The organism is Actinokineospora sp. UTMC 2448, from assembly GCF_024760565.1.
GTDB classification, from domain to species: Bacteria; Actinomycetota; Actinomycetes; order Mycobacteriales; family Pseudonocardiaceae; genus Actinokineospora; species Actinokineospora fastidiosa.
Window position 1 is genome coordinate 4,119,096 of sequence record NZ_CP031087.1, and the last position, 57,474, is coordinate 4,176,569.

Here is a 57,474-nt window from a genome sequence, read left to right on the forward strand (position 1 = left end):
GTGACCAAGCCGTTCGAGATCAAGGAGATCACCGCCCGGCTGCGCGCGCTGCGGCGGCGGGCGGGCGCGTCGGGCCCCTCGGCAGTGCCGGAGGTGGTGCTCGACGCCGAGACCGGGCTGGTGCTCTCCCAGCACGCGGGCACGGTCCGCCGCGGTGACGAGGAGCTGCACCTCACGCTGACGGAGTTCCGGCTGCTCTGCGAGCTGGCCGAGGAGCCGGGCCGGGTGCTGAGCAGGCAGGCGCTGCTGTCGCGGGTCTGGGACCGCGGGTTCTTCGGCGACGAGCGGATCGTCGACGTGCACGTGCGCAGGCTGCGCACGAAGATCGAGACCGACCCGTCCGAGCCGCGCACGGTGGTCACCGTCCGCGGCCTGGGGTACCGGCTCGATGTCCGTTAGCGGACTGCGCGGCAGGGTCATGCTCACCTTCGCGGTGGGCGGCGCGCTGCTGTCGCTGCTGATGGCGGTGGCGGTGTTCGCGATCAGCCGCGGGTACCTCACCGAGCAGCGGGAGCGCTCGGCCGAGCGGCTGGCCGCCGCGGACGCCGACTTCATCGCCAGCAGGCTGGCCGTGCCGGGGGCGACCGCGGAGCAGGCGCTGGCCTTCGTGGACCCGCCGAAGGAGACCAGCCTGGTGCTGGAGCACGACGGCCGGTGGCTCAGCGCCTCCGGCGACGAGCCGCCGGACCTGCCGCCGGACTCGCTGCGCAGGATGGTGGCCGCCGGGGAGTCCGGGGTGCTGCCGGTGACCGTGCAGGACCGGCCGTACCTGGTGGCCGGGGTGCCGATGGCGGGCGGGTCGGCGTACTACGAGTTCACGCCCGCCGTGGAGCTGCAGGCGACGATCCGGGTGCTGGGGACGGTGCTGATCCTGAGCGCGCTGGCGGCCACGGGCGGCGCTGCCCTGCTGGGGCGGTGGGCCAGCGGGCGGGTGCTGGCGCCGCTGCGCGCGCTGTCGGGCACCGCGTCGAGCATCGCGTCGGGGAACCTGGACTCGCGGCTGCCCGAGGACAACGACCGCGACCTCAGCCCCATGGTGCGCTCGTTCAACGCGATGGTGGACTCGCTGCAGAGCCGGATCGCGCGCGAGCGCCGGTTCGTCGGCGACGTGACCCACGAGTTGCGGACGCCGCTGACGACGCTGGTCACGAGCGTGCAGGTGATGGAGCGGCACGCCGAGGAGCTGCCGGAGCGGTCGCGGCGGGCGCTGTCGCTGGTCAGCGGTGAGCTGGACCACCTGCGCGGGATGCTGGAGGACCTGCTGGACCTCGCCCGCGCCGAGGCCGGGCTGCACTCCGGGGAGGTGGAGGCCCTGGAGCTGCGGGAGCTGCTGGCGAACGTGCTCTCGGTCACCGGGCGGCCTGCCGACCTGCTCGACGCGCCCGCCGAGGTCGTCGTCCCCGGCCGCAAGCTCGCCCTGGTGCGGGCCATGACGAACCTGCTGGACAACGCCGACCGCCACGGCGGCGGCGTCACCGCCCTGCGCCTGCGCGTGACCGGCAGCCGCGCGGCCGTCGAGGTCGACGACGACGGGCCCGGGGTGCCGCCGGAGGAGCGCGACCGCGTGTTCGCCCGCTTCGCGACCGGGCGCGGCGCCCGCGGCTCGTCTGCGGGCACCGGGCTCGGCCTCGCGCTGGTCGCCGAGACCGTGGCCGCGCACGGCGGGAACGTCCACTGTGGAGACAGTCCGACCGGAGGGGCGCGGTTCACCGTGACCCTCCCTGTGGGGGAGCCCCGGTGAAACGGTACGAACAGCACTGCCCCGTCGCCCGCGCCGCCGAGGTGGTCACGCAGCCGTGGACGCTGCTGATCGTCCGCGAGCTCCTGCACGGCCCGGCCGACGTGGACACCGTGGCCCGCGGCCTGCCCGGGCTGACGGTCTCGACGCTGATCTCGCGCCTGCGCTCCCTGCGGTCAGCGGGGCTGGTCGCCCGCGAGGCGGGCCGCTTCCGCCTCACCGAGGCGGGCCGCGACCTGCGCGCGGTGGTCGACCTGCTGGGCGCCTGGAGCGGCCGCTGGCTGCCCGCGCCCGGCCCGAAGGACCTCGACCCCGGCCTGCTGATGTACGACATCGCCCGCAACGTCGACCCCGGGACCCTGCCGCCGCGGCCGGTGGCGCTGCTGGTGGAGTTCACCGACGGCCCGCCGCCGCGCCGCTGGTGGCTGACGCTGAACGGCACGGGCGCCTCGGCGGGCGACCGCGACCCCGGCCTGCCGATCGCGGTGACGATCCGCTGCTCCCTGGCGACGCTGGCGGCCATCTGGCTGGGCCACCGCAAGTGGCTGGACGCCCTGGCCGACGAGAGCCTGCAGCTGATCGGCGACCGCTCGGCGGTGCGCTCGGCGGTGTCGTGGATCGGGGTCAGCCGGTACTCGGCGAACGCGTGAGGGCCCGCCATGGGAGGAGCAGCGCCGTCGCGGCGAGCAGCACCCCGGCGGCGGCGATGGCGACCCGGGGGCCGGTGACGGCCGCGACGACGCCCCAGAGCGCGGTGGCCGCCGCGATCGCCGTGCGGGTGGTGATGGTCCACGCCGTGAGGACGCGGGCCAGTTCGCCGTCCGGGGTGCGGCGGAGCCGGTAGGTGGCGAGGACGGGGGTGAACACGCCCATCGACGCCACGATCGCCGTCTGGACGGCCATCACGGTGAGCAGGCCCGCCACGCCGCCGCCGATGGCCGCCAGGCCCGCGAGCCAGAGCACGCGGGAGACGCCCGCGGCCAGCAGGACCCGCCGGTCGCCGAACCGCCGGGCCAGCGGGCGGGCGGCCCGCGCGCCGACGACGCCGCCGAGGCAGGGGACGCCGATCGCCAGCCCGTACTGCAGGGGTGTGAACCCCAGGTCGTGGATCATCAGGTAGGTCAGCACCGGGGCGGCGGCCATGATCAGGGCCGAGACGGCCACCGTGTTGGCGAAGAGGCGGCGCAGGACCGGGTCGGCGGCGATGGTCCGCCAGCCGTCGGTCACGCTCACCCGCGCGGGCCTGCCGGGCGGGGGCGGTTCCGGCGCCCTGATCGCGCCGATGCCGAGCGCGGAGCCGACGTAGCTCACGGCGTTCGCGGTCACCGTGACGACGGGCCCGAGCAGGCCGATGAGCGCGCCGCCGAGCGGGGGCCCGACCGCGGTCGTGATCCACGTGGCGTTCTCGAAGCGGGCGTTGGCCGCCATCAGGTGGTCCGGGCCGACGAGCGCCTTGAGGTGGGCGCCGCTCGCCCCGACGAAGGCGATGTCGGCCACGGCCACCACGGCCGCGACCACGAGCAGGTGGCCATAGGTCAGCACGCCGGTGAGGTGGGCGGCGGGGACGGACAGGAGCACCGCGAACCGGACCAGGTCCGCGCGGACCATCACGGGTCGCTTGGCGCGGAACTCCAGCCACGGGCCCAGCGGGACGGCCAGCAGTGCCCCGGCCGCGGCCCCGACGGCGGCCACGAGCGACACCTGCGCCGGGGAGGCGTGCAGGGCGAGGATCGCGATCAGCGGGAAGGCGTCCAGCGCGAGCCAGGTCCCCAGGCTGCTGACTGCGTACGCGCGCCACAACCAGGCGAAGTCCCGTCCCATTTCTCCCCCAACCCCCACGAACAAAGCCGCGCAACGATAGCGCCCACACGATCGGTGTTTGGCAAATAGTGCGCAATTTCGCGGCATCCGCGTCGGCACAGCGTCCTCTCTCCGCCCGTGCTCCCCTTTCCCGCGCGGCAAAAGCGGAGATGCCTCAGCTTGTCGACTGCGCGGACCATGGAGCGCAGGCGATACAAGGGAGGGACCACTGTGGACTCCGAAGACCCGGTCTACACGCTGACGTTGGAGGCGTACGCCGACACCATCGTCCCGGGCGAGAAACGGTCTCCCGACGACCGCGCCATCGCTGGCGTCGTCGAGGGGCCGGGCAGTGTCCAAGCGGGAGCGTTGGAGCTGATGCACCACTCCGCGCCCGGTATCGCCGTGGGGCTGCCGACGTTGGTGGCCATGCTCAACCAGCACGCGACGAACTACGCCGAGGAGCACGGGATCGCGCTCGACGACACCGTCCCGCCCTTCGTCGCGCTGGACTACGACCACCGGTACGCCCTCGTCGGCAGGCTGACCGCGCTGGGGCACCCGGAGCAGGCTGGCTGGGTCATGCTGGCCCTCTTCAGCAACATGGCCTTCGACTCGGCCCCGCACAAGAGCACGCTCGACGCGCTCGAGGAAGGCCACCCCGGCCTGATCACCCTGGGGTTCAAGAAGCCCGACACCGACGGCATCTGGCGGTTCAAGGAGTACGGCTACCACCAGGAGCTGGCGAAGACCCACCCCGACACCACCGAATCCGGGAGCCCGGCGTGACCACTGCGGCCAACGGCGGCTCGGCCGCCATCGAGAAGACCGACGTCCTCGTCGTCGGCAGCGGGTTCGGCGGCTCGATCGCCGCCTACCACCTCGCCGCGGGCGGGGCCAAGGTGACCGTGCTGGAGCGCGGGCCGTGGCTGGAGGGCAAGGACTTCGACCACGACTACCTGCTCGGCTCGTCGTACACCAAGATCTTTGACTTCGTCTCCGGCGACGGCATGAGCGTGCTCGGCGGCAACTGCGTCGGCGGCGGCAGCGTCGTCTACTTCGCCGCGCTGCCCCGCGCCCCCTGGTTCGTCTTCGAGCGGCAGGGCAGCATCGGCCGCCGCATGTGGCCGTCGAGCATCAACCGCCAGACCCTGGACCCGTGGTACGACCGGGTCTCGCAGGTGTTCCCGGTCGAGCAGCAGACCTGGGACGACGTCACCTACGCAGGCGGGCTGTGGGCGGCGGCGTGCAACCACGCCGGCCGCACCGCCAACCCGGTCCCGGTCGGCATCGACACGGCCAAGTGCACCAACTGCAACTGGATGATGTCGGGCTGCCGCTTCGACGCCAAGCAGTCGATGCTGCTCAACTACCTGCCCGGCGCGGTCGCCCACGGCGCGGAGATCCGCCCGCTGCACGAGGTGCAGCGCATCTCCCGCACCGACGACGGCAACTACGTCGTGCACTACCTGCACATCGACGAGGACGACTACCGGATCACCCACGGCGGCGGCGCGATCGAGGCCAAGATCGTCGTCCTGGCCGCGGGCGCGGGCGCGACCCCGTGCATCCTGCAGCGCTCGGAGCCCGAGCTCGGCACGATGCCGCACGCGGTCGGGCGCTACTTCTCCGGCAACGGCGAGCGGCTCAACACCGCGATCATCAACGACGACCGGGTGCGCGAGGTGCTGGGCATCGACCGCGGCCCCGGCAACCCGGCCTACGACGCCTACCAGATCGGCCGCGGCCCGGTCGTGGCCAGCTGGGACAAACTGGACGGGTCGCTGCCGGAGTACAGCCGGTTCTCCCTTGAGCAGCTGTACTTCCCCGTCGGCCTGGGCACCTTCCTCGCCCAGGCCCACGGCCCCGACGGCCCGACGTGGTACGGCCCGGCCAAGCGGGAGCTGCTGAGCAAGTGGTCGTCCTGGATGACCATCTTCCAGATGACCGAGGACGACAACGAGGGCGTCTTCGGCCCGCCGCCGCCCACCGGCAACTCCCACCGCATCTCCCAGCAGATGCTCGGCACCGGCCCGCTGAAGTACGACCCGACGCCGAACACGCTGCGCGGCTGGGCCGAGGCCGACGCCGAGGTGCGCGACATCCTGGAGCGCGACGGGCTGGCCACCGTGCTGCCGTGGACCAACGACCTGGTCGGCGCGTACACGGTGCACCCGCTGTCCTCCTGCCGCATCGGCGACGACCCGGCGACCTCCGCGCTCGACGACCGGCACGAGCTGCGCGGGCACCCGGGCATCTTCGTCACCGACGGCTCGGCCGTGCCCTGCGGCCTGACCGTGAACCCGGCGCTGACCATCTCCGCGCTCGCGGAGCGGGCCATGCCCGGCATCGTGGCCACCGCGCGCGAGCGCGGGGTCGACGTCTCCTACGGCGCCCCGCTGCCGACCAAGGGCGCGTTCCCCGCCCTGTCGCCGGTGCGCGCATGAACTGAACCGAGGGCGGGGTGGTGCGCATGTCCGGACTCCGGGAGATCACCGAGGTGATGCTGTCCCAACCGGGACCGCACGCCCCGCCCTCGGTCGTGGCCGCGTGGTACGAGCGCAAGGCCGCGCTGCTCGACCAATTGGCCGAGGACGGTGGGCCCGAGGCCGAATGGGCCAAAGCCCAGGCCCGGGTGGCGAGAGAGCACGCGCGCGTCTTGTGGCGACCCGCGGCATGAGATCAAGATTCGGTCGGACCGCCCCCGCCGGGGGCGGCTCTCGGCCTGATCGGGAAAGGGAGGCGTGATGGCGGCGAACCCCCGTGTCCGCAGCAACGCGATCGCGGCACTCAACAGCAACTACCACCGCGTGGGACTCTTCGCGTTCCTGGTGATCGTGCTCGGCCACTGGGCCGAGCACATCGTCCAGGCGGTGCAGATCTACGCCCTCGACTGGCCGCGCCCGCAAGCGGGCGGCGTGCTCGGCCTGTGGTTCCCCTGGCTGGTGAAGTCCGAGCTGATGCACTACGGCTACGCCCTGGTCATGCTCGTCGGATTCGTCCTGTTGCGGCACGGCTTTCACGGCCGGGCGCGCACCTGGTGGATGCTGGCGCTGTGGGTCCAGGTCTGGCACCACTTCGAGCACCTGCTGCTGTTCCTGCAGGCGCTCACCGGGCAGAACCTGCTCGGCCAGCCCGCCCCGACCAGCATCCTGCAGCTGGTCCTGCCCCGCGTCGAGCTGCACCTGTTCTACAACGCCATCGTCTTCATCCCGATGGTGGTGGCCATGGTGCTGCACCGGCGTCCCCGGTTCGACGACCTCGTGCAGTGCTCGTGCGCGCCGCACCGCACGCCCGCGGCCGTCGGCTGACCATGGCCGCGCGGCTGCTCGCCATCGTCGGCCTCCTCATGGTCTGGACCGCCGCGCCCGCGGCGGCCCAGCTCCATGGGGACCACGTCATCGATGTCCCGTTCGACATCGGCCCGCTGGCGCTGAAGATCGCGGTGCTGCTCGCCCTCCCCGCCGTCGCCGGGTTCGCCATGCTGCGCGGGTTCATCGGCGCGCCGGAGAAGGGCACGGCGGCCTTCGTCGCGGTCTGCGCCGCGGTGGCGGTGAGCATGGAGCTGCTGCTGGCGTCCGGGTTCACCCTGCCGCCGATCGTGGTGCCGCTCGCGCTCGCCGCGGTGGGCGGGCCGCTCTACCTGGCCTTCGCCGACCGGGAGGCGCCCGCGCTCGTGCGCGGGGCCGCGCCCGCCGTGCTGCTGGCGGCCGCCGTCGTCGCGGGCGCGGTGTTCGTCAGGGCCTGGCTGGCCACCCCGCCGGGCGCTGACCGGGGCCCGATCCTCCACACCGGAATGATCGTCGCCTACGCCGGGCTCGCCTGGCTGACGCTGGGCCTGCCGAGGAACCGGGCGCTGCGCGGCGCGGTGCTGACCGTGGCCGCCGTGCTCGGCGTCGCGCTGGTGGGCGCGGGGACGCAGGTGGCCGCGCTCGGGTGAGTGCGCACGATGCGAGAACACCCGATCGGGTGGTCTCGCTACGGTCGAGGTGACCCCTCGGTGATGCGAGGAAAGGGCGGTTGCCATGGGCACCTTCATCCGGCTCGCGCTGCGTCGGACGCTCAACCAGATCCGCCACGTCGCCCGGGTCCGCCCCGGCCGCGGCGGCGACCTCGTGGTGGGCGTGCACCGCCAGGTCGAGACCGATTTCGGTCTGCTCGCCCCCATCGCGCTGCACACCTCGGCCCCGGCCGCGCTCGCCGCGTCCTGGCTGATGCTGCGCGAGTCGCTGGTCGCCGCCGGGCTCGTCGCCCGGTCGACGAAGGAGGCGGTGGCCGTCGGGGTGTCCGACCGCAACCGCTGCCCCTACTGCGTCGAAGTGCACTCGGCCACCCTGGCCGCGCTCACCGACGTGCGGTCCGAACTGGACCCGGTCGCCGAGTGGGCGCGCACGGGCGGCGGCGAGACCGCGCCGTTCACCTGCGACGAGGCCCCCGAGCACATCGGCACGGCGGTCGCGTTCCACTACCTCAACCGGATGGCCAGCGTCTTCCTCACCGACTCCCCGCTGCCGCCCGGCCTGCCCGACGGGGCACGGCAGGTGCTCGGCCGCGCCATGCGCCCGCACGCGGGCCAGGCGCACCGGCCGGGTCGCGCGCTGGAGTTCCTGCCCGCCGCCGAACCCGCGGCCGACCTCGGCTGGGCCGCGTCGAATCCCGTGCTGTCCGACGCCTTCGCCCGCGCGTACCAGGCGATCGACAGCCTCGCCGTCCGAATGGTCCCGGCCGATGTGCGGGCCGTGGTCACCGACGCCCTCGACGCCTGGGACGGCACGCCGGTCGGGCTGAGCCGCGCCTGGGCCTACGACCAGGCCGCCGCCCTGCCGCACGAGTCGTTCGCCGCGGGCGTGCTCGCGCTGCTCACCGCCAAGGCGCCGTACCAGGTGGACGACACGATCGTGAACGACTTCCGGCGCGGGCGCCCCGACGCCGAGCTCGTCGCGCTGACCGCATGGGCCGCCCTGGCCGCCGCGCGCAGGCTCGGACCGGGCCGGGCGCGCGTCCCGCACGCGGGGAACGCCGAATGCGCCTGCTCGGCACACCAACCGCTGTAGTCTTGGCAACCGCCATTCGCCGGTACCACAACCCATTCGGGTGACGCCGGTCGGCGGGCGGCGTGCACGTGCATCGGTGGTAGAACAGAGAAGTCGGGCTCGGGAGAGGCGCACAGTGTGATCAGGGTGTTGATAGCCGAGGACATGCACATGGTCCGGGGGGCGCTGGTCGCGCTGCTCAACCTCGAACCCGACGTCGACGTGGTCGCCGAGGTGGCCTCCGGGGACGACATCCTGCCCACCGCCCGCACCGCCAACGCCGACGTCGCCGTCATCGACATCGACCTGCCCGGCAAGGACGGCCTCACCGCGGCCACCGAGCTGCACGAGCAGCTGCCGCAGTGCCGCACGCTGATCCTCACCAGCCTCGGCAGACCGGGCACCTTACGCAGGGCGCTGGCCGCGCGGGTCGGCGGCTTTCTGCTCAAGGACGCCCCCGCGGACAAGCTGGCCAACGCCATCCGCGGCGTCGCGGCGGGCCGCAGGGTCGTCGACGGCGACCTCGCCCTCGCCGCGTGGGACGGCGCGGACTGCCCGCTGACCGGCCGGGAGATCGAGGTCCTGCAGCTGGCCGCGGCCGGGCTCAACGCGGTGGACATCGCCGCGCGCCTCTACCTGTCGGCGGGCACGGTGCGGAACTACCTGACGACGATCGTCAGCAAGCTCAACGCCCGCAACCGGGTCGACGCCATCCGCATCGCCCGCGAGGCGGGCTGGCTGTAGCGGGACCCGGGCGGCGAGCCGGAAGCGGCCGTCCCCGAGCGGCCCGGCCGTCAGCGTGCCGCCCACCGCGGTGACGCGCGCGGAGAGGTTCGTCAGGCCGCTGCCGCCGGACACCGTGCGCTCGCGGGCCGCGTTGACGATCTCCAGTTCGACCGCGCCGGACCGCTGTCGGACGGAGATCTCGCAGGTCGAGGCCCGCTTCCCGTGCCGGAGGACGTTCGTCACGCCCTCGCGCAGGACGGTGGCGAGCACGGCCTGCACGGGGTGGGGCAGCTCGGCGCGCGGCAGGTCGAACCGCGCCTCCACCTCGGCGGCGGCCAGCACCGACCGGGCGGAGCAGACCTCGCCCGCGAAGGACAGCTCGCAGTAGCCGCCCGCCACCAGCCGCACGTCGGCGAGCGCCGTCCTGGCCAGGTCGGCGATCTCGCCGATCTCCCGCCTGGCCCGCGCGCCGTCGTGCTCGACCAGCCGCCGGGCCAGCTCGGCCTTGAGCGCGATGGCCGACAGGCTCAGGCCCAGCAGGTCGTGCAGGTCGCGGGCGAAGCGCAGCCGCTCCTCGGCCACGGCGGCCCTGGCCAGCTCGAACCGCACCGCGCGCAGCTCCCGGTCGACGCGGGTCAGCCAGGTCAGCCCGTAGACGACGAGCCCGGTGATGACCGCGGTGGCGGTCCCGTTCACGATCGCCATCGCGGCGACGCCGTGCGCCGCCTGGATCGCGGGCACGCTCGCCACGGCCGCGCAGAAGACCGACCAGCCCGCGACCGGCGGCAGCAGGACCAGGGCCGAGCCGCCCACGAACGCCACCACGCCCGGCCAGTGCGCCCCGAGGACCGCGACCGGCAGGTACGCCAGCACGGCCTGCGCCAGCAGGACCGCAGGCCTGCCGCCCACCCGGACGCAGACGAGCTGCACGGCCAGCGACGCGAGCGCGAACCCCGCGGTGACCAGCAGGACGGTGACGCCCGCGCTGGCGTTCTGGACCACGGCCGTGGCGACGATCCCGGTGAGGACCGCGGGCACGAGCCAGGAGACGCGCGTGCGCGGGCCGCTCGGGACCACGCTCTCCCGGTAGCCGCCCGCCGCGAGCCGCACCGCGGCCAGCGCGCCCCTGGCGCGGTCGGCGATCGCGCCGAGCTGGGCGCCGACCCGGTCGGGGTCGCGGCCCTGCAGCGCCGCGCTCGCCTTGGGGCCGATCCCGGCCAGGCTGCGGCCGAGCAGCTCGCGCAGGTCGCGGCTGAACCGCGCCCGCTCCCCCGCGACCGCGACCTCGGCCAGCTCGGCGCGCGCCGCGTGCACGGTGGAGATCGACCGGGCCAGCCGCACCATGCCGTAGAACTCCAGCGTGCCCGCGACGGCGGCCAGCACCACCTCCCCCAGGTGCGACCACGTGCCGCTGACGAACCACTGCGCCAGGCAGGTCAGGACGACGGTCCCGGCGCACACCGGCCAGCCGATCCTCGGCGGCAGCACGATGACGGCGTTGGCCGCCAGCAGGATCGGCATCCCGGCCCACGCCTGGCCGAAGTGGGTCATCGGCACGAACACCAGGACCGCCTGGGCCAGCAGCAGCGCCACGGCGATCGGCGGGCGGGTCTGCGGCCGCAGGAACACCACCTGCGCGCCGAGCACGCACATCAGGTAGGCGGCGGCGAGGACCCGGTCGAGCACCGGGGCGCCCGCCTGCGCCACATGGATGAACGCCACCGTGCAGAACACGAGGCACGAGGTGACCACGACGGACCTGGCCAGCACCGGCGCCCGGGTGAGATCTTCCCCCATACCAGCACCATAGCCGCGAATCCGGCGGTTCAGGCGCTTTCGGCGCGTGCCGCGTTCAGGCCGGAACCCGTGCGCTGAGGCGGAAAGTGCCGTCCGCGGACAGCCCCGCGGTGAGCTCGCCGCCGAGGCGCTCCACGCGCGCGGAGAGGTTGCGCAGCCCGCTGCCGCCGGGCGAGAGGGTCGGCTCGCCCGCGACCCCGTTGTTCACGATCTCCAGCATCACCATGCGGTCGACCTGGCGGACGGTGATCTCGCAGCGGGCGCCCTTCACGCTGTGCCGCAACACGTTCGCCACGCCCTCGCGCAGCACGGTGGCGAGCACCGTGCGGACCTCGGGGCTGAGTTCGCCGTAGTGCATCTCCAGGCGGACGTCCACGTCCGCGGCGACGAGGACGGACTCCGCCGAGCGCGACTCCTCGTTCAGCGACAGCTCGCGGTACCCGCTGGCGACCAGCCGCACGTCGGCGAGGGCCAGGCGGGAGATGTCGACGATCTCCATCAGCTCGCGGCGGGTGCGGTCCTGGTCGGCGGTCATCAGCCGCTGCGCCAGCTCGGTCTTGAGGGTGATCGCCGACAGGCTCAGGCCGAGCAGGTCGTGCAGGTCGCGGGCGAAGCGCATCCGCTCGTCGGCCACCGCGACCCTGGCCAGCTCGCGGCGCACCGAGCGCAGCTGGTGCATGGCGCGGGCCATCCACGTCAGGCCGTAGGTGACCAGGCCGATGCTGACGGTCGATGCGATGGTGTCGGCGATGACGATGGCGTCGCCGACGAACGTGGCCAGCGCCAGCACGGTCGCCGCGACCACCCCGGTGAACACCAGCCAGCCCGAAAGGGGCCGCAACAACAACAGCGCGGAACCGGCGAGCAGACCCGGGATGCTGACCCATGCCGCCCCGAACTGCCACAGCGGCAGGAACACCAACAGCGCTTGGACGGCGAGCACTATGTACGTCATGGGCGGCCGGAACACGCGGTCGGTGCTGCTGACGTAGCCGAGCTGGACGGCCAGCAGCCCGACGCCGTAGGCGATGCTGGTCACCACCGTGATCGTGTCGAGGTCGCGCAGCAGCAGTTTCAGCGCCAGGTTGACGACCAGGCCGATGAACACCGCGCGCATCAGCCAGGACGCCAGGCTCGCCGCCTTGCGCGGCACCTGGTCGGCGGGCTCCTCGCGGTCGATCCGCTCGTCGGCGCGGTCCTCGCCCAGCGGCACCCGCAGGCGCAGCCTGCTCCCGCCGCCCGCCCGGGGGCCGCGGGTCAGCGTGCCGCCGAGCGCGACCACGCGGGCCATCAGCATCTCGGCGGTGTCGGCGGGCGTGTCGCCCAGCGGCGCGCCGTCGTCATCGGGCTCGCCGTCGTCGACGATGTCCAGCTGCACCGCGTCGCCGACGCGGCGCATGGTGATCGAGCAGGTGTTCACGCCGGGTTTGTTCAACACGGACGCGCTGCCCGCGCGCAGCACGGCCACGACGACCGTGCGCACCTCCACGGGCAGCTCGCCGTGACTTACCTCGATCCGCACGTCGATGTCGGAGTCGGCCAGCAGCGACTCCACGGTCCGGGACTCCTCGTCCAGCGACGTGTCGCGGTAGCCGCTGGCCACCAGCCGCACGTCGGCGAGCGCGTGCCGGGAGACGGTGAGGATCTCCGCCAGCTCGGCGCGCGCCCGCTCCGGGTCGGTGGCCATGGCGTCCCTGGCGGCCACGGCCTTGGGGCCGACGGTGGACAGGCTCAGCCCGAGCAGGTCGTGCAGGTCCTGGGAGAAGCGCATGCGCTCGCGGGCCACCGCGGCGTTGCCGAGTTCGGCGCGGGCATCGTGCACCTCGGTGATCAGCCGGGCCAGCCTGGTCAGGCCGTAGATCTCCAGCGCGGCCACGGTCGCGCCGAACAGCGCCCGCGCCGCGAGCACGGGGTCGCCGGTCCAGACCAGTTCCAGGACCGGGGCCAGCAGCACGACGAGCCCGAAGACCACCCATCCCCAGCGCGCGCGCAGCACCAGCGGCGCGTTGGCGGCCAGCAGCGTGGGCATGATGATCCACGACTGCCCGAACTGGGTCAGCGGCACGAGCACCAGGAACGCCTGGGTCACCAGGACCGCGTAGGTCACCGGCATGTTCGCGCTCGTGTCCGGCCTGCTGAAGTAGACCTGCAGGCCGAGCACCACGGTCAGATAACCGGCCGCTTGCACCGATTCCCAGAACGGCGTTCCGGCATAGACCACATAGACGAAAGCGATGACGCAGAAAGCCACGTAAGCGGCGAACACGATTCCGCGGGCCAGGAGCGGGGCGAGCAGCGGCGCTTGTGCCGCGTCACCTGCCTGCTCGGACACTGTGGGTGCGGATAACTTGTCGCGCTCGCCGACCGCTTCCATCCATCCCCCTCGCCGAAGGCCGACCGCACAAAGTCGAGATCCGCTCACAGCCTGTGGTCGTGAGGATTATAGGGGTGATTCCCTCCGCACAAGCCCCGGATGCCGGTTCCCGAAAACGAACTCCCCCACGCCGACTTCCGCTGGCCATTCCAGGCCGAGTGCGGTATCGATGGCGTCGCCGGGGTCGATCGCGGGGACGCAGGCGGCCAGTCCCATCGCCGTGGCGGAGATGCACAGCATCTGCTGCAGCGCCCCGACGTGGGTGAGGGTCAGCGAGTACGCGATGCCGCCGTACATCCACGACGACCGGGCGACCCGGGCGGTGATGGTGATCATGGCCGGGGGCCACTGCGCGGCGCCGGTGCCGACCATGGCGTTCTCCAGCACCTCGACCATGGCGTTCTCGGCGTCGCTGACGAGGGTGAGCGCGTGGTCCTGGGGGTGGTAGTGGAAGATCCCCCGGGGCAGCCCGGAGGACTCGTTGACGCAGAGGTAGATCTCCAACTCGTAGAGGCCGTTGATGCTCAGGTAGGGCCGATCGGACACCTCGTACATGTGGTCGCGGCCCGCGGACGCGGGCGACACCGAGCGGACGCGGGCCGCGCGGAACAGCAGTTCTCCGATCTGGTCGGCGCTCACCGGCCCGTGCATCTCCTGGCACAGCCGGGTGTTCTCCACGACGTCGAGCAGCGGGGGGTCGCTCGCGGCGAGGTCCTCCGCCGACGGGCGGCGCAGGGGGTAGCGGGGGCCGGTGCGCGGGGTCTTGACGACCGCGGGCGGCGGCGAGGTGTCCGCGTGCGGGAAGGTCACGCCGGTGAGCCCGCCGTGGCGGCCCATCCGCGTGCGGGCGTGGAACAGCAGGTCGTGGTGCGACCAGCGGACGAGCGCGGGGTCGGCGTCCTCGGCGAAGCGCGGCACCCTGGCGGGCTCGCGGTCCTGCCACCGTCCCAGCAGGACGATCCCCGTCGCGACGAGGTAGGCGACGATGTCGGCGACGACGTCCTGCTCGATGTCCAGCGCCCTGGCCAGCTCCGCGATCGACGTCGGCGCGCACATGGCCACGACGACCCGCGACACCATGCGCCGGTGCAGCACGACCTGGAAGCGCGCGAGCGGCGACTCGACCAGCAGTTCCCCGTCGCTGCTGCGCAGGGCGGCGAAGCGGGACAGCCGGACCGGGAGGGTCGGGTCGACGTCGGCCACCTCGAACACCGCGTCCCTGGCGACCGGGACCACCGACAGCATCGGCGCGCCGCCGCGCTCGGTGCCGAGGGAGTGCACGACGGACCCGCCGAGCTTGCCCAGGATGCGGTGCAGGCGCTTCCACTCGGCCGCGCCGTTGTCGGTCATGACGTTGCCCAGCGAGATCGGACCCATGCTCATCCGGCGCAGGGACTCCCGCACCGTGCCGTCCACGTCGTCGATCTTGGTCTCACCCCAGCGGGTGATGACGACGACGTGGTCGTCACCGGGGTCACCCTCCACCAAGACGTCCTCGGACAGGGACCACAGCGGGATCCGCGGCGCGGACCGGCCGGACTCGGTGGACACCTTCTCGCTCCGATCACTCGGGTCCTGCACGCGCGCGCCGTCACAGGAACATGGGCATGGGGTTCAGCTCCGAATAGTCGGCGGGTGTGGCGCGGCGGCCGAGCCGGACCGGAACGTCGTAGAGTCGCCCCGGCGCGAACCGGGACCAGAAGTGGCGCAGCCCCGGCACGACGACCTTGACCACGGGCAGCCCGATGTCGGGGCGGGTCTGGTCGAGCACCAGGAGGTCCAGCCCCTGCCCGGCGAGCCTGCGGCGGACGAGTTCGATGTCGTCGGCGAGGTCGCTCGAGCACAGCCTCGGGTAGTCGCGGGGCGTCCTCGGGTCCGCGGCGAGGTCGGGCCGCAAGTAGGGCTGGTTGGCGATGGTGGCGTGCCGCCACCAGGCGACGGCGTCGGGGTCGTCGATGTCGTAGCGCCCGTCCGGGGTGGCGTTGACGACGACCGGCATCATCTGGTTGAGCTCGCTGAGCGAGCGCCGCAGGGCGATCGCCGCGTCGAGGTGCGCGCCGAAGCCCATGATGATGTCCTCGGTCTCGCGGTCGGTGCGCCGCGACAGCGCGACCATGACCGGGATGCCGAGGTCGGAGGTCAGGTCGAGCACCCAGATCTGGCGGCCGAGCTCGGCGTGGGCCTCGCGCACGCGGTCGAGCCACGGGTCGGCGAACGCGTCGAGGTCGACGGCCGCGGCGCGGTAGCGGTTGTACCACCAGATGGCGACGGCGTCGCGCTCGATCAGCTCCAGCGTGCCCTGCAGGACCGCGTCCTCCAGGCTGGCGCCCGCGGCGTTGCCGTTGGAGTCGGCGCGGACCATCGGCCGCCCGTTCGGCGCGCGGCCGTCCGCGCCGAAGTACAGCAGCGCGGTGGGCAGCAGGCGGTGGCGGCGGTGGGTCACCGACCACACCGGGGTCCAGTCGAGCTCGGCGTCGTCGTCGAAGGGCTCGCAGACCCACTGGAAGGACGAGTGCCTGCGGTTCCACTCGGCGCGGTCGCGGTACTGGCGCTCGTCGTAGAGCATCACGTCGTTCGGGTGGATGGCGACCTCGCCGAGCCCGCGCAGGCTGCCGCGCACCTTGGCCTCGTCGCCGTGGCAGCTGGCGCTGTAGCGCTCGACGGACTCGCAGAGAGCGCTCACCTCGGCGTGCGCTGGCGTGATCCCCTTGCCGCCGTTGGACATCCGCAGCGACGCTCGCAGCACGCCGAGATCATCGCACGCGGCCAGGTTGGGCCCGGAGCGGAACACGTTGAACAGTTCCGGTCCGCGCTCGTCGCGGGTGATCTCCTTGACCACGCCGGTGACCGGGCTGATCAGGTGCCGGTAGGCGGCCATCGTCCGCTCGGGGGTGACCGCGCGGTACCCGCCGCCGCCGTCGGCGACCTTCGGCCGCGAGCCGAGCACGACCGGCTGGTAGGCCCTGGCCCGCACCAGGTCGGGGTCTCCGCAGGTCGGGCACTGCGGGCGGACCGGGACCGCGTGGTGGCGGCCGGTCATCGCCAGGGTGTCGAGGGTCCACACGGCGCGCTGGTTGGCGTGCCGGTGCCCGGCGAGCCACTTGGTGGCCTCGGCGGCCACCAGCGACCCGGCGGCCGCGCTCGTCGGCGGGATCGAGACCGCCGGGGCGGGCGCCGGGCCGGAGCGGCCCAGCGCCGTCTGCGCGCACCTCTCCGCGTTGCGGTTGCCCCAGATCCGGGCCGCCAGGCAGTGCCAGCAGCCCGGCTGGGTGGTGTCGAAGATCGGGCCGATCCAGATCTTCGTCCCGACCGGCTTCGCGGGCAGCCACGGCCTGCCCGCCGCGCGCTGCTCGGCATCGATGGCGGCCAGGCGCGGGTCGAGGTAGTCGGAGCAGAGGACGACGGTGAGGTCGACGTCGGCCACACCGCCGTCGGTGTGCACGATCAGGCCCGCGGCGCGCAGGGCGGCCTCGGCGTCGGCGCCGGGGACCTCGCCCAGCACTATCAGGCGGACGGCGGACCGCGCGGTCTGGACCGCCGCGCTTCCGCTGTCCAGCCCGGCGGCCTCCCAGTAGGCCGAGGCGCTGTCGTTCGGCTGCGGCTCGCCGGAGCGCAGGGTGATCAGACCGGCTGAGGAGAGCGTGGCCAGCACGCCCGCTGCCTGTTCCCGGGTGACCCCGACGGGCACGGAGCCCAGGACGGTCGCGACGTCGCGCGTCCCGTCCAGCAGCGAGACGACCGACTCCACGTGGCTGCCCTTCAGCAGGGTCATGCCCTCCTCGGAGAACAGGTATGCGCCCTCACCGGCGGCCACCTCGGCGCGGAGGTGGCGCTTGAACCCGATGCGCGGGGCTTCGTCGGCGCTCGCGGCGGACATCACGCGGCCTGGAGTTCCGCGGTGGTCGGCCAGACGTTGGCCGCCGGAGACGTCGTGGGGGCCGACGCGGTGGTCGGCCAAGCGGCGGTGGTGGGCCAGGACGCGGTGGTCGGCCAGGAGGCGGTCGTGGGCCAGGCGGCGGTGGTGGGCCACGACGCGGTGGTGGGCCAGGAGTTGTTCGTGGTGGTGGGCCAGGCCGTGGTCGGCCAGTCGGCGGAGCCGTTCGGGTTAGCCCAGTAGTCGAAACGGTCGATCTCGATTTCGGCCTTCAGGCCCTGTAATGCCTCGGCGTCGACTCCCGATAACCGCAACTGCGCGAACACCCGGTCGGTGGTGGAGATGCCCATGGCGAGACTCCCTCTGTTGAGTGCCGGAATCAGTGGGTAGCACAAATTCTCCGAGCAGGCCTCGAGTTCGGGCCAGTGCAGGCCTCACCGGGCCCATGTGTCTTTTTCATACCCGCTGACCTCGGTTTTCCTTGCCCAGGGGTGCCGAGCGCACTGTCGGCGGCACGGGTATTGCTGGGACCGTCGGAAGCGTCGGTCGCTGTGCCGCCCACCTGGGGAGATGCCGTCCGTCGGTGGCGAGGCCGGTGATCGGCAAGACATGGCGCCACGTTACGGAGATTAGCAACTGCCGAATCAGGATCGAAATCTGGTGGTCTGGTCCGAATGCGATTCGCCGACAGGGTTAGTGAGGGCAACCGTGTCCAGCCGACGCCGGGCCCGGACTTCAAACGGACGGGGGAGCGGAAGATGACACCCTTAGCACAAAAGGCCGATCTGGTCGACGAGTTATCCAGGGCGCTGGTGTCGGCCGAATTCGGGCCGTTCTACGCCACGCCGGGCGCGGTCGTGTCGCCGCTCTACGCCCCGCTGAGCGCGGGGCCGGGCGTGTTCACGGTCGCCAGGGAGGACAACGCCATCGGGATCGCCGCGGGCGCGGCGCTGACCGGGCACAGCCCGGTGGTGCTCATGCCCAACCACGGGCTGGGGCCGTCGCTGGGCGCCATCGCGTCGCTGATCGTGCCCTACCGCGTGCCGATCCTGCTGGCCGTCAGCGTGGGCGCCGACGCGGAGGAGGCGCGGCTGCTCTCCCGCATCACCCGGCCGATGCTGGACGGGCTCGGGCTGGAGACCATCGAGTTCGACCCGGCAAGGTCCGTCGTCGAGCAGGTCAACCGCGCCCGCGACGCGGTGCGGGACCTTCGGGTGCCCACCGCCCTGCTCATCCCGTCCGCCGCGCCGGGGCGTCGGGCATGAACCGGACGACGGCGATCCGGGCGATCATCAGCGCGACCAGCGCCGAGCCCGTCGTGTTCACCACCGAGGCCGCGTGCCGGGTCGCGCGGTCGATCTCGGACCGGCGCAACCACCTGTACCTGACCGCGGGCGGGGAGCTGGCGTCCTCGCTGGGCATCGGCGTGGCCATGCAGGTGCGCAGGCCCACCATCGTGGTCGACTCCTACGCCAGCCTCGCCCGCAACCCGATGGGGCTAATCACCGCGGGCACGCTGCCCCGGCTCAGCCTGGTGCACGTCGTGCTCGACGACGGCCTCTTCGGCGCGGGCGACGCGGACGCGCCGACCGGGCGGGCGGACGTGTGCGCGCTGGCCAGGGCGGCGGGATACGACTCGGTGATGAGCACCGCGCGGCCCGACCGGTTCATGACCCTGGTGCGCGACCACGTCAGCCGCACGAGCAGGCCGGTGCTCATCCGGTGCCTGCTCTCGGCCCCGGACGAGCCGGTGGCCGCCGCAGCGGCGGCCGTGCGCACCGGCGACCTGCCCGCGCACGCCCGCCGGTTCACCGAGTCCATCGGCGACCTGGGCGCGATCGCGTGACCCGTGTCGCCGACACCGGCGACCCGTGAATTCCTCATACCCGAACCCGACACGATTTCATCCAGCGCGATGACGGCGACACTGGAATGCCGATCTTGCGCGCAAGACAATGTGGTGTGGAGTGTGGAACGAGTCCGCTCTTCACCGGTTCCCGCAGTGGAGCGCGACCACGACAAAACCGGGCGAAAGGAAACCGACAATGGACGAGACGGTCGTGCGGGCGGTCGAACGGGCCATCACGACAATGCGCGACAGCCTGTCGGACAAGGTCACCATCGACGACCTGGCCAGGTCGGCGATGTTCAGCAAGTTCCACTTCTCCCGGGTGTTCCGCAAGGTCACCGGGGTGTCCCCAGGGCGCTTCCTCTCCGCGATGCGGCTTGAAGAGGCGAAGCGGTTACTGCTGACGACACGGCTCACCGTCGCCGATATCAGCCACCAGGTGGGGTACAACAGCGTCGGCACGTTCAGCTCGCGATTCCGCAGCAGCGTCGGCGTCTCCCCCATCACCTACCGGCACACCCGCGGCGCCACCACCGAGATCCCGGCGGTCGGCCGGGCGGGCGCGTCGCCCCGGCCGATGGTCCGCGGCAACGTGACCGGGCCGGACGACGGCAACTCGGGGATGGTCTTCATCGGCCTGTTCCCCAGCGCGATGCTGCAGGGCTCCCCCGTCCGCTGCACCGTGCTGGACCGCCCTGGTCCGTACACCCTGCACGACGTGCCCGCGGGCACGTGGCACGTGCTGGCCCACTCCGTGCCGCCGGGCACCGAGGAGACCCTGTCCACGCGGCCCTACCTGGGCACGCACGGGCCGATCACCATCCACACGGGCATCACCGCCCGTCTGGCCGACCTGCGGCTGCGCCCGATGCGCGCGTTCGACCCGCCGGTGCTCACCGCGCTGCTCGACGTCCGCTCCGCCGCCCTGGCCCGCCTGCGCACCGCGCAGATGCCCGAAGCGGTCTGACCCCCGCGGTCCACACAGGCGCGGCCTCCGGTGACGGAGGCCGCGCCTTTCGCCGTGCGGGCGCGACCCCTGCGGCGGAACGGGACCGCGCGGCGCACCGGTGTCGCAGCGGCGGGCCGCGCCCCTCTGGGTGGAATCCTGTTGGGACAGCGAAAAGCCCGGTGGCCGTCGGGGCCACCGGGCTTTGTCGTCGTGCCGACTACTGGTTGAGCGAGAACGCCCGGGCGAAGTCGTCCACCAGCTTGTCGTCGCCGCTGTAGGACACCTCGTCGGAGGCGCGGACGGCGTCGCCGTCGGCCTGGCCGGTCAGGATGTCCTTGGCCATCATGCCCGGCTCGATGCGCAGGTCGGCGTCCGGGTTCGGGCCCTCGACCACGGTGATCTCGCCGTCGGCGATGGTGCCGTTGACGACCATCGGGCCCGCGGTCAGCTCGAAGGTCATCGCGATGTCGGCGACCGCGGCGCCGCGGAAGCACGAGCGCAGCGCCATGATCAGGCCGTTGATCGTGACGATCTCGTCGGGGCGGGGGACGTCCAGCGTGCGGGCGCCCCAGCGGCCGAAGGCGCGGACGATGTCGTCGAGCTCCTGGCCGTACTCGGTCAGCTCGTAGCGGACCACGCCCTCCTCGACCGACGACGCCTTGGCCCGCAGCACGCCGAAGTGCTCCATCTCCTTCAGCCGCGCGCTGAGGATGTCCGGGGACAGCAGCGGCAGCCCCTCGCTCAGCTCGCTGAACCGCTTGGGCCCGACGAGCAGGTCGCGGATGATCAGCATGCCCCACCGCTCGCCGACCATCTCCGCGGCGTGCGAGAGCCCGCAGAACTGGCCGTAGGTGCGGCGGTTGATGGACTGCAACTCGTTGATGATCCCGTCGATCGCCGCCGGGTCCATCACGGCCATGTCGACGTCGGCGTCGAGCAGATCGGTGTCCGCGGCCTGCTGGTTGGCCGCGGTGAGCTGGAACCGGTCCCCAGTGATCGTGACGCCCTCTCGGTTCACGACCAGCTTCCATTTGCTGTCAGTCATCGCCCGCGTCCAATCCTCTCGTCCCGCATTTCGATGCGAACCCTTGCCTCGACATGCTCCCGCCATGGTGCTGCCCGCACTGCGCGAACGGCATCTCTGTGCTTGCGTACGACGTGCTCATTCGGGGTATGGGTCCACAATCGCAGAATCGCGGGCCGGACACGAGCGACCGCTGATCTTGGCCACCCGGAAATACACATCTCTGTTTTATGACGGTTTCCTATCCGAGGGGTGAACAGGTCACGGATCGGACACATTGTGCCGTTGGCCACAGGGGGGCGCCGCCGGGGGCAACTTCCCGCGTGCTCCACACAAACCAGGACGGGCGTTTTCGTACCCGGGCACGAAATCTTGCCGTGTTGCGCCGGAACTACGACATCCGCCCGATTGACGCGCGTGGACGTCTCTTGCACGCACGCGCGGGAACAGGGAAACCTGACGCGCTGCAGGCCCCTTTCCCCCCGAATGGAGACGCACGTGCGCTCTACCCGTCTGTTCATCACCGCCTGCGGCCTGACGGCCGCGGCCCTGGTGGTGGGCGTCCCCGCCCAGGCGAGCGGACCGACCGGCTCGGCGTTCGCGATCTCGGTGCAGGCCACCCTGCTCGACTCGCTCAAGGCCGAGGTCGGCCCGCTCCCCCGGGCTGCCTACCCCGAGGGCGCCACGAAGTCCGTGGTGTCCCTCGACGTGCTGCGCCACCACCTGGCCAAGGCCCGCGTGCTCAACGCGTCCTCGACCGTGGCGGACGGCGCCCTCACCAGCAAGGCGAGCATCGCCGACGTCGCCGTGCTGGACCTGGTGCAGGCCAAGCTGATCGCCGCCGAGTGCACCAGCGTCAACGGCGTCGCCAAGGGCTCGTCCACGCTGGTCGACGTGCGCGTCGCGGGCACCACGATCAAGGCTGGCGCGACCGGCACGATCCGGGTCGGCGACCTCGTCCAGGTGCACGTCAACGAGCAGGTCCACGCGAACGGCAAGCTGACGGTGAACGCCCTGCGCGTCAGCGTCGGCGGCAAGATCGCCGGTGTCGCGAGCGCGGACGTCATCCTGAGCCAGGCCGTCTGCTCCGGCAAGGCCGCCCCCGACAACGGTGACGGCGGCGACGGTGGTGACGGCGGCGACGGTGGCGACGGCTCCACCCCCACCACCACGACCACCGCCCCCGGCACCGACACCCCGACCACGACGACGGCCCCCGGCGCCGACGAGCCGACCACCACGACGGCCCCGGCGGCGGCCCCCGGCATCACCCCGGTCGCGGACCAGGAGGACCTGGCCGAGACCGGCGTCAGCGCCATCCTCCCGCTGTCGATCGGCGGCCTCCTGCTCCTCGCAGGCGGCGGCGCGGCCCTGTACCTGGTCCGCAAGCGCGCCCGCGCGTAAGGGCCGAACCGAGCGAGAACAGGCCCCGCCGATCGCCCCCTGCCCGATCGGCGGCCTGTTCCGCCCGCTCCGCAGGACAAGCCACACCCGCTCCGACACGCGCCCCTGTCTCCAAACGCGGAGGCGCGAGTTGAATGGGCAAGGACCCGGCCCGCCGACCGCCCCCATCCCCCTCCCCACCTAGAAGGCCAGGACCAGCCACGAGCCCGGGATTGAGGGAAACGCCGCTCGCCTCCGCGCTCGAAATGGTCAGCCCCAGCCAACCCGGCGGAGACAGCCCACAGCCAAGCCCAACCCGCGAGACCGAGCCCGCCTCCACGCCCGACCGCCTACCCCGGAAAGGCCAGGCTCAGCACCGGCTGCGGCAGCCGCGCATCGGAATCAGCTCGCGAGCCGAGCGAGACCACAGCTTGCTCCGCGCCCCACCCACAAGGCCACTCCCAGCCCACCCCAGTGCGACGGCCCCCGCCGAATCCGACTCACGAGCGATCGAGCGAGAACGTCGCTCGCCTCCGCGCCCCAGCGCACTTCCCGCTCCACCTCGACAAGGGCGAGCCCAGCCAGCTCCCGGTACGACTCGCGCCGCAACCACCTCGCACGCTGAGCGGTTGGCGAGAGTCGGTCCTAGCCCGATGACGCGAGGTCCAGCCAGTGTTCGGCGAGGGTCAGGCGGGTGGCGGTGGTTGTCCGCCAGCGGGGTTCCTGGACCCGGTGGGGGCCGGTGGCCAGGGACAGCACGACCGCCGCGGTGCGGGTCGCCAGGGTCGGGCCGTCCATTGTCGTGGTGAAGTGGGTGAGGAGGGCCATGCCCAGGCGGTCGAGGGCGGTGGCGCGGTGGGGGTGGATCTGCGCCAGGACGCTCAGGTGGGCCAGAAGGCAGGCGGCGTCGTCGAGGCGTTCGCCTCGGCCCGCGGTGTCGATGTCGAGCAGGCCGGTGACGACGCCGTCGGCGACCAGCAGTTGGCTCTCGTAGAAGTCGCCGTGGACCGCCGCGTCGGGGGACTGCGGGGTGGTGTGGTGGACGGCCGCCGCGACACGGAGGGCCCGGGGGGCCAAGGCGGGGTCGGCGGCGGCGATGACCTCGGCGTAGTGGCGGGCCTTCTGGCCCCACGTCCGCCTGCGCGGTCCGGTCGCCAGTTCCCCGGGCAGGCTGTGCAGCGTGGCCACGATGCTCGACACGAGCGGGCCCGGGTCGGCGAGCGGGTCGTCCGGGCCCGGCCGGACGATGTGCCTGCGCAGCGTGCGCCCCGGGAGTCCGGCCAGCACCACGAGCCCGTCCTCCGACCAGCCCAGCGCGGGCGGCACGGGGCAGCCCGCGGCCAGCGCCAGCCGGTGCCTGCGGTGCAGGCCGCGAGCGCGGTCCGGCCGCACCGCCTTCACGTACAGCTCGCCGCGAGCGGTCTCGACGCGCACGACCGCCCGCCGCCGGGGGCGGTAGGCGACCACGCGGACGGTGACCTCGCCGCCCGCCCACCCCACGCTCGCGCACACCCACCGCATCCGGTCCGGGTCGGCGGCGACGGCCAGGCCGGGCAGGTCCGGGTCGTGCGGGAACCGCCAGAGCCCGACCTCGCCGATCCGCACCACCCCGCTGGGCAGCGGGACGGGCAGCGCGCGCGACGACGCGCCCAGCACCTCGTCGGCGGTCGACCCGTCGGCCAGCCGCAGCCGCGCCGAGTAGCCGACGGTCGTGCCGCGCCCGGGCTGGTGGTCGACCTGGGTCGCCGCCCAGTCCAGCAGCTGCGCGCCCGAGCCCCGCAGCGCCGCGGCGATGAGATCGCCCGCCGCGGGCCCGGTGAGCAGCGCGAGATCCGAGGTCACGGGACAAGCATGACCTGTCCGACCCGGTTGGGCCTCGCGGATGACCACACTGCCGAGCCCGCGCTCCCGCGACCTGGTCCCGATGCGGATACCGCCCCTAGTCGGCCGTGATGACGGCGAGGCAGCCGCTGGCCGAAGCCTGTTCGCCCGCGTGCCACGTCCCCGTGACCACCCCGATGGCGTCGGGGCCGAGGGCGGGAGCCCCGGGGACGGGCACACGCACCAGCCGCACCCGCACGGCGGCGGTCCTCGCCGAGCCCGGCACACGCAGCTCACCGCGTGCTCGGGCCGCGAGCGCGCCGCTGCCCGGATCGGTCACCCCGCTGGTCCACACCAGGTCGAGCAGGCGCTCGCGCCAGAGCGGGTCGGCCTCGCCGTCGTAGATCCAGCGCGTGCCCAGCACGCTGTGGTCGGCGGTGGCGATCAGCGCGGCCGCGGGCATGCCCGGACCGGGTTCGCCACGGAACGTCATCGGGACGTGGTAGACGTCCGAGCCGTCGGTCAGCAGGTGCGTCTCGATGCCGACCCGCCCCGCCGGGTCCTCGAAGCGGAAGTACCCGACCGGCCGCAGCGCGGCATCCGGGCCGGCCCGGCACCAGGGCTGCCGCGCCAGCCACGGGGGCAGGAACTCGCGGAAGTGCGGTGTCAACGTCGCGCCAACGGCCACCCGCCCGACCCTACCGATCAGCGCGTTCCCCAGTTGTCCAGTGGCGGCACGAGACGCAGTCGGATGAGGCGAGAACACCTCGACCTACCGCGCGGACGTCGACCGACCAGCCTGTTTCGCAACCCGTCGCAAGACATTGCAACGATCGGGTCTTGTCAGGTGCCTCGTGACGTGATTGTGTGCACCAGCCTGGCAGATTCCGCCTGCAAGGTCTTGCGACGACGAGGAGGTCGGCATGGGTCGACGCCTGATGTCCGCGGTGGCGGCGCTGGTGGTCGGGGTCGGGGTGATCGTGCCCCTCGCGGGCGGGCAGGCGGTCGCCGAGGAGTCCGACCGGCTCGCGGTCGGGGAGGTCGTCGACATCGGGGCAGGCGCCAGGCCGGGGGACGACGGGCTCGCCCGGGACGCGCTGCGGTCGGACCTCAGCGGCGAGCGGTTCTACTTCGTCATGCCGGACCGCTTCGCCAACGGGGACCGGCGCAACGACCGGGGCGGCTCGCCGTCGCGCGACCGGCTCGTGCACGGGTTCGACCCCGAGGACAAGGGCTTCTACCACGGCGGCGACCTCAAAGGGCTGCGCCAGAAGCTCGACTACCTCGACGGCATGGGCGTCACCGCGATCTGGATGACGCCGATGTTCGCCAACCGCTGGGTGCAGGGCAGCGGCGAGGACGTCTCCGCCGCCTACCACGGCTACTGGACCACCGACTTCACCCGGTTCGACCCGCACTTCGGCACCACTCAGGACATGCGCGCGCTGATCGCCGATGCGCACCGCCGCGGGATCAAGGTGTTCTTCGACATCGTCGCCAACCACACCGCCGACGTGATCGACTACGCCGAGGGCCGCTACGAGTACGTCAGCACCGGCGCGCAGCCCTACCTCGACGCCGACGGCGACCCGGTCGACATCAAGGCGCTCGCGGGCAGCCCGGACTTCCCCGAGCTGGACCCGGCGTCCTCCTTCCCCTACACGCCCGTCTTCCGCACCGAGGCGGACAAGACGGTCAAGGTCCCCGCCTGGCTCAACGACCCGTCGCTCTACCACAACCGCGGCGACTCCACGTTCAGCGGCGAGTCCACCGAGTACGGCGACTTCGTCGGCCTCGACGACCTGATGACCGAGCACCCGCGCGTGGTCGACGGCATGCGGGACATCTTCACCTCGTGGATCGACACCCTGGACATCGACGGGTACCGGGTGGACACGGTCAAGCACGTCAACATGGAGTTCTGGCAGGCGCTCGCGCCGCACGTGAAGGCGTACGCGGAGAGCAGGGGCAAGCGGGACTTCTTCGTCTTCGGCGAGGTGTTCAGCTCCGACACCGCGCTCACGTCCAGCTACACCACGACCGGCGGCATGCAGTCCACCTTGGACTTCCCGTTCCAGTCCGGGGCGCTGACGTTCCTGGCTGGCAAGGGCGCGGGCAGGCTCGGCGAGGTGCTGCTGGAGGACGACCGCTACACCGACGCCGACTCCAACGCGAACTCGCTGCCGACGTTCCTGGGCAACCACGACATGGGCCGCATCGCCTGGCAGCTGCGGCAGGAGCGGCCGGGCATCACCGACGCCGAGCTGCTGGAGCGGCTGGAGCTGGGCAACGCGCTCATGTACTTCTGGCGCGGGAACCCGGTCGTGTACTACGGCGACGAGCAGGGCATGGCGGGCTCGGGCGGGGACAAGCTCGCCCGGCAGTCGATGTTCGCCAGCAGGACCCCGGAGTACGCGGCCGAGACGTTCGTCGGGAGTGGACGGACCGGCGCGCAGGACAACTTCCGGCAGCAGCACCCGCTGTACCGCCAGCTCGGCGCGCTGGCCGACTTCGTCGAGCGGGACACCGTGTGGCGGACGGGCAACCAGGAGCTGCGGCTGGCCTCGGGCGACGTGATCGCGTTCAGCCGGACGGACAAGCGCAGGCTCCAGGAGTTCGTCGTGGTGGCCAACGCGGGCACGGCCGCGGCCGAGGTCGACGTGCCGGTGGGCGCCGCGCGGTACCGGACGGTGTACCCGTCGGCGGGCGACGGGCCGGTGGCTGCGGACGGCAAGGTGCGGGTGAGCGTGCCGCCGATGTCGGTGCTGGTGCTGGAGTCGGTGCACCGCGTCCCGTCCGGCGGGGTGAGCCCGACGCTGGTGGCCCCGGCCGAGGGCACCGTGCTCGACGAGCGGGTCGAGGTGCGCGCGGACGGGGTGACGGCGGCGTTCGCGCAGGCGACGTTCGCCGCCCGGGTCGAGGGCGCTGCCGAGTGGACCGTCCTGGGCACCGACGACGCCGCGCCGTACCGGGTGTACGCGGACGTGGCGGGGCTGCCGGGCGCGCAGGCGGGCAAGCGCGTCGAGTTCCGGGTCGTGGTGCGGGACGCGCACGGCGCGCTGGGCGCGGACGGCGCGGCGGTCGCGCTGGTGCCCGCTCCCCCGGCGGGCGGGCCGACGACGGGCAGCCCGGACTGGCTGGTCGTGCACTACCGGCGCCCCGCGGGCGACTACGACGGCTGGACGCTGCACGTGTGGGGCGATGTCGAGCAGCCCACCGACTGGGCGGCGGGCCTGCCGTTCGCGGGCGAGACGCCGTACGGGCGGTTCGCGTGGGTCAGGCTCAAGCCGGGCGCGCGGTCGGTGGGCGCCGTCGTGCACAAGGGCGACGAGAAGGACGGCGGCGACCGGGTCATCATCCCGCACGTCACGCCGCAGGTGTGGCTGGACCAGGGCGATCCGGCGGCGCACCCGACCGAGGTTGCGGCGACGGGCCGGGTCGCCGTGCACTACCGCAGTCCGGACGGCGATCCCTCCGGCGCGGTCGTGCGCGTGGCGGGCCAGGACGACGTCCCGCTGGCGGGCAGGGACGACTTCGGGGCGCACGCCGCCGTGCCCGCGTCCGGTCTCCCGCTGGAGTTCAGCGTGGTCGAGGACGGCGCGGTGGTGGCGTCCGGCCGGGCGACCGGCGGTTCGGCGTGGGTGGTCGGCGACCGCGTGCACGCCAGCCGCGCGGCGGCGGAGAACCGGGCGGTCATCCACTACCACCGCCCGGACGGCGACTACACCGACTGGGTGCTCTACCACTGGACGGGGTCGCTGAACCCGAGTCCTGGGTGGACGCAGTCGCGGCCGAAGGACGGCCAGGACGGGTTCGGGATCAGCTGGTCGGTGGAGCTGGCGCCGGGCGCGGCCGGGCTCAGCCACATCATCCACAAGGGCGACACCAAGGACCCCGGCGCGGACCAGTTCCTCGACGTCGGCGGCACGGGGCACGAGGTGTGGTTCGTGTCCGGCTCGGCGCGCGCGGACGGGACTGCGTCGTGGGTGCTGCCGCCGTCCACCGCGCCCGCCGCCGACGCGGACCTGGGCCAGTCCAAGGCGGTGTGGGTCAGCCGCGACAAGCTGGTGTGGGACGTGCCGGTGTCGGCGTCCGACGGCTACCACGTGCGGTACGACCCGGCGGGCGGCATCCGGCTCGCCGACGGGGCGATCGTCGGCGGGAAGCACCTGCGGCTGAGGCCGGACGGGACGCTCGACGGCGACCTCGCGGCGCGGTTCCCGCACCTGGCGGGCAGGCCGGTGTTCTCCGTGCGCGACACAGCCCGCATCGACGAGGCGTTAGGCGCGCAGCAGGTCGCGGTGCACGTCGACTCCGGCGGGACGCTGCGGCACGCGACCGGCACGCAGCTCGCGGGCGCGCTCGACGACCGGTACGCGGCGGCGGCCGAGCTGGACTACCGGCCCCGGGTGTCCGGGACGACGGCGTCGGTGCGGCTGTGGGCGCCCACGGCGACCTCGGTGCGGCTGCGCCTGTTCGCCGAGCCGGGCGACACTCCCGATGAGGTGGTCCCGCTGGCGCGGGACGCGGCGACCGGGTCGTGGTCGGGCTCGGGGCCGTGGCGGGACCGGTACTACCAGTTCGAGGTGACCGGCTGGTCGCCGACGGAGCGGAAGGTCCGGACGGTCGTGGTGACCGACCCGTACTCGGTGGCGCTGTCGGTGGACTCGACGCACTCGCAGTTCATCGACGTGGCGGCGGCCGCGCCGCCCGGGTGGTCGGCGGAGGTGGCGCGCGGCCTCGGCGGCGACCCGACCGAGCACGGGATCACCGAGCTGCACGTGCGGGACTTCTCGATCAGCGACCCGACGGTGCCCGAGCCGGACCGCGGCACCTACAAGGCGTTCACGCACCGGGACTCCGCCGGGATGACGCACCTGCGCGACCTCGCGGCGGCCGGGCTGGACACCGTGCACCTGCTGCCGACCTTCGACATCGCCAGCATCCCCGAGCGCCGCGCCGACCAGGCGTCGCCGCAGTGCGACCTGGCCGCCCTGCCCCCGGACTCGGCCGCGCAGCAGGAGTGCGTGATGGCCGCGGCGGCCCGCGACGGCTTCAACTGGGGCTACGACCCGCTGCACTTCGACGTGCCGGAGGGCTCCTACGCCACCGACGACGCCCAGTCCGGCGCCGCGCGGGTGAGCCAGTACCGGTCGATGGTGCAGGCGCTGCACGCGAACGGCAACAAGGTCGTCGTGGACGTCGTCTACAACCACACCCACGCCGCGGGTGACGCGCCGTCCTCCGTGCTGGACAAGATCGTGCCCGGGTACTACCAGCGCCTGGACGCGGTCGGGGCGGTGGCGGACTCCACGTGCTGCGCGAACACCGCGCCGGAGAACACGATGATGGGCAAGATGGTCGTGGACTCGGTCGTGCACTGGGCGCGGACGTACAAGGTTGACGGCTTCCGGTTCGACCTGATGGGCCACCACCCGAAGGCGTCGATGCTGGCCGTCCGCGCCGCGCTGGACTCGCTGACGCTGGAGCGCGACGGCGTCGACGGCCGCGGCGTCCGCGTCTACGGCGAGGGCTGGAACTTCGGGGAGGTCGCCGACGGCGCCCGGTTCGTCCAGGCCACCCAGGCCACGATGGCGGGCACCGGCATCGCGACGTTCAGCGACCGCCAGCGCGACGCCGTCCGCGGCGGCGGGCCCTTCGACGCCGACCCGCGCGTCCAGGGCCTGGCGTCGGGCCTGGCTGGCGACCTCAACGGCGCCCCGGTCAACGGCGACGCCGACGCGCGGCTGGTCAACTACACCGACCTGGTCAAGCTGGGCATGGCGGGCAACATGGCGGACTACCGCTTCCTCGGCACGTCCGGGGCCGTGACGACCGGCCGCGAGGTGGCCTACAACGGCGCGCCCGCGGGCTACGCCGCCGCGCCCGGCGACATCGTCAACTACTCCGACGCCCACGACAACGAGACCCTCTTCGACGCGCTGACGATGAAACTGCCCGTCGACACGCCGATGCCGGACCGGGTGCGGATGCAGAAGATCGCCCACGCGCCCGTCCTGCTGGGCCAGGGCCAGCCGTTCCTGCACGCGGGCAGCGAGTTCCTGCGCTCCAAGTCGCTCGACCGCAACAGCTACGACTCCGGCGACTGGTTCAACGTCTACGACCCGACCCTGACCGACAACGGCTTCGGCCGGGGCCTGCCGCCAGCGGCCGACAACCGCGACAAGTGGGCCTTCCACGGGCCGCTGCTGGCCGACCTCGCCCTGCGGCCCCGGCCCGAGCACATGCGGGCCGCGGTCGACGACACCCTCGAACTGCTCGGCCTGCGGGCGTCGTCCCCGCTGTTCACCCTGGCCGACCCCGCCCTGGTGCAGGCGAAGCTGTCGTTCCCGGCCGCCGACGCCGGGCTGGTGGTCGCCCACCTGGACGACACCGCGGGCCCCGACGTCGACCCGGACCGCGCGGGCCTGCTCGTGGTGATCAACCCGTTCCCGACCGCGCGGGAGATCACCGCGCCGACGGCGGGCTGGGCCGCGCACCCGCTGTCCGCCGACGCCGCCGCTACCGCGATCGACGGCACGGCGATCACCGTCCCGGCCCGCTCGGTGGTCGTGTTGAGCCGCTGACCGGGGAAACGGGCCCCGATTCGGCGTGCGCCGAATCGGGGCCCGTCTATTCCGATCGCTATTCACCCGCGAAAGCCGAAGGCCGCATTCGCCCGAAGAGAAGTGGCGGACTACCCCGAACAGGCTAGGAGCGCACCAGTCTGGCGATGGCCGCGGAGGCCTCCTTGACCTTGACCTCGGCCTCCTCGCCGCCCACCGCCGCGGCGTGGACGACGCAGGTCGCGAGGTGCTCGTCCAGCAGTTCCAGGGAGAACGACTGCAGCGCCTTCGTGGCCGCCGAGACCTGGGTCAGGATATCGATGCAGTACTTGTCCTCCTGCACCATCCGCTGGAGGCCGCGGACCTGGCCCTCGATCCGGCGCAGCCGCTTGAGATAGGCGTCCCTGTTGTCGCTGTCGATGGCCACTGCGGTCCTCCTCGGGGTATCCCGTGAATGATACGGGACCGCCGTCGCTGAGCCGAGAACTCACAAATGGTCTAGACCTTGACGGGTCTAGACCAGTGCTGGTTCAGTGGCTGTTCCCTGCTCACGACAGGAGTCACCGATGTCCCGAAAGCTCGCCGCGTTCTGCGCCGCGGCGGCGACCGCTGTCGCGATCGTCATCCCCTTGTCTGCGTCCACCGCCCAGGCCGCGGACTGCGTGACCGCGTGGGTGTCGTCCCAGGTCTACACCGGCGGCCAGACCGCCTCCCACAACGGCCGGAACTGGTCGGCCAAGTGGTGGACCCAGGGCGAGACGCCCGGCGCCGCCGCGGTGTGGGCCGACCAGGGCGCCTGCGGGGGGAGCACCACCCCGCCGCCCGGAACCTGCACCGCCAGCGACTGGGTCGCGGGCCGCAACTACCGCGCGGGCGATGTCGTCCGGTACACCGACGGGCGGCACTACATCGCCGAGCACGACAACCCGGGCTACGACCCGACGATCAGCACCTGGTACTGGAACCCGCACACCTGCAACGGCGGCACGACCACGACGACCACGACCTCCCCGCCCGCCCCGGGCGGCTTCGTCGTCAGCGAGGCGCAGTTCAACCAGATGTTCCCGAACCGGAACCCCTTCTACACCTACTCCGGCCTCACCGCCGCGATGAGCGCCTACCCCGGCTTCGCCAAGACCGGCTCGGACACCGTCCGCAGGCAGGAGGCGGCCGCGTTCCTGGCCAACACCAGCCACGAGACCGGCGGGCTGGTGCACATCGTCGAGCAGAACCAGAACAACTACCCGCACTACTGCGACTCCACCCAGCCCTACGGCTGCCCCGCAGGCCAGGCCGCCTACTACGGCCGCGGCCCCATCCAGCTGAGCTGGAACTTCAACTACAAGGCCGCCGGTGACGCCCTCGGCCTCCCGCTGCTGACCAACCCCTGGCTGGTGCAGCAGGACGCGTCCGTCGCGTGGAAGACCGCGCTCTGGTACTGGAACACCCAGAACGGCCCGGGCACGATGACCGCGCACTCGGCGATGGTCAACAGCCGCGGCTTCGGCGAGACGATCCGCAGCATCAACGGCGCGCTGGAGTGCAACGGCGGCAACCCGGCCCAGGTGCAGAGCCGGGTCACCACCTACCAGCGGTTCGCGCAGATCCTCGGGGTGAGCCCGGGGGGCAACCTCTACTGCTGACCGAGGTCGCGCGCCTCGGCGTACCGCTCGCGCACCGACGGGACGGCGTCGGCGTCGAACCGCGCCGTCCCCGCCGCCGCCCACCCGGGGGGTGTGTCGCCGCCCGCCAGGCACCAAGCGGCCTGGCGGGCGGCCCCGTCCGCCGCGTACTCGCCGGGTTCGGGGACCAGGACAGGGCGGCCGAACACGACGGGCGCGATCTGGCGGACAGCTCGGGAACGCGCGCCCCCGCCGACCAGGACGACCCGGTCGGCGCGGGCGCCGTTGGCGATAAGGGCGTCGACCCCGTCGGCCAGCCCGCACAGCACGCCCTCGACGGCGGCGCGGGCGATGTTGGCCGGGGTGGCGCTGGTCAGGGTGAGGCCGTGCAGGGTCCCGGTGGCGTCCGGGCGGTTCGGGGTCCGCTCCCCCTGCAGGTACGGGACGAAGACCACGCCCTCGGCGCCCGCCGGGGCCGAGAGGGCGAGGTCGCCGAGCCGGTCGAGGTCGACGCCCAGCATGCGCGCGGTGGTCGTCAGCACCAGCGCCGCGTTGAGCGTGCACACCAGCGGGAGGAACCCGCCCGCGGCGTCGGCGAACCCGGCGACCATGCCGGAGGCGTCCGCGGCGGGCACGGCGCTGGGGGTGAACGCGGTGCCGGAGGTCCCGATCGACACCACCACGTCGCCCCGCGCCGCGCCCACGCCGAGCGCGACCGCGGCGTTGTCGCCCGCCCCGGGCGCCAGGAGCGTGTCACCGACGCTGCCGACGGCCTCGGCCGGACCGGCGACGCGCGGCACCGACGAGCGGTGGCCGAGCGCGGCCTCCAGGAGGTCCATCCGGTACTCCCCCGTCGCCGGGGACCAGTAGCCGGTGCCGCTGGCGTCGCTGCGGTCGGTGGTCAGCTCGCCGCCGCCGAGCCGCCAGGTCAGCCAGTCGTGCGGGAGCGCGACGGACGCGGTGCGGGCGGCGTTCTCCGGCTCGTGCCGGGCCAGCCAGCGCAGCTTCGACAACGTCAGCGAGGCCATCGGCACCGTGCCGACCGCGTCGGCCCACGCCCGCGGCCCGCCGAGTTCGGCGACCAGCTCCTCGGCAGCGGCCGCCGAGCGGGTGTCGTTCCACAGCAGGGCCCTGCGCACGACCGCGCCCTCGTCGTCGAGGCACACCATGCCGTGCTGCTGGCCAGCGATCGACAGGGCGGCGACGTCCTCGATGCCGCCCGCCGCGTCCAGGGCGGCGGTCAGCGCGGTCATCCAGTGGACCGGGTGGACCTCGGTGCCGTCGGGGTGCGGCGCCGAGCCGGAGCGCACGAGCGCCCCGGTCCCGGCGTCGCGGACGACCACCTTGCACGACTGGGTGGAGGAGTCCACCCCGGCGACGAGCGCCATCAGCCGACCCCGAGCAGGTGCTCGACCGCCAGCTGGTTCAGCGCCACGAAGCCGTAGCCGCGGGCCGCCGCCTTGTCGGCGTCGAAGTCCTCGAACGCGGCGCGGTCGGCGAGCAGGTCGGCGACGGACTCGCCCGCGCCCAGGGTGGGCGTGCGCAGCTCGTCCAGCCCGGACACCTTCAGCGCCTCCTGGACCCGCGGGTCGGCGCGGAAGGCCTGGGCGCGCTCACGCAGCAGCAGGTAGGTGCGCATGTTCGCCGCGGCGCTGGCCCAGACGCCCTCGGCGTCCTCGGTGCGGGCGGGCTTGTAGTCGAAGTGGCGCGGGCCGGTGTAGCCGCCGTGCTCGAGCAGGTCGACCAGGAAGAAGGCGGACAGCAGGTCGCCGTGGCCGAAGACCATGTCCTGGTCGTAGCGCGGGCCCTTCTGGCCGTTGAGGTCGATGTGGAACAGCTTGTCCGCCCACAGCGCCTGCGCCACGCCGTGCACGAAGTTCAGCCCGGCCATCTGCTCGTGCCCGACCTCGGGGTTCACGCCGACGATGTCGCCGTGCTCCAGCTCGGCGATGAACGCGATGGCGTGGCCGATGGTGGGCAGGAAGATGTCGCCGCGCGGCTCGTTGGGCTTGGGCTCCAGGGCCAGGCGCATGCCGTAGCCGCGCTCCTTGACGTAGGCGGCGACGGTGTCGACGCCCTCGCGGTAGCGGTCGAGCGCGGCGGCGACGTCCTTGGCCGCGTCGGACTCGCTGCCCTCGCGCCCGCCCCACAGCACGTAGGTCGACGCGCCCAGCTCGGCGGCCAGGTCGACGTTGCGCAGCACCTTGCGCAGCGCGTAGCGGCGGATGGCGCGGTCGTTGTTGGTGAAGCCGCCGTCCTTGAACACCGGGTGGGTGAACAGGTTGGTCGTCGCCATCGGCACGACCATGCCCGCGGCGTCCAGGGCGGCGCGGAAGCGGGCGACGGTGTCGGCGCGGACGGTGTCGTCGGAGCCGAACGGGATGAGGTCGTCGTCGTGGAAGGTCACGCCCCACGCGCCCAGCTCGGCCAGCCGCCCGACGGTCTCCACCGGGTCGAGCGCGGGCCGGGTGGCGTCGCCGAACGGGTCGGCGGCGCGCCAGCCGACGGTCCACAGGCCGAAGCTGAACTTGTCGGCGGGGGTGGGCTGGGGTGCCACGGCGACCTCCTCGAAGCTTTTGGTTCGGGCACTGAACTTAATCCTGCCGCGCGGCGGGGTCAAGCACTAGAGTTCGGCGCGTGCGACCGACCTCCCCCGCGGGCAACAGCGACGTGCGCAGGCACAACACGGCGATGGTGCTGGCCGAGGTCCTGCGGCGGCCCGGCCTGTCCCGGGCGGGCGTCGCCGCGGCGACCGGCCTGGCCAAGGCGACGGTGTCCAGCCTGGTCGACCGCCTGGTGGCCGCCCGGCTGGTGGACGAGTCCGGGCCGCAGTCGGCGACCGGCCGCGGCCGCAGGGGCACCGGCCTGGTGCCCTCGCCGACCGGGCCGCACGGGCTCGGCGTGGAGATCGGGGTGGACTACGTGGCGACCTGCCTGGTCGACCCGACCGGCGGCGAGCACGCCCACCGGGTGCGCCCCGGCGACAACCGGGGCCGCCCGCCCGCCGAGGTGCTGGCGGCGGTGAACCGGGCGGTGCGGTCGGCCAAGGCCGACGCTGGCCGACGCGGGGTGGCCGTCGGCGGGCTGGGCGTGGCCGTGCCCGGACTGGTGGACCGCGTCAGCGGCGTCGTGCGCGCCGCGCCCAACCTCGGCTGGTCCGATGTGGACATCCCGGCCGCGCTCGGCGCCGAACTGCCCGTCCTGGTGGACAACGAGGCGAACCTGGCAGCGGTCGGCGAGCTGGCGACCGGGGAACTGGCCGGGACGCGGGACTTCGTGCTGGTGTCGGCGGAGATCGGCGTCGGCGCGGGCGTCGTGCTCGACGGCGCGGTGCGGCGGGGCACGCACGGGTTCACCGGCGAGATCGGCCACGTGTGCGTCGATCCCGACGGGCCGGTGTGCTCGTGCGGCGCGCGGGGCTGCCTGGAGCGGATGGCGGGCCCGGCGGCGATCCTGGCCGACGCGGGCGTCACGGCGGCATCGGCCCCGCTGGACCGCCCGCTCGCCGACCTGGCCGGGCGGCTCGCCGCGGCCGACCCGGCGGCGCTGGCCGCGGTGCGGCGCGCGGGCGTGCGGCTGGGCATCGCGCTGGCCGGGGTGGTGAACCTGCTGGACGTGCCCGCCGTGGTCCTCGGCGGCGGCTACGCCCGGCTCCACGACTGGCTCGCCGGGCCGCTCGGCGAGGAACTCGACCGCAGGGTCATCGCCGCGCAGTGGTCGCCGACGACGGTCCTGGTCTCCGCCCTGGGCGGGAAGGCCGCGGTGTACGGCGCGGGACAGGCGGCGCTGCGGGAGATCCTGGCCGATCCCGACACCTACATCAGACGGGTGGCGGACCCGGCGAGCTGAGCCGCCACCCGTCCGCCGGTCACGGCGCCGTCGGGTACAGGAACTCCGCTGGCGGGATCACGGCGCCTTCCAACCAGGCGTGGTAGAACCCGGTCAGCTCGCGCTGCGCCACGGCGTCGACGTAGAGCTCCCAGTCGTGCCAGTTCTGGTTGCCCTGCTGGTTGATGATGGGGAAGCCCGCCATCACCTGGAAGAACAGGTCGTCTCCCAACGTCTTGCGCAGGGCGTGCACCATCAGCACCGCCTTGGTGGTGGGCGCGAACTCCCGGCCCGCGCCCGGGTCGATCAGCCTGCGCGCCCAGAAGGCCGCGTCGCCGCGCTCGACCAGGCCGCGGTAGCGGGCGTCGAGGTCGACGCCGTTCTTGGCCTCGTCCCACAGCCACACCGCGTACCGGGAGAACCCCTCGACCAGCAGCACGTCCTTCCACATCTTGTGGGTCAGGCTCGCGCCCCACCACTGGTAGGCCGTGGCGTACACCAGGTCCTCCACGGTCGCGTTGGCGCCGAGGACCGGCCTGCCCTGGGCGCCGTGGGTGTAGGCGGTGTTCCGGTCGAGGAACAGCGTGCCCGACGCCGACTGCGGATAGCCCCACAGCAGGGGGTCGAGGAACTCCCTGACCTCCGGCAGCCGGTTGCCGACCGCGCGCAGGCCGAGGGCGCAGGGACCGTAGGCGTTCACGGCCTTGGTGCCGTCGGCCAGGGTGATGGTGTCGAGCTGCCAGCGGCCGATGCCCAGCATCGTCGCGTGCGGGGCGAGCGGGGTCTCCTCCGCCCACGTGACCGTGTGGCGGCCGCTGCCCGGGACGTCGGAGGCCTGCACGCCGTTGCCGACCACGGACCAGCCCGTCGGCACGGTGACGGCGACGTGCATGGTCGCCTTGTCGACCTCCGTCCCGTTGACGGGGAACCAGGTCATCGCCGCGCGCGGCGCGCCCATGGCGACCGCGCTGTCGCCGGTGTCCACCCAGCCGGTCCAGCCGCGCGAGGTGTAGAGCGGCCGGGGCACGCCGTCGTAGCCGACCTCGACGGTGAAGTCCGCGCCCGAGGGCAGGAGCGCGGACGGGGTGATGACGAGTTCGTGCTCGCCGACGCGGGCGAACGCCGCGGGGGCGCCGTTCACCCTGACCGACCGCACGGTCATCCCGCGCAGGTCGAGGTTGAAGCGGCTCAGGTCCTGCGTGGTGACCGCCTTGATCGTGGCCTTCCCGCGCAGGGTTCCCCAGTAGGGCGAGTAGTCCAGCGCGAGGGTGTAGTCACTGACGTCGTACCCGCCGTTGCCGTCCTTGGGGTAGTAGGGATCGACGCCCAGCACCACCCCGTTCGGGGCGACGTGCACGTAGCCGTCGCTGCCGATGGTGGACGCGTCCGCCGCCGCGTGACCGGCGCCGAGCAGCGTGGCGGCCAGCACCGGGGCGGCCAGCAGCGCGACCGCGCGCGGTGTGCTCCGCAGAGCCATGGGTGGAACCTCTTTCCGAGCAGGGTTTCGGGACACGGCCATCGTCCGATCAGGCCAGTCGCGTGGGCAGTGCCGCCTGGCCATGCCGCCGGGTTATCGCGCGCGGGGTAACGCCGTGGCATCGGCGATCGGAACTAGCAGGCGCGGCCGTTCGGCGGCGAAGGTCGACGGCGTGACTTCCACCGAAACCCGACTGCCCGTCCCGGCGCTGCTCGCGCTCACCACGACGGTGTTCCTGGGCTGCCTGACCGAGGTGCTGCCCGCGGGCCTGCTGCTGGGCATGTCCGCCGACCTCGGCGTCTCCCCGTCCACCGCGGGCCAGCTGGTGACCGTCTACGCGATCACCACCGCGCTCACCGCGATCCCGCTGACCACCGCGACCCTGCGCGTGCCGCGCAAAGCGCTGCTTATCGCGCTGGTTATCGGGTTCCTGCTCACCAACGCCCTCGTCGCCGTGTCGCCGTGGTACCCGCTGATCCTGGTCACGCGGGTCGTCTCCGGCGCGATCACCGGCGTCATGTGGTCCCTGGTCGCCGGGTACGCCATGCGCATCTCCCCGCCGGGGCAGACCGGCAGAGGGCTCGCGCTGGCGATGTCCGGCACGCCGGTCGGCTTCGCGCTCGGCGTCCCCGCGGGCACCGCGCTCGGCCAGTTCGCCGACTGGCGCTGGGCGTTCGCCGCGATGGCGCTCACCTCGGTCCCGCTGCTGGTCTGGGTCGTCGTCGCGGTGCCGTCCGTGCCGGGCGATGCCGCCGCGCCGACCCGGCCGGGGCGCGCGCTCGGCCTGCCGGGCATGCGGGCGCTGCTGGTGGTCGTGCTGGCGTTCTCGTTGGGGCACAACGTCGCCTACACCTACATCGGCCCGATCCTCGACCACTTCGCGCAGGCGGGGCTGCTCAGCACCGTGCTGCTGGTGTTCGGCGGCGCGGCGGTCGTGGGCCTGCTGATGGTCGGCGCGGCGCTGGACCGCCGCCCGCACACCGTGCTCGTCGTCTGCTGCGGGATGACGGCGGCGGGGATCGTCGTCTTCGCCGTCAGCGGGGGCGCCGCCTTCGCCGCCCTGATCGCGGTCGCCATGTGGGGGCTGGCCTTCGGCGGCGCGCCCACCGCGTTCCAGGGGGTGACCGCGCTGATCGCCGGTCCCACGGCCGACGCGGCGCAGTCGCTCACCATCGCCGCGTGGAACGGGGCGGTGGCCGCGGGGGCCGCGCTCGGCGGTCTGCTGCTGCACGTCGGCGCCCTGACCCTCCCGTGGACCGCGGCGTCGCTGGTCGCCCTGCCGCTGCTGGTGCTCGTCCGGATGACGCCGGTCGCCGCGCCCGCCGACGCGCGGAACCCGGGGTGAGCACGCCCACCCCGGGTTCCCCTGCGGATCAGCCCTTGGCGAGCTGGCGGTCGATCCAGGCGCGCAGCTGGGCCTCACCCGGGTAGCCGATCAGCCGGGAGGAGGGGTACTCGGCGCCGTTGCGGATCGGGACCAGCGTCGGCAGGTAGCGGATGTTGTACTTGGTCGACAGGTCGCGGCTGCGGTCGACGTCGACCATGCCGACCAGGATCCGGCCGTTGTACTCCACGGCCAGGCGCTCCAGCACCGGCTTCATCCGCTGGCACGGCGGGCACCAGGTGGCGCCGAAGTCGAGGATGACCAGCCGCTCGTGGGACTCGGCGATGACCTCGGCGTGGTTGGCCGAGGTCACGGTCACCAGGTTCCCGGTGATGTCCGAGGTGCTCGCCGACGCGGTCGCGCCCAGGCCCGTCAGCACCATCAGCGCTCCCGCGAGCGCGATGAACAACCGTTTGATTGGGGACACAGAACTCTCCTTATATGCAGGGTATTGCAATTCCGGTCGGCGACCGGAACGTCTCATCAGGACGAGGATTCGGTGGGCAGGCCGCCCGCCACCCAGTCCTCGATCCCCTCGCGGTACTTGCGCACGTCGGTGTAACCGAGTTCCAGCAGGCGCCTGCCGACGAAGTCGCTGTTGCGGCAGGGGGTGTTCGCGCAGTACACGACGATCGATGCGGACTTGTCGGGCAAAACCGACGGCGCGTGCCGGTCGGTGAACTCCGCGGCCTGCTCGTAGGGGAATCCGGGAATGTTGCGGGCCCGCGGAAGGTGTTCCTTCTCGTAGTAGGCGACCGGCATCGTGTCCACGACGACGACCGAGCCCGCCTCCATGGCGGCGCGCAGTTCATCGCGGGTTATCAACGGCAGCATGGCGTTCCCTTCGGGCACTGGCACCCCGAGTGGAGATTTCGCCGGGGCGACCCCATCGTCAATCGCGGGCTCGCCGTGGATCTAGTGCCGCCTGGGCATGTCGGGCCGTTATCAGCCCGCCGCGGAAATCATCGCCAGGTCGTTGTGGTCCAACCAGTTCCGGTAGTGCGGATTCCGGTCGGCCATCCGCCAGTAGTCGACGGCCAACCGGGTGCCGAGCTCGCGGGCGCGGAACGCGGGCGCGGCGTCCTCGCGCCAGGCCAGGACGTGGCGCACGTACAGCGGCGTCCCCGCCAGCGGGCGGATCACCAGCCCCGGCCGCTGCGGGCGGGTCGGCTGGACGAGCGCGACGCCGCAGCCCGCGCTCACCAGGTCCTCGCGGGTGGCGTCGATGTCGACGTCGTGGCTGATCACCGGGTCGAAGCCGTGGGCCATGCAGAGCTCGCGGAACACCACGCGGCAGCCGTCGCCGCAGCCGGAGACGATCCAGTTCTCGCCAGCGAGCTCGCCGAGGGAGATCTCCTCGCGGTGGGCGAGCGCGTGGTCGGCGGGCAGCGCGACGAACGACGGCTCGCGCACCACGGTCAGCGCGCGCACCTTCGCGGGGGCGGACAGCTCGCGCTGCCCGCAGATCATGACCAGGGCCAGGTCGACGCCGCGGTTCGCCACCTGGGCGAGCAGCCTGCTGCGGGAGACGTCCGATCGGGTGTGGATCTGCTTGCCGGGCATGATCTCGCGCAGGCTGCCGAGCAGCGGCGCGGTGAGGGCGCTGTTGTTCCAGCCCACCCGGACGGACTCCCCCGCGCGCGGCTCCTGGCGGTGGAAGTCGCGCTCCAGCTCGTCGAACGCGGCCACGATGGCCCGCGCCCGCCGCAGCACGAGCACGCCGAGCGCGGTGCACTCGACGCCGTTCTGCCCCCGGCGGAACAGCGCGCCGCCGACCAGCTTCTCGATTCTGCGCAACTGGTGGCTGAGGGCGGGCTGTCCGAGCCCGAGCTGGGTGGCGGCACGGTTGAGGCTCCCGGCGGAGGCGATCGCACAGATCACCCGCAGGTGCCGGACCTGTAGCTCCATGGCCAAAGATAACGCGGGTCAGCGGGCAACGAGAACCTTTCGGGACCAGTGTCCTCTTCACATTCATTGCCACCGTCCGCCACCAGGCATAAGCCGATGGCACCCCACGGCGACAGTACCGACGAAGGTCACCTGCTGGACATAGTCGAGTCACCGTCAGCCAACCCTGCCCGGCTGGCGTTCGCGAATCCCTTGGAGACACGGTGCTACGTCCCACACCACTCACCGCGCATTGCGCGGACCCGCTGGCCGCCGCCGAGCACGTGTGCATCGGAATCAGCCCGTTCAACAGTTATTTCACCCCCGAGCGCATCGCCGACCTCGCCCGGTGGGCCATGGCGCGGTTCCGGTCGTTCCACTTCTTCGTCCCCGACGCCCCGTCGGCCTACACGCTGGAGGCCCTCGGATACGACCCGCGCCGGGCGGCCAGAAAGGCGCAGCGGCAAGGTAATTACACGCGCAACAAAATCAGCCGGGCGATGGAGCAGCTGCACGTGCCTGATCAGCGCGAACTGGTCCTGGATTCGGCAGCGCTGAACGAGAACAAGGCGTACCAGGGCCTGCTCGCCGAGGCGCACCGGCGGTTCACGAGCGACCCGGAGTTCGCCGAGAACTGCCTCACCGCCTCCGGCTGGGTGATGGAACGGCGGCTGCCGGAGGGCGAGCAGCCCACCCGCGAGCAGCTGCGCCACGCGGTCCGCTACTTCCTCGCCGAGCTGCCGATGTTCGTCGGCACCACGGAGGTCGTCGGCGCGGGCAGCTCGGTCTTCGCCTACCACCAGCGGGTGGACTTCCTGGAGCGGATGTACCGGGGCGAGCTGTCCTGGAAGCCCTTGCCCGGCCAGGGGTTCGTCCTGGTCGAGCAGGCCGTGCCCGAGCCCGCGGAGTGACCGTGTCGACCGAGACCGCCCACAGCGGCGACAACACATCCGGCGCCGTCGCCCCCGGCACCTCCCACGACGACTACTCGCTGCGCCGCGTGCCGCGCGAGCGCCGGTACTCCTGGGTGACCGTGGCCGTGCAGCGCTTCGGCCAGGTGTCCTCGTTCCACCAGTTCCTGCTCGGCGCCGTGCTGGGCTTCGGGATGACGTTCTGGGACGCGGTGCTGGCCATCACCATCGGCTCGGTGATGCTCGAGATCATCACCATCCTCATGGGCATCGCAGGCACCAAGGAGGGCCTGTCCACGTCGCTGCTGACCCGCTGGACCGGCTTCGGCCGCCGGGGCTCGGCGCTCGTGGGCCTGCTGATGACGCTCAGCCTGGCGGGCTGGTTCGGGGTGCAGAACGACGTCTTCGCCCAGGGCCTGCACGCGCTGATGGGCGGTCCGCCGGTCTGGGTGTGGGCGCTCGGCGGCGGCGCGCTGGTGACCGCCATCGTGGTGTTCGGCTTCCACGCGATGGCGTGGACCGCCTACCTCACGGTGCCCGCGTTCCTCTGCCTCGCCGGGTACTCCATCATCGGCGCGCTGGGCGACCACTCGCTGTCGTCGCTGGTCAACGATCCCCCGCCCGGCCCAACGATGTCACTCGCCCAGGGCACGACGCTGGTGGCCGGGGCGTTCATCATGGGCGCGGTGATGACGCCCGACATGACCCGGTTCAACCGCACGGCGGGCGACGTGGTGAAGCAGACGCTGATCAGCGTCACCCTCGGCCAGTACCTGATCGGCCTGGTCGGGGTGCTGCTCGCGCACGCGGCGCGCAGCGCGGACGTGGTCGGTATGATCACCTCGTCGTCCGGGGTGCTGGGCACGCTGATCCTGGTCGCGGCGATCCTGAAGATCAACGACTGGAACCTCTACTCGTCCTCTCTCGGGCTGGTGAACACCGTCGAAGTGCTGTTCGGCAAGCGGGTGGACCGGATGCGGGCGACGCTGCTGTTGGGCGGCCTGGGCTCCGTGCTGTCCGCGATCGGCATCCTCGACCACTTCACCACGTTCCTGACCTGGGTCGGGGTGATCACCCCGCCGGTGGCGGGCGTGGTGATCGCCGAGTACTTCGTGGTCCGCCGCTGGCGCGCCGACCTCGACGCCACCCGCGACAGCGGGGAGCTGCCCAAGCGCTGCCCGGAATGGGTGCCCGCCGCGCTGCTCTGCTGGGCGGGCGGGGCCGCGGTCGGCGCGTGGCTCCCGTTCGGGATCGCCACCATCAACTCGGTGGTCGCGGCGTTCGCGCTGTACGTGCTCCTGGGCAGGCGCCGGGGCACGGCCGACCGCGTGCCGGTGCGGGGACACCATGCAGCTTGACGTGCACCATCTGCGGGTGCTCAGGGCGATCGCGGACACCGGGAGCCTCTCCCGGGCCGCGGTCCGCCTGGGCATCACCCAGCCCGCCGTCCACGCCCAGCTCAACCGGCTGGAGAAGATGCTGGGCTACCAGCTGTTCGAGCGCCGCCAGGACGGGGTGACGGCCACGCCCATCGGCGAGCTGCTGCTGCGCCGCATCACCGCGGTGCTGCCGCAGATGGACCAGCTGCTCGAGGACATCAAGCAGCGCACGTGCTCGACCAGGCCGCCCGCGACCACCAGGATCGCGGCGGTCTGCAGCACGGTCGTCCCGCGCCTGCCCGCCGCGATGACCACCGTCTGGCCGGAGATCTCCGAGGTGGCGGTGGTCAACGACGAGAGCAGCGACCGGCTGGTGTCGCTGCTCGACGAGTACCGGGTGGAGATCGCGATGATCAAGGACTACCCGGGCCGCGAGCTGCCGGTGCCCGCCGCGGTCGACACCGCCGTCGTGGTGACGGAGCCGACCTTCGTGCTGCTGCCGGAAGGGCACCGGCTGGCGGAGAAGGAGATGCTCACCCTGGACGACCTCGACGGCCAGCCGCTGGTGATGGGGGCGCGCAGCTCGTCGGCGCCGTTCCGGGAGTACTTCATCGAGTCCTGCGCCGACTTCGGCTTCGTGCCGACGATCGCCCACCAGGTGAACTCCCAGGCGGTCGCGCAGATGATCGTGCGCGCCGGGGCGGTCGGGCTGGCCCAGCCCGCCTGCCTCGACGTGCACCCCGGCATCGAGGTCCGGCCGCTGACCGGCGACGTGCTGATGCGCAGGCACGTCCTCGCCTGGCGGCGCAACACCTTCGTGGCCGGGCGCAGCGGCGAGCTCCACGCCGAGGTGACGGCGGCGTACTGGCAGGAAGCGTACAAATCCCCGGAATACCGCCGTTACCTCGCCGCGCGGAACTAGAGCTGGCTGATCACCCCGCCGTCGATGATGAACTCGGCGCCGGTGAGGTTGTTCGGCGAGGCGGCGAACGCGATCAGCCGCGCCACCTCCTCCGGCGTCGTGATCCGCCCGGTGGCCGCGCCCAGGTTCGCGATCGTCTCGGCGGCGAACTCCGCGTGCCCTCGGCCCTGCTCGCGGGCCAGCCGCGCGATGAGCCCGTCGTCGTCGGTCCACACCCCGGTGTTGACGGGGCCGGGCGAGACCGTCAGCGCCCGCACGCCCTGGGGACCGTACTGGCGGGCGACGACCTTGGTGAACGCGTTGAGCGCCGCCTTGGCGACGGCGTAGTCGAACGGCCCCGTGGTGATGTCGCGCGCGGCGATCGAGGAGACGTTGACGACCACGCCCCCGCGCTCGACCAGGCTCGGCAGCGCCGCCCGGACCGCCCGCAGCGCGCTGTAGAAGTGCAGCTCGAACGTGCGGTGCCAGGCGCTCTCCGGAAGGTCGAGCAGCGAGGTGAGCGCGCCCTGGGAGATCTCGTCCGTGCTGCCGACGCCGACGTTGTTGACCAGGATGTCGATGCCGCCGAGTTCGGCGAGCGCCTGTCCGACCAGTGTGGCCGGACCGTCCGGTGTGGACAGGTCGACGGTGATCGGGATCGCGCCGGTCTCCTTCAGCTCAGGGGTGACGGTCCGCGAGCCGCTCACCACGGTCACGCCCTCGTCGACGAGCAGCCGGACGGTGGCCAGGCCGATCCCCTTGCTGCCGCCGGTCACGACGGCGGTCTTGCCCGACAGGTTCAGGTCCACGGTGGTTCTCCTCAGCTCCGGCGGGCGCGCAGGCCCAGCAGGGTGACGGCCGTGCCGACGACGGCGACGGCCAGGGGGACGAGCAGCGCGGCCCGGAACCCGGACAGCAGCGCGGCGGGCGAGCCGTCGCCCGCGTTGAGCTGCAGCACGACGGTGGCCGCGGCCAGGGCGAGCGCGGGGCCGACCTGGAAGGAGGTGTTGACGATCCCGCCGGCCAGGCCCTGCTCGTGCGCGGGCACGCCCTGGGTGGCCGCCATGTTGAGCGGGCCGTAGGCGAGGGTGAACGCGATCCCGGCGAGCAGGAACGCGGGCAGCATCGCCAGGTAGCCCGAGTCCAGGCCGATGGGCAGCAGCAGGACGTAGGCCGCGACCGCGGCGAAGAGCCCGGCGGCCACCACCGGCGTCGTGCCGAACCGGTTGACCAGCGGCGCGGCCACCCTCGGGGCCAGCACCGCGGTCACCACGCCGCCGGGCAGCACCGCCAGGCCGGTCTCCAGCGCCGACCAGCCGCGCAGGTCCTGCATGTAGAGGGTGAGGACGAACAGCGCGCTGACCCAGCCGCCGAGCAGCGACATCGCGCCGACGTTGGCCCGCATGAGCGCGGGCGAGCGCAGCAGCGACAGCCGCACCAGCGGGTGCGCCGTGCGCTTCTCCACGACGACGAACAGCGTGAACAGCGCAGCGGACACGCCCAGCGCGATCAGCGTCGCCCAGCCCCACTCGTGCGCCTGGACGAGGGCGAGCACGAGGGCCAGCAGGGCGCCCGTGCTGGTCACCGCGCCCAGCACGTCGAACCGCGACGTGCGCTCGGGCGCCTCGCCGACGGGCACCAGCGCGATGCCCGCCGCCAGCGTCAGCAGGGCCATGACGACCGGCGCGAAGAACACCCACCGCCAGTCCACTTCGGTCAGCACGCCGCCGACGACCAGGCCCATGGAGAAGCCGGTGGCGCCGGTCGCGGTGTAGAGCGCGAGCGCCTTGTTGCGTGCGGGGCCCTCCGCGAAGCTGGTCGTGATGATCGACAGGCCAGCGGGCAGGGTGAACGCCGCGCTGATCCCGGTCACCAGCCGGGCGGCGACGAGCAGCGGGCCGTCGTCGGCGAACCCGCCGAGGGCCGACGCCGCTGTGAAGAAGCCCAGCGACACCAGGAACACCCGCCGCCTGCCGAACAGGTCGGCCGCGCGCCCGCCGAGCAGCAGGAACCCGCCGAAGCCCAGCACGTAGGCGCTGACCACCCACTGCAGCGCGCCGGGCCCCATCCCCAGGTCGGCGCCGATGGAGGGCAGCGCCACCCCCTTCATCGACACGTCCAGCGCGTCCAGGAACAACGCGCCGCACAGGACCAGCAGCGCGCCCCTGGCGCGGCCGGTGAGCCTGTCCCCCTCGACCGTGATCACGGTCATCGAACACTCCCCTCAGATTTCGGACCGACCGGTCCGGGACCGATCGGTCCGAATCCTTCGGGATGATCAGCGGTCGTGTCAAGGCTTACGGACCGGGCGGTCCGATATAGTGGGAAGCATGCCGAGGAAGCCCAGTCCCGACGCGCGGGAGCGCATCCTGGATGTCGCCACCCGGCTGTTCACCGCGCATGGCGTGCACGCTGTGGGGATGCAGCAGGTGATCGACGAGTTCGGCTGCGGCAAGAACCTGCTCTACCGGGAGTTCGCGGGCAAGGACGACCTCGTCGTGGCCTATCTCACCCGCTGCCGGGACACGTGGGCGTGTATGTACGAGCAGGCGGGCGTCGGCCACGAGGACGACCCGGCGGGCCACCTGGTCGCGCTGGTCGAGCTGACCGCGGCGAAGGTGCTGGAGCCGGACTACCGAGGCTGCGGCATCCACAACACGCACGCGGAGTTCCCCGACCCCGCCCACCCCGCGCACAAGGTCGCCGCCGAGCACTTCGCGACCATGCGCGAACGCCTACTGGACCTGGCCACCCGCGCGGGCGCCCACGACCCCGAGACACTGACCGACCGGATCCTGCTGATCATCGAGGGCATCTACACCAACGGCCTCGCCCAGGGCCGAAACGGCGCCGCCCGCGCAGCGGGCGCCTTCGCCGAAGAGGTCGTCCGCAGCGCACTGGCCGATCGGTCGGCCTGACCTACGACGCCGCCCACACGGCTCGAACCTTCGCGCCGAGATCGCCCACGCCTGCTGCCGGAACAATCGACCCGACCCACCGCGCGGCGGAACCTTCACCGCCGAGATCGCCCACAGCCCACTGCCGGAACGATCGGCCCGATCTATCGCGGGCGAACGCCTTCACCGATGAGGGCGACCGCGCCGTCGGAACGATCGGTCGGATCTACCGCCCGCGTCCGCTCAGGAAGTCCGACAGCAGCCGCTCCAGCGGCACCGAGCCGGTCGGGGCCTCCACCGACAGCGGCGCAGGGAACACCTGCCACCCGGCGATGCGCGCCGTCACGGCGGGCGCGCCCGGGCCGCGTCGTGACAGCGGCTGCAGTGCGGCGTCGGTCTGCTTGCCCACCGGCTCGTAGATCGGGTGCACGGTCGTGCCGTGGATGGAGACGGCGAGGGTCGGGTCGATCAGCCAGCCGCGCAGTTCGCCGGGGAACTCCAGCAGCTCGTACCGCACCGTGTAGCCGCTCGGCAGCGTGTGGCGCTGGGCGCGGGGCAGCTTCTCCGCGCGCTCGACCGGCAGCGGGACGGGCAGCACCGACGCGGCGTACGCGCTGACCGGGAACTCCCTGACCGCCCGGTCGACCCGCGCGACCCGCTCGTGGTCGACCGTCTCGGCCTCCCGCCGCTGCAGCTCGTAGCGGGCGAGCAGGTGCGCGTGGCGGGCCCCCGGCTCCAGCGGCGCGTCCGCACCCATCGACATGGTCCACATCGTACTTCCACCCGATCAGCGGATTGCCCCGGCTGGGCCGTGGGGCCGGGGCGTCAGCGTTGCGTAAAAATGATCTTGCCCACTGCGAAAACTTTCCCCGTGATCGTGTTCGGCTCGCTACAGTGGGTGGTGTCAGCCCTTCACGACGATTGGGGACGTCAATGACTGGGGCAACCACCACACCCGACCGCGCCGAACCGAGCTTCCGCCTGCCGCTGCCGCGGCCGTTCTTCGACCGCGACACCCCGTTCGACCCGCCCGCCGCGCTGCGCGAGCAGGCCGCGAAGGGACCGGTCGCCGAGGTGACCAACGGCGAGGGGACGAAGGTCTGGCTGGTCAGCGGGCACGCCGAGGCGCGCGCCGTGCTCAGCGACACCCGGTTCAGCTCCGATCTGCGCAGGCTGGTCTCGCGCATGGACGGGCTGACCGACGAGCAGCGCGACGACCTGATGTCGGAGGAGTCCTCGGCGGGCTCGTTCATCTCGATGGACCCGCCCGACCACACCCGCTACCGCAAGCTGCTCACCGGCCAGTTCACGGTGCGGCGCATGCGGATGCTGGAGCCGAGGATCGCCGAGATCGTCGACGAGCGGATCGACGCGATGCTCGCGGGCGGCACCAGCGCCGACCTCGTCGCCGAGTTCGCCCTGCCGGTGCCGTCGCTGGTGATCTGCGAACTGCTCGGCGTGCCCTACGAGCAGCGCGCGGAGTTCCAGGAGTGCGCGGCCAAGCTGCTGGCGCTGGACGTGCCGATCAGCGAGGTCCTGACGCTGCGCGACCGGCTCCAGGACTTCATGCGCGGCCTGGTGCTGCAGAAGCGGCGGGCGCCCGGCGACGACCTGATCTCCGGGTTGATCACCAACAGCGACCTCAACGACAACGAACTGGTCAACATCGCCAACCTGCTGCTGATCGCGGGCCACGAGACCACGGCGAACATGCTGGGCCTCGGGACCTTCGCGCTGCTGGAGCACCCGGAGGAGCTCGCCGCGCTGCGGGCCAACCCGGAGCTGGCCGACCGCGCCGTCGAGGAGCTGCTGCGGCACCTGTCGATCATCCACGCCGGACCGTCCCGGGTCGCCACCGAGGACATCGAGGTCGGCGGCGTGCTGATCCCGGAGGGCAGCACGGTCATGATCTCGGTCCCGGCCGCCAACCGCGACCCCGGCCACTGGGCCGACCCGGCCGCGCTGGACGTGGCCCGCGAGCGCGGGCCGCACCTGGCGTTCGGGCACGGCGTGCACCAGTGCCTCGGGCAGCAGCTGGCCAGGATCGAGATGACCATCGGCCTGACCAAGCTGCTGGCCCGGCTCCCGGGGCTGCGGCTGGCCGTGCCCGCCGAGGACGTGCCGCTGCGCACGGACATGGCGATCTACGGCGTGCACGCGCTCCCGGTCGCCTGGGACGCGCCGTGACCGTCCGCGCGGACACCTCGGTGTGCATCGGGGCCGGGCTGTGCGCCCTGCGCGCGCCGAAGGTGTTCGACCAGGACGAGAGCGACGGCACCGTGGTCCTGTTGGGCCAGCCCGGGGCCGACGACCTTCCCGCTGTGCGGGAAGCCGTCGACCAATGTCCTTCCGGGGCCATTGAGTTGAGCGGGGATTGACATAACATCCCCGGCGTGGAAACCGGTGGAGGCCTGCGCGAGCGGAAGAAGGCGGCGACCAGACAGGCGCTGCACGAGGCCGCGGTCGCACTGACGCTCGCGCACGGCCTCGACCGGGTCACCGTCGAGGCCATCGCCGACGCCGCGATGGTGTCCCGGCGGACGTTCTCCAACTACTTCGGCGGCAAGGAGCAGGCGCTCCTCTACGACGACCGCCGCCGGATGGCCCAGCTGGTCACCATGGTCCGCGAGCGCCCGGCCGAGGACACCCCGTGGCAGGCGCTCACCGCCGCCGCGCTGGACCTGTGCGCGGAGTTCAGCGACCCGGACCGGCTGGCCAAGATGCGCGCGCTGCGCAAGCACCCGTCGCTGTTATCCGAGCAGATAGCCCTGTTCACCGCCACCGAGGACGATCTGGCCGACGCGATCTCCGCGCGCATGCCCGACGCCGACCCGCTGCGGCCCCGGCTGATGGCCGCGGCGTTCCTGACCGCGCTGCGGGTCGCCAGCCACCTGTGGGAGGACGAGCCCGACGCGGCCCCGCTGACCGACCAGGTCGCCGACGTGCTCGCGGCCATGGCCCTGCCGTTCGACTAAGCCCTGCCGTCCGACTGAGCCGTGCTGAGTTCGCCCTGCCGGTGCCGTCGCCGGTGGCCTGCGAACTGCTCAGCGTGCCGCCCGCCTGAGCCCTGCCGACCGACTGAGCCGTGCCGAGTTCGCCCTGCCGGTGCCGTCGCCGGTGGCCTGCGAACTGCTCAGCGTGCCGCCCGCCTGAGCCGTCCCGTCCGACTGAGCCGTGCCGAGTTCGCCCTGCCGGTGCCGTCGCCGGTGGCCTGCGAACTGCTCGGCGTGCCGCCCGACTGAGCCGTGCCGTTCGACAGAGGACGTCCGATTAGGACTCGAAGCGGTCCGGGTCGCCCGCGCCGCGGCGCAGGACGACCGGCTCGTCGTCGGAGAAGTCGACCACGGTGGTCGGCTCGGTGCCGCAGTCGCCGGAGTCCACGACGGCGTCGAGCACGTGGTCGAGCGCCTCCTTGATCTCCCAGCCCTGCGTCATCGGCTCGGCCTCGTCGGGCAGCAGCAGCGTGCTCGACAGCATGGGCTCGCCGAGTTCGGCCAGCAGCGCCTGGGCGACCGGGTGCTGCGGGATGCGCGCGCCGACCGTGCGCTTCTTCGGGTGCATCAGCCTGCGGGGGACCTCTTTGGTCGCGGGCAGGATGAACGTGTAGCTGCCCGGCGTCGCGGCCTTGATGGCGCGGAAGACGGTGTTGCCCACGTGCGCGAACTGTCCGAGCTGGGCGAAGTCGCGGCACATCAGGGTGAAGTGGTGGCGGTCGTCGAGGCCGCGGATCGAGCGGATGCGGTCGATGCCGTCCCGGTTGCCGAGCACGCAGCCCAGCGCGTAGCAGGAGTCGGTCGGGTAGGCGATGAGGCCGTCGGCGCGCAGGAGGTCGACCACCTGGCTGATCGAGCGCCGCTGGGGGTTGTCCGGGTGCACGTCGAAGTACTTCGCCATGCGCTGGAGCTTACGGACCATTACCCGAAAGTGCCGCATCCCGGCCAGGACGACTACCCAAAGTCGATCAACTAGGCGGTTCGGGTGGGACGCACGACATCCTATCCGGCGACTATTGGGCTCCCCCGCCCGCTGCTAGCTTCGCGGAGGTCACCCGGTGACGTGCCGAATCGGACTGTGAGCGGAGACCGGCGAATGACCCTCGATGTGCGCCCCAGCGCCCGTGACGTGCTGTCCCACGGCCGCGCGCTGTTCGACCCCGCGCTGCGTGCGGCGGTGGACAGGCTGCCCGGAACCATGCGGCACATCGCCGGCTACCACTTCGGCTGGTGGGACGCCGACGGCACGCCGCTCGACGCCGACCAGGGCAAGGCGATCCGGCCGACGATGACGCTGTGCTCGGCCGCGGCCGTCGGCGGCGCGGTCGCCGACGCCGTCCCCGCCGCGGTCGCGGTGGAGTTGGTGCACAACTTCACGCTGCTGCACGACGACGTCATGGACCGCGACCGCACCCGGCGGCACCGCGCCACGGCGTGGTGCGTGTTCGGCACGGGCCAGGCGATCCTGGCGGGCGACGCGCTGCTGACGCTGGCGTACGAGGTCCTGGCCGAGGACGGCCACCCGGCGTTCCGCCCCGCGGCGACCGCGCTGTCCCACGCCGTGCTGGCGGTGCAGGACGGGCAGGCGGCGGACCTGTCGTTCGAGACGCGCACGGACGTGACGCTGCCCGAGTGCGTGCGCATGGCGCAGCAGAAGACGGCCGCGCTGCTCGGCTGCGCGACCGGCCTGGGCGCGCTGTACGGCGGCGGCACCCCGGAGCAGGTCGACCACCTGCGCTCGTTCGGCGAGCACATCGGCCTGGCCTTCCAGTTGGTCGACGACCTCCTCGGCATCTGGGGCGACCCGGAGGTGACCGGCAAACCGGTGCACTCGGACCTGGTGAGCCGCAAGAAGTCCCTCCCGGTGGTCGCCGCTCTGCGCACCACGTCCCCCGCGGCGGACCGCCTAGCCGAGCTGTACCTGACTCCCGACCCCCTGGCCCCCGCAACCGCCGCGACCGCCGCCGACCTGGTCGCCGAGGCGGGCGGCCGCGCCTGGTGCCGCGACGAGATCGCCACCCACCACGCCCGAGCCGCCGAATCCCTCCGCCTGGGCGCGGTGAACGAACGCCCGGCGGCGGAACTCTCGGCCTTGGCGGACCTGATCACCCACCGCGACCACTAGGGCTTCCACACCAGCCTCGGGAGGCTGGAGGGGATAGCAGTCGCGCCATGACCCGACCACCCGGCTCCCACACCACACCGGGTCCTCGGCCGTGGGGTCCCGCGCTTTACGCACCAAGGACGGGAATTGGTGTGCTGCCCAGCGCTGCTGGCGGGAGCCGCACTCGGCCACGCATGGAAGGCGATCGTGCCGGTGGAGAGCAGCCAGCTCCCCACACCACCGGGCCCTCGGCGAAAGGTCTCTCCCGCGCCTTACCGCCAAGGACGGGACCGGCGTGCAGCCTGCACTGCTGGTCGGCGGAAGCCACCTGAGATCGCACTCGGCCGGGACCACGGTCGCTGTAGGTGGGCAGCACGGAAGCGCGGGAAAGGCTGCTGCTGGTCGCCGAGTGCGCCGTCGGCGGGCTGGCGGCCCTGCTGCTGGAGGCAGTGCAGGCACGGTCCGGTCGTGGCCCGGGAAGGCCGGGCGGTGTTCGCGGTCGTTGTGGTGCCCGCCGGTCCGGTTCCACCTCCGCTCGTCCCCCTCCCCAAGCCCCTGCACCCCGCCTCGCTCCGGCCGTGCGGTCGGGCTTGGGTCCGTTGTGGTGGGATCAGGTGGTCCGCAGCGGTGAATCGGGGGTCGTGATCGCGTGAACTCGGTGTTGTTGGGGTTGCTCACGCTCCCCGTCTACGTCCTCATGTACTGGCCGATCGTGGTGGCGGCTCGGCGGGTGCTCGGGGTGCGGGTCGGGGTGGTTCGGGCGTTGGTGGGGGCGGCCATCGGGTGGTCGGTGGCGACCGGGGCCGTGTCGGTGTTGCCGGTGGAGGAGTGGTCGCGCAAGCCGGGGGCCACCATCGGGCTGCTCATCCCGCTGGCGGGCACCGCGTTCCTGGCCACGCTGATCTTCCTGTTCATCGCCGAGATGGCGGTGCCCAGCGGCAGCGGGCTCGGGGTGATCGGGCGGGTGCGGGCGATCCGCCGGGGCCTCGCCAGGGCGCGGCGGTACTCGCGGATCTCGCGGATCACCGTGCGGCACGGGCTGGCGCCGTACGTGTCCGGGCGGCGGGACCGCAGAGAGGGCATCCACCGGGAGGCCGCGCTGGCGCGGAGCCTGCGCCGGGCGCTGGAGGAGGCCGGGGTCACCTTCGTCAAGCTGGGACAGGTCCTGTCCACCCGCCCCGACCTGCTGCCGCCCGCCTACATCACCGAGCTGAGCCGCCTGCAGACCCAGGCGGCCCCGGTGCCGGTCGCCGAGATCGAGCGGGTGCTCACCGACGAGTTGGGCGCCCCGCCGTCGGAGGTGTTCGCCGAGTTCGACAGCGCCCCGATCGCCGCGGCCTCGATCGCGCAGGTGCACCGGGCGCGGCTGCACGACGGCACCGAGGTGGTCGTCAAGGTGCAGCGGCCCGGCATCCGGGAGGTCGTGGAGCGCGACCTGGACATCACCCACCGCGTCGCCACCGCGCTGGACGCGCGGGCGGCGTGGGCGCGGTCGCTGGGGGTCATCGACCTCGCCCACGGGTTCGCCGAGGCGCTGACCGAGGAGCTGGACTTCCGAGTGGAGGCCCGCAACATCGCCGCCGTGCGGGCGGCGACCCCGGACCCGACCGTCGCGCTGCCGCGGGTGCACGAGGACCTGTCGACCGACCGCGTGCTCGTCATGGACCGGATGGTCGGCGAACCCCTCACCGACGCCCAGGCGCTGCCCGCCGCGCAGCGCGCCGACCTCGCCCGCTCGCTGCTGGACTGCGTGCTCGGCCAGATCACCCTGCACGGCGTCTTCCACGCCGACCCGCACCCGGGCAACGTCCTGCTGGTCGACGGCCCCGCGCTCGGACTGCTGGACTTCGGCTCCGTCGGCAGGCTCGACGCCGGGCTGCGCGCGGGCATCCAGGCGCTGCTCGTCGCGCTCGACCGCGGCGACCCGGCGGGACTGCGCGACGGCCTGCTGCAGATCGTCGACCGGCCGGAGCAGATCGACGAGAACCGGCTGGAGCGGGCGCTGGGCGCGCTGGTGGCCAAGCACTTCAGCCACGACGCCGCGCCGGACGCGCAGGTGTTCACCGAGGTGTTCCGGGTGGTCGCGGAGTTCCGCCTCGCCGTCCCGCCGCCGATCGCGGCGGTGTTCCGGGCGCTCGGCACCCTGGAGGGCACGCTCGCCCGGCTCTCCCCCGGCTTCAACATCGTCGGCGCCGCCCGCGAGTTCGCCGCGGGCCAGATCGGGGCGAACCTGCGGCCGGAGACGTTGCGCGAGACGCTGACGCACGAGGCGATGACGCTGCTGCCGGTGCTGCGCAGGCTGCCGCGCCGCCTCGACCGCGTGGGCGGGGCGCTGGAGGACGGGCGGCTCTCGGTCGGCGTGCGGCTGTTCGCCGACGAGCGCGACCGCGCGGTGGTCACCGGCCTGGTGCACGAGGTGCTGCTGGCGTTCCTCGGCCTCGGCGCGGGCCTGATCGCGGCGATCCTGCTCGCCTCCGACAGCGGCCCGCTCGTGCTGACCGGCCTGACGCTGAACCAGCTGATCGGGTACAACCTGCTGGTGGTCAGCGCGCTGGTCGGACTGCGCCTGCTGTACGTGGTGTTCCGCAACCAGTCCAGACGCTGACCTCAGGCCAGCCGGGCGGTGTCGGCGACCTGCTCGAACGACACCACCCCGTCGGCCAGCCGCCAGATGTGGGCGAAGCGGGCCTCGACCGCCTTCCCCGTCCCGCGCCGGACGCCGGTGTAGTTCCCGATCGCCACGACGATGTCACCGCCGTCGACCACCTCGTCCACTGTGGCCGCGAACTCGGCCCAGTCGGCGCCGATGCGCTCGAACACCCCGGCGCGCACCGCGTCCGGTCCGGTGTAGACACCGGCGTACTCCGAGCCCGCCGCCTCTGTCCACCGGCTGGTCTCGGTGATCGGGGCGAGCATCCCCGCCAGGTCGCCGCGCGCGGACGCGGCGTAGTGGGCGCGGACCGTGGACAACAGGGTCATCGGGACTCCTTCACGAGGACGGCCACGGCGTCGGCGACCGCGGCGGGGTCGGGCGGGCAGCCGGTGGGGACCGCGTCGACCCGCACGCCGTCCCCGGCGCGATTGGCGAGGCGGACCATGGCGGCGACCCCGCCCGAGGCGGCGGCGCGCTGCGGCAGGTGCGGGCAGGCGGTGTGCACGGCGACGATGTGGCCGCCGCGCCCGCGCATCGCCCGCAGACCCGCGCGGACGCCGTAGAAGGCGCTGTCGAGCTGCGCGGCGAGCGCGATGTGCCACTCGTCGTCCGTCACCGACGCCGGGTCGGCGAGCACCGAGGGGCATCCCGGTTCCGCGGTGACGACCAGCAGATCGAGCCGCCCGTAGTGCTCGACGACGGCGGCCACGGCGTTGTCGACCTGGACCGGGTCGGCGGCGTCGGCGTGCACGGCCATGCCCCGGCACAGCGCTCCCCCGGTCAGCTCCACCGACGTCGAGTCGCCGTCCAGCGCGGCGACTCGCGCGCCGAGGGCGTCGAGCCGGTGGGCCACCGCGGCGCCGACCCCGCCGCCCGCCCCGGTGACGAGGGCGACGACGGTCACGGCGCGCCGAACCGGGGCGCCGCGAGGTCGGCGACGGCGACGTGGACGACGCGCAGGTCGCTGTAGAAGTCGATGCTGTGCGCCCCGCCCTCCCGGCCGACGCCGCTGGCCTTGATGCCGCCGAAGGGGGTGCGCAGGTCGCGGACGTTGTGCGAGTTGACCCAGACCATGCCCGCCTGCACCGCCCGCGCCACCCGGTGGCCGCGGGCGAGGTCGCCGGTCCACACGTAGCCCGCGAGGCCGTACCGGGTGGCGTTGGCCAGGGCCACGGCCTCCTCCTCGGTGTCGAACGGCGTCACGCACACCACCGGGCCGAAGATCTCCTCCTGGAAGACCCGCGCGTCCGGCGGCACGTCGGCGAACACCGTCGGCGCGAGGTAGGTCCCCGTCGGCAGCCCGTCGGGCCTGCCGCCGCCCGCGACGAGCCGGGCCTCCCGCTTGCCGATCTCGACATACTCCATGACCCGCGCGTGGTGCTCGGGGTGGATGAGCGCGCCGACCTCGGTGGCCGGGTCGGACGGCGGGCCGACGCGCACGGCGGACGCGCGGGCGGCCAGGGCTGCCACGAAGTCCTCGTACACCTCCCGCTGCACCAGCACGCGCGAACTGGCCGTGCAGCGCTCGCCGTTGAGCGAGAACACCCCGAACACGGCGGCGTCGAGCGCGCGGTCGAGGTCGGCGTCGGCGAAGACCACGCACGGGGACTTGCCGCCCAGCTCCATCGACACCTCCTTGAGGTGCTCGGCAGCGGCGCGCATGATGATCTGCCCGGTGGCGCTCTCCCCGGTGAAGGACAGCCGCGGCACGTCGGGGTGCGCGACCAGCGCCGCGCCCGCCTCCTCGCCGATGCCGTGCACGAGGTTGAACACCCCGTCCGGCACCCCGGCCTCGGCCATGATCGAGGGCAGCAGGCTCGCCGACAGCGGCGACCACTCCGCGGGCTTGAGGACCACGGCGCACCCGGCGGCGAGGCTGGGCGCGAGCTTCCAGGTCTCCAGCATGAACGGCGTGTTCCACGGCGTGATCAGCCCGGCGACGCCCGCAGGCTGGCGGATCGCGTAGTTGACCTGGCGCGTGCCCGCGAGGAAGGCGTCCTCGTGCTGGGCGACGATCACATCCGCGAAGTAGCGGAAGTTCTCCGCGGCCCGGTGGGCCTGGCCCTTGGCCTGGGTGATGGGCAGGCCGGTGTCGAAGCTCTCCAGCCGGGCCAGGACGTCCGCGCGGGCCTCGATCGCCTCGGCGATCCGGACCAGGGTCGCGGCCCGCTCGCGCGCGGGCATACCGGGCCACGGGCCGTCGGTGAACGCCCGCCGGGCGGCGGCGACGGCGAGGTCGATGTCGGCGGCCTGGCCCGCGGCGCAGCGGGCGTACTCCTCGCCGGAGACCGGATCGCCGACGCCGAAGGTCTCGCCGCCGACGCTCGGGACGTCCTTGCCGTCGATGTGGTGCAGCAGTTCGGTGGGGATGCTCATGCGGGGACTCCTGGGGCGAGCAGGTCGGCGGCCTGGGCGCGCAGCGCGGTGATGCGGTCGAGGCCAGCCGGGGTGGGGGCGATCAGCGGCGGGCGGACGTGCCCGGAGGCGATGACGCCGAGGTCGGC

General features: G+C 72.9%; 50 protein-coding genes and 1 pseudogene (2 of these 51 running past the window's edge). 27 read left to right on the top strand and 24 right to left on the bottom strand.

Going from position 1 to position 57,474, the window contains the following annotated elements:
* The 3 genes in view from Actkin_RS18680 to Actkin_RS18690 are tightly spaced (each overlapping or abutting the next) and all read left to right on the top strand, a layout consistent with a single transcriptional unit that may run on beyond the window.
* Positions 1–399, top strand: partial view of a winged helix-turn-helix domain-containing protein gene (locus Actkin_RS18680; RefSeq protein ID WP_189210810.1) — the 3' portion only. The gene continues 309 nt to the left of window position 1, outside the view; the window shows 399 of its 708 coding nt (coding positions 310–708); its start codon lies off the left edge, out of view; it ends in the stop codon at positions 397–399.
* Positions 389–1,741: a sensor histidine kinase gene (locus Actkin_RS18685; protein ID WP_189210811.1), complete on the top strand. Its 1,353-nt coding sequence runs from the start codon at positions 389–391 to the stop codon at positions 1,739–1,741. Before Actkin_RS18680 ends, Actkin_RS18685 begins: the two co-directional genes overlap by 11 nt.
* Positions 1,738–2,388, top strand: a complete 651-nt coding sequence (locus Actkin_RS18690) for a winged helix-turn-helix transcriptional regulator (protein WP_258903596.1) — start codon at positions 1,738–1,740, stop codon at positions 2,386–2,388. Before Actkin_RS18685 ends, Actkin_RS18690 begins: the two co-directional genes overlap by 4 nt.
* On the opposite strand, the gene Actkin_RS18695 is transcribed toward Actkin_RS18690, so the two are convergent.
* Positions 2,363–3,559, bottom strand: coding sequence for an MFS transporter (locus tag Actkin_RS18695; RefSeq protein WP_258903597.1), 1,197 nt, complete (start codon positions 3,557–3,559; stop codon positions 2,363–2,365). The genes Actkin_RS18690 and Actkin_RS18695 overlap by 26 nt on opposite strands.
* Positions 3,560–3,769: 210 nt before the next feature.
* Here Actkin_RS18695 and Actkin_RS18700 point away from each other — a divergent pair, with 210 nt between their 5' ends.
* The 7 genes from Actkin_RS18700 to Actkin_RS18730 all read left to right on the top strand — a co-directional run bounded on the left by Actkin_RS18700 (position 3,770) and on the right by Actkin_RS18730 (position 9,315).
* The gene (locus Actkin_RS18700) at positions 3,770–4,327 is read left to right on the top strand and encodes a DUF5987 family protein (protein ID WP_229786891.1); all 558 of its coding nucleotides are present in this window, start codon (positions 3,770–3,772) and stop codon (positions 4,325–4,327) included.
* Positions 4,324–5,985 carry an FAD-dependent oxidoreductase gene (locus Actkin_RS18705; RefSeq protein ID WP_189210815.1) on the top strand — a complete coding sequence of 554 codons (1,662 nt, stop codon included), beginning with the start codon at positions 4,324–4,326 and terminating at the stop codon, positions 5,983–5,985. The genes Actkin_RS18700 and Actkin_RS18705 overlap by 4 nt, the downstream gene beginning before the upstream one ends.
* 26 nt (positions 5,986–6,011) lie before the next feature.
* The gene (locus tag Actkin_RS18710) at positions 6,012–6,218 is read left to right on the top strand and encodes a hypothetical protein (RefSeq protein WP_258903600.1); all 207 of its coding nucleotides are present in this window, start codon (positions 6,012–6,014) and stop codon (positions 6,216–6,218) included.
* A gap of 67 nt (positions 6,219–6,285) precedes the next feature.
* Positions 6,286–6,849 carry a hypothetical protein gene (locus tag Actkin_RS18715; RefSeq protein WP_258903601.1) on the top strand — a complete coding sequence of 188 codons (564 nt, stop codon included), beginning with the start codon at positions 6,286–6,288 and terminating at the stop codon, positions 6,847–6,849.
* Positions 6,813–7,478 (top strand): DUF6239 family natural product biosynthesis protein, encoded by a 666-nt coding sequence (locus Actkin_RS18720; protein WP_258903602.1) that lies wholly within the window; start codon positions 6,813–6,815, stop codon positions 7,476–7,478. Before Actkin_RS18715 ends, Actkin_RS18720 begins: the two co-directional genes overlap by 37 nt.
* An 85-nt stretch (positions 7,479–7,563) precedes the next feature.
* Positions 7,564–8,592: an alkylhydroperoxidase AhpD-related protein gene (locus tag Actkin_RS18725; RefSeq protein ID WP_189210819.1), complete on the top strand. Its 1,029-nt coding sequence runs from the start codon at positions 7,564–7,566 to the stop codon at positions 8,590–8,592.
* Between the two features lie 117 nt (positions 8,593–8,709).
* Complete coding sequence (locus tag Actkin_RS18730; RefSeq protein WP_229786892.1) at positions 8,710–9,315, top strand: response regulator transcription factor; 606 nt, start codon at positions 8,710–8,712, stop codon at positions 9,313–9,315.
* 384 nt (positions 9,316–9,699) lie between these two features.
* Here Actkin_RS18730 and Actkin_RS18735 read toward each other — a convergent pair.
* From Actkin_RS18735 to Actkin_RS18755, 5 genes and pseudogenes are all read right to left on the bottom strand, one after another.
* Positions 9,700–11,094, bottom strand: a pseudogene (locus Actkin_RS18735) (histidine kinase); the annotation flags it as partial.
* A 55-nt stretch (positions 11,095–11,149) separates the two neighbouring features.
* Positions 11,150–13,468 (bottom strand): sensor histidine kinase, encoded by a 2,319-nt coding sequence (locus tag Actkin_RS18740; RefSeq protein WP_258903603.1) that lies wholly within the window; start codon positions 13,466–13,468, stop codon positions 11,150–11,152.
* A gap of 66 nt (positions 13,469–13,534) precedes the next feature.
* On the bottom strand, positions 13,535–15,019 hold the full coding sequence (locus tag Actkin_RS18745) for a SagB family peptide dehydrogenase (RefSeq protein ID WP_189210822.1): 1,485 nt from the start codon (positions 15,017–15,019) through the stop codon (positions 13,535–13,537).
* Positions 15,020–15,059: 40 nt separating this feature from the next.
* Positions 15,060–17,345, bottom strand: a complete 2,286-nt coding sequence (locus Actkin_RS18750) for a TOMM precursor leader peptide-binding protein (RefSeq protein ID WP_258903604.1) — start codon at positions 17,343–17,345, stop codon at positions 15,060–15,062.
* Positions 17,345–17,692: a hypothetical protein gene (locus Actkin_RS18755; protein ID WP_189210824.1), complete on the bottom strand. Its 348-nt coding sequence runs from the start codon at positions 17,690–17,692 to the stop codon at positions 17,345–17,347. The genes Actkin_RS18750 and Actkin_RS18755 overlap by 1 nt, the downstream gene beginning before the upstream one ends.
* A 408-nt stretch (positions 17,693–18,100) precedes the next feature.
* Here Actkin_RS18755 and Actkin_RS18760 point away from each other — a divergent pair, with 408 nt between their 5' ends.
* From Actkin_RS18760 to Actkin_RS18770, 3 genes are all read left to right on the top strand, one after another.
* Positions 18,101–18,607, top strand: a complete 507-nt coding sequence (locus Actkin_RS18760) for a hypothetical protein (protein WP_189210825.1) — start codon at positions 18,101–18,103, stop codon at positions 18,605–18,607.
* Positions 18,604–19,188, top strand: coding sequence for a thiamine pyrophosphate-dependent enzyme (locus tag Actkin_RS18765; protein ID WP_189210826.1), 585 nt, complete (start codon positions 18,604–18,606; stop codon positions 19,186–19,188). Before Actkin_RS18760 ends, Actkin_RS18765 begins: the two co-directional genes overlap by 4 nt.
* Before the next feature lie 199 nt (positions 19,189–19,387).
* On the top strand, positions 19,388–20,158 hold the full coding sequence (locus tag Actkin_RS18770) for an AraC family transcriptional regulator (protein ID WP_189210827.1): 771 nt from the start codon (positions 19,388–19,390) through the stop codon (positions 20,156–20,158).
* A gap of 199 nt (positions 20,159–20,357) precedes the next feature.
* Here Actkin_RS18770 and Actkin_RS18775 read toward each other — a convergent pair whose 3' ends face one another.
* Positions 20,358–21,185 carry a winged helix-turn-helix transcriptional regulator gene (locus Actkin_RS18775; protein ID WP_189210828.1) on the bottom strand — a complete coding sequence of 276 codons (828 nt, stop codon included), beginning with the start codon at positions 21,183–21,185 and terminating at the stop codon, positions 20,358–20,360.
* Between the two features lie 477 nt (positions 21,186–21,662).
* On the opposite strand from Actkin_RS18775, the gene Actkin_RS18780 reads away from it, so the two are divergent.
* Positions 21,663–22,568, top strand: a complete 906-nt coding sequence (locus Actkin_RS18780; protein ID WP_258903605.1) for a choice-of-anchor P domain-containing protein — start codon at positions 21,663–21,665, stop codon at positions 22,566–22,568.
* Positions 22,569–23,192: 624 nt separating this feature from the next.
* Here the strand turns inward: Actkin_RS18780 and Actkin_RS18785 are convergent.
* Positions 23,193–24,389, bottom strand: coding sequence for a phosphotransferase family protein (locus Actkin_RS18785; RefSeq protein ID WP_258903606.1), 1,197 nt, complete (start codon positions 24,387–24,389; stop codon positions 23,193–23,195).
* A gap of 97 nt (positions 24,390–24,486) precedes the next feature.
* Positions 24,487–25,056 (bottom strand): maltokinase N-terminal cap-like domain-containing protein, encoded by a 570-nt coding sequence (locus Actkin_RS18790; protein WP_258903607.1) that lies wholly within the window; start codon positions 25,054–25,056, stop codon positions 24,487–24,489.
* Between the two features lie 235 nt (positions 25,057–25,291).
* On the opposite strand from Actkin_RS18790, the gene pulA reads away from it, so the two are divergent.
* A complete protein-coding gene (gene pulA / locus Actkin_RS18795; protein ID WP_258903608.1) occupies positions 25,292–30,955 on the top strand; it encodes a pullulanase-type alpha-1,6-glucosidase in 5,664 nt (1,887 codons plus the stop codon).
* Between the two features lie 124 nt (positions 30,956–31,079).
* On the opposite strand, the gene Actkin_RS18800 is transcribed toward pulA, so the two are convergent.
* Positions 31,080–31,361 (bottom strand): metal-sensitive transcriptional regulator, encoded by a 282-nt coding sequence (locus Actkin_RS18800; RefSeq protein ID WP_189210833.1) that lies wholly within the window; start codon positions 31,359–31,361, stop codon positions 31,080–31,082.
* A gap of 139 nt (positions 31,362–31,500) precedes the next feature.
* On the opposite strand from Actkin_RS18800, the gene Actkin_RS18805 reads away from it, so the two are divergent.
* Positions 31,501–32,577: a glycoside hydrolase family 19 protein gene (locus tag Actkin_RS18805; protein WP_258903609.1), complete on the top strand. Its 1,077-nt coding sequence runs from the start codon at positions 31,501–31,503 to the stop codon at positions 32,575–32,577.
* Here Actkin_RS18805 and xylB read toward each other — a convergent pair.
* Together xylB and xylA are read right to left on the bottom strand one after the other, a co-directional pair.
* Complete coding sequence (gene xylB, locus Actkin_RS18810; RefSeq protein WP_258903610.1) at positions 32,568–33,944, bottom strand: xylulokinase; 1,377 nt, start codon at positions 33,942–33,944, stop codon at positions 32,568–32,570. The genes Actkin_RS18805 and xylB overlap by 10 nt on opposite strands.
* Positions 33,944–35,113, bottom strand: a complete 1,170-nt coding sequence (gene xylA, locus Actkin_RS18815; RefSeq protein WP_258903611.1) for a xylose isomerase — start codon at positions 35,111–35,113, stop codon at positions 33,944–33,946. The genes xylB and xylA overlap by 1 nt, the downstream gene beginning before the upstream one ends.
* Before the next feature lie 80 nt (positions 35,114–35,193).
* Between xylA and Actkin_RS18820 the strand changes: the two genes are divergently transcribed.
* A complete protein-coding gene (locus Actkin_RS18820) occupies positions 35,194–36,405 on the top strand; it encodes an ROK family transcriptional regulator (RefSeq protein WP_258903612.1) in 1,212 nt (403 codons plus the stop codon).
* A gap of 19 nt (positions 36,406–36,424) precedes the next feature.
* Here the strand turns inward: Actkin_RS18820 and Actkin_RS18825 are convergent, their stop codons facing one another.
* Positions 36,425–37,861, bottom strand: coding sequence for a gluzincin family metallopeptidase (locus Actkin_RS18825; protein WP_258903613.1), 1,437 nt, complete (start codon positions 37,859–37,861; stop codon positions 36,425–36,427).
* Between the two features lie 172 nt (positions 37,862–38,033).
* Here Actkin_RS18825 and Actkin_RS18830 point away from each other — a divergent pair, with 172 nt between their 5' ends.
* On the top strand, positions 38,034–39,206 hold the full coding sequence (locus Actkin_RS18830) for an MFS transporter (RefSeq protein WP_258903614.1): 1,173 nt from the start codon (positions 38,034–38,036) through the stop codon (positions 39,204–39,206).
* 28 nt (positions 39,207–39,234) lie between these two features.
* Here Actkin_RS18830 and Actkin_RS18835 read toward each other — a convergent pair whose 3' ends face one another.
* The 3 genes from Actkin_RS18835 to Actkin_RS18845 form a co-directional block, all read right to left on the bottom strand.
* Positions 39,235–39,672, bottom strand: coding sequence for a thioredoxin family protein (locus Actkin_RS18835; RefSeq protein ID WP_229786894.1), 438 nt, complete (start codon positions 39,670–39,672; stop codon positions 39,235–39,237).
* A gap of 56 nt (positions 39,673–39,728) precedes the next feature.
* On the bottom strand, positions 39,729–40,079 hold the full coding sequence (locus tag Actkin_RS18840) for a rhodanese-like domain-containing protein (protein ID WP_189210841.1): 351 nt from the start codon (positions 40,077–40,079) through the stop codon (positions 39,729–39,731).
* 111 nt (positions 40,080–40,190) lie between these two features.
* Positions 40,191–41,153: a LysR family transcriptional regulator gene (locus Actkin_RS18845; RefSeq protein ID WP_189210842.1), complete on the bottom strand. Its 963-nt coding sequence runs from the start codon at positions 41,151–41,153 to the stop codon at positions 40,191–40,193.
* Positions 41,154–41,356: 203 nt separating this feature from the next.
* Here Actkin_RS18845 and Actkin_RS18850 point away from each other — a divergent pair, with 203 nt between their 5' ends.
* The 3 genes from Actkin_RS18850 to Actkin_RS18860 all read left to right on the top strand — a co-directional run bounded on the left by Actkin_RS18850 (position 41,357) and on the right by Actkin_RS18860 (position 44,344).
* Positions 41,357–42,043, top strand: coding sequence for a tRNA-dependent cyclodipeptide synthase (locus Actkin_RS18850; protein ID WP_189210843.1), 687 nt, complete (start codon positions 41,357–41,359; stop codon positions 42,041–42,043).
* Between the two features lie 80 nt (positions 42,044–42,123).
* Positions 42,124–43,401 carry a purine-cytosine permease family protein gene (locus Actkin_RS18855; protein WP_229787041.1) on the top strand — a complete coding sequence of 426 codons (1,278 nt, stop codon included), beginning with the start codon at positions 42,124–42,126 and terminating at the stop codon, positions 43,399–43,401.
* Positions 43,402–43,417: 16 nt separating this feature from the next.
* On the top strand, positions 43,418–44,344 hold the full coding sequence (locus Actkin_RS18860) for a LysR family transcriptional regulator (protein WP_258903615.1): 927 nt from the start codon (positions 43,418–43,420) through the stop codon (positions 44,342–44,344).
* Here Actkin_RS18860 and Actkin_RS18865 read toward each other — a convergent pair.
* Entirely contained in the window at positions 44,341–45,132 is a 792-nt protein-coding gene (locus tag Actkin_RS18865; protein ID WP_189210846.1) for an SDR family oxidoreductase, read from the bottom strand. The genes Actkin_RS18860 and Actkin_RS18865 overlap by 4 nt on opposite strands.
* Positions 45,133–45,143: 11 nt before the next feature.
* A complete protein-coding gene (locus tag Actkin_RS18870) occupies positions 45,144–46,535 on the bottom strand; it encodes an MFS transporter (RefSeq protein WP_258903616.1) in 1,392 nt (463 codons plus the stop codon).
* Positions 46,536–46,653: 118 nt separating this feature from the next.
* On the opposite strand from Actkin_RS18870, the gene Actkin_RS18875 reads away from it, so the two are divergent.
* Positions 46,654–47,241 carry a TetR/AcrR family transcriptional regulator gene (locus Actkin_RS18875; protein WP_258903617.1) on the top strand — a complete coding sequence of 196 codons (588 nt, stop codon included), beginning with the start codon at positions 46,654–46,656 and terminating at the stop codon, positions 47,239–47,241.
* Positions 47,242–47,446: 205 nt separating this feature from the next.
* On the opposite strand, the gene Actkin_RS18880 is transcribed toward Actkin_RS18875, so the two are convergent.
* Positions 47,447–47,983, bottom strand: a complete 537-nt coding sequence (locus tag Actkin_RS18880) for a hypothetical protein (protein ID WP_258903618.1) — start codon at positions 47,981–47,983, stop codon at positions 47,447–47,449.
* 170 nt (positions 47,984–48,153) lie between these two features.
* Here Actkin_RS18880 and Actkin_RS18885 point away from each other — a divergent pair, with 170 nt between their 5' ends.
* The 3 genes from Actkin_RS18885 to Actkin_RS18895 are packed head-to-tail and all read left to right on the top strand — an operon-like array spanning position 48,154 to position 50,195.
* Positions 48,154–49,407 carry a cytochrome P450 gene (locus tag Actkin_RS18885; RefSeq protein WP_189210850.1) on the top strand — a complete coding sequence of 418 codons (1,254 nt, stop codon included), beginning with the start codon at positions 48,154–48,156 and terminating at the stop codon, positions 49,405–49,407.
* On the top strand, positions 49,404–49,598 hold the full coding sequence (locus Actkin_RS18890; RefSeq protein WP_189210851.1) for a ferredoxin: 195 nt from the start codon (positions 49,404–49,406) through the stop codon (positions 49,596–49,598). The genes Actkin_RS18885 and Actkin_RS18890 overlap by 4 nt, the downstream gene beginning before the upstream one ends.
* Before the next feature lie 15 nt (positions 49,599–49,613).
* Positions 49,614–50,195: a TetR/AcrR family transcriptional regulator gene (locus tag Actkin_RS18895; RefSeq protein WP_189210852.1), complete on the top strand. Its 582-nt coding sequence runs from the start codon at positions 49,614–49,616 to the stop codon at positions 50,193–50,195.
* 295 nt (positions 50,196–50,490) lie between these two features.
* Here the strand turns inward: Actkin_RS18895 and Actkin_RS18900 are convergent, their stop codons facing one another.
* A complete protein-coding gene (locus tag Actkin_RS18900) occupies positions 50,491–51,114 on the bottom strand; it encodes an L-threonylcarbamoyladenylate synthase (RefSeq protein WP_189210853.1) in 624 nt (207 codons plus the stop codon).
* 195 nt (positions 51,115–51,309) lie between these two features.
* Between Actkin_RS18900 and Actkin_RS18905 the strand changes: the two genes are divergently transcribed.
* A complete protein-coding gene (locus tag Actkin_RS18905; RefSeq protein ID WP_258903619.1) occupies positions 51,310–52,338 on the top strand; it encodes a family 2 encapsulin nanocompartment cargo protein polyprenyl transferase in 1,029 nt (342 codons plus the stop codon).
* 676 nt (positions 52,339–53,014) lie between these two features.
* Positions 53,015–54,922: an ABC1 kinase family protein gene (locus Actkin_RS18910; RefSeq protein WP_258907954.1), complete on the top strand. Its 1,908-nt coding sequence runs from the start codon at positions 53,015–53,017 to the stop codon at positions 54,920–54,922.
* A gap of 2 nt (positions 54,923–54,924) precedes the next feature.
* Here the strand turns inward: Actkin_RS18910 and Actkin_RS18915 are convergent, their stop codons facing one another.
* The 4 genes in view from Actkin_RS18915 to dapA are tightly spaced (each overlapping or abutting the next) and all read right to left on the bottom strand, a layout consistent with a single transcriptional unit that may run on beyond the window.
* Positions 54,925–55,296 carry a nuclear transport factor 2 family protein gene (locus tag Actkin_RS18915; protein WP_258903620.1) on the bottom strand — a complete coding sequence of 124 codons (372 nt, stop codon included), beginning with the start codon at positions 55,294–55,296 and terminating at the stop codon, positions 54,925–54,927.
* On the bottom strand, positions 55,293–55,874 hold the full coding sequence (locus Actkin_RS18920; protein ID WP_258903621.1) for an SDR family NAD(P)-dependent oxidoreductase: 582 nt from the start codon (positions 55,872–55,874) through the stop codon (positions 55,293–55,295). Before Actkin_RS18920 ends, Actkin_RS18915 begins: the two co-directional genes overlap by 4 nt.
* Positions 55,871–57,346 (bottom strand): 5-carboxymethyl-2-hydroxymuconate semialdehyde dehydrogenase, encoded by a 1,476-nt coding sequence (gene hpaE, locus Actkin_RS18925; protein ID WP_258903622.1) that lies wholly within the window; start codon positions 57,344–57,346, stop codon positions 55,871–55,873. The genes Actkin_RS18920 and hpaE overlap by 4 nt, the downstream gene beginning before the upstream one ends.
* Positions 57,343–57,474: the final stretch of a 4-hydroxy-tetrahydrodipicolinate synthase gene (gene dapA / locus Actkin_RS18930; RefSeq protein ID WP_258903623.1), read on the bottom strand. The gene runs 798 nt beyond the window's last position; 132 of the gene's 930 nt are visible here — the last part of the coding sequence; its start codon lies off the right edge, out of view; its stop codon occupies positions 57,343–57,345. Before dapA ends, hpaE begins: the two co-directional genes overlap by 4 nt.

Bases quoted from the DNA above. Each gene is read 5' to 3' on its own strand.
- Actkin_RS18905 (WP_258903619.1), top strand. From the start codon at position 51,310: ATGACCCTCGATGTGCGCCCCAGCGCCCGTGACGTGCTGTCCCACGGC.
- Actkin_RS18750 (WP_258903604.1), bottom strand. From the start codon at position 17,345: ATGTCCGCCGCGAGCGCCGACGAAGCCCCGCGCATCGGGTTCAAGCGC.
- Actkin_RS18715 (WP_258903601.1), top strand. From the start codon at position 6,286: ATGGCGGCGAACCCCCGTGTCCGCAGCAACGCGATCGCGGCACTCAAC.
- Actkin_RS18915 (WP_258903620.1), bottom strand. From the start codon at position 55,296: ATGACCCTGTTGTCCACGGTCCGCGCCCACTACGCCGCGTCCGCGCGC.
- Actkin_RS18900 (WP_189210853.1), bottom strand. From the start codon at position 51,114: ATGGCGAAGTACTTCGACGTGCACCCGGACAACCCCCAGCGGCGCTCG.
- Actkin_RS18710 (WP_258903600.1), top strand. From the start codon at position 6,012: ATGTCCGGACTCCGGGAGATCACCGAGGTGATGCTGTCCCAACCGGGA.
- Actkin_RS18770 (WP_189210827.1), top strand. From the start codon at position 19,388: ATGGACGAGACGGTCGTGCGGGCGGTCGAACGGGCCATCACGACAATG.
- Actkin_RS18740 (WP_258903603.1), bottom strand. From the start codon at position 13,468: ATGGAAGCGGTCGGCGAGCGCGACAAGTTATCCGCACCCACAGTGTCC.
- Actkin_RS18755 (WP_189210824.1), bottom strand. From the start codon at position 17,692: ATGGGCATCTCCACCACCGACCGGGTGTTCGCGCAGTTGCGGTTATCG.
- Actkin_RS18875 (WP_258903617.1), top strand. From the start codon at position 46,654: ATGCCGAGGAAGCCCAGTCCCGACGCGCGGGAGCGCATCCTGGATGTC.
- Actkin_RS18885 (WP_189210850.1), top strand. From the start codon at position 48,154: ATGACTGGGGCAACCACCACACCCGACCGCGCCGAACCGAGCTTCCGC.
- Actkin_RS18695 (WP_258903597.1), bottom strand. From the start codon at position 3,559: ATGGGACGGGACTTCGCCTGGTTGTGGCGCGCGTACGCAGTCAGCAGC.
- Actkin_RS18765 (WP_189210826.1), top strand. From the start codon at position 18,604: ATGAACCGGACGACGGCGATCCGGGCGATCATCAGCGCGACCAGCGCC.
- Actkin_RS18725 (WP_189210819.1), top strand. From the start codon at position 7,564: ATGGGCACCTTCATCCGGCTCGCGCTGCGTCGGACGCTCAACCAGATC.
- hpaE (WP_258903622.1), bottom strand. From the start codon at position 57,346: ATGAGCATCCCCACCGAACTGCTGCACCACATCGACGGCAAGGACGTC.
- Actkin_RS18840 (WP_189210841.1), bottom strand. From the start codon at position 40,079: ATGCTGCCGTTGATAACCCGCGATGAACTGCGCGCCGCCATGGAGGCG.
- Actkin_RS18760 (WP_189210825.1), top strand. From the start codon at position 18,101: ATGACACCCTTAGCACAAAAGGCCGATCTGGTCGACGAGTTATCCAGG.
- pulA (WP_258903608.1), top strand. From the start codon at position 25,292: ATGGGTCGACGCCTGATGTCCGCGGTGGCGGCGCTGGTGGTCGGGGTC.
- Actkin_RS18775 (WP_189210828.1), bottom strand. From the start codon at position 21,185: ATGACTGACAGCAAATGGAAGCTGGTCGTGAACCGAGAGGGCGTCACG.
- Actkin_RS18845 (WP_189210842.1), bottom strand. From the start codon at position 41,153: ATGGAGCTACAGGTCCGGCACCTGCGGGTGATCTGTGCGATCGCCTCC.
- Actkin_RS18880 (WP_258903618.1), bottom strand. From the start codon at position 47,983: ATGTCGATGGGTGCGGACGCGCCGCTGGAGCCGGGGGCCCGCCACGCG.
- xylB (WP_258903610.1), bottom strand. From the start codon at position 33,944: ATGGCGCTCGTCGCCGGGGTGGACTCCTCCACCCAGTCGTGCAAGGTG.
- Actkin_RS18910 (WP_258907954.1), top strand. From the start codon at position 53,015: ATGTACTGGCCGATCGTGGTGGCGGCTCGGCGGGTGCTCGGGGTGCGG.
- Actkin_RS18685 (WP_189210811.1), top strand. From the start codon at position 389: ATGTCCGTTAGCGGACTGCGCGGCAGGGTCATGCTCACCTTCGCGGTG.
- Actkin_RS18805 (WP_258903609.1), top strand. From the start codon at position 31,501: ATGTCCCGAAAGCTCGCCGCGTTCTGCGCCGCGGCGGCGACCGCTGTC.
- Actkin_RS18825 (WP_258903613.1), bottom strand. From the start codon at position 37,861: ATGGCTCTGCGGAGCACACCGCGCGCGGTCGCGCTGCTGGCCGCCCCG.
- Actkin_RS18870 (WP_258903616.1), bottom strand. From the start codon at position 46,535: ATGACCGTGATCACGGTCGAGGGGGACAGGCTCACCGGCCGCGCCAGG.